The sequence below is a fragment of the Heyndrickxia sp. FSL W8-0496 genome (assembly GCF_038007825.1).
In the GTDB taxonomy this organism is placed as follows: Bacteria; Bacillota; Bacilli; order Bacillales; family Bacillaceae_C; genus Heyndrickxia; species Heyndrickxia oleronia.
In genome coordinates this window covers 1,384,897-1,442,567 of sequence record NZ_JBBOXX010000001.1, presented here as the reverse complement: position 1 = coordinate 1,442,567, position 57,671 = coordinate 1,384,897, and the positions used below count along the sequence as shown (strand labels likewise).

General features: G+C 34.9%; 62 protein-coding genes and 1 riboswitch (2 of these 63 only partly in view). Of the genes, 19 read left to right on the top strand and 43 right to left on the bottom strand.

Features of this window, described 5'->3' with window-relative positions:
* From NST63_RS07120 to NST63_RS07105, 4 genes are all read right to left on the bottom strand, one after another.
* Positions 1-442, bottom strand: the 5' portion of a protein-coding gene (locus NST63_RS07120) for a 3D domain-containing protein (RefSeq protein ID WP_280616733.1). The gene continues 275 nt to the left of window position 1, outside the view; 442 of the gene's 717 nt are visible here — the first part of the coding sequence; the start codon lies at positions 440-442; the stop codon falls past the left edge of the window.
* 158 nt (positions 443-600) lie between these two features.
* A complete protein-coding gene (locus NST63_RS07115; RefSeq protein ID WP_212946377.1) occupies positions 601-924 on the bottom strand; it encodes a YuiB family protein in 324 nt (107 codons plus the stop codon).
* A gap of 678 nt (positions 925-1,602) precedes the next feature.
* Positions 1,603-1,725: a YuiA family protein gene (locus NST63_RS07110; protein ID WP_212946376.1), complete on the bottom strand. Its 123-nt coding sequence runs from the start codon at positions 1,723-1,725 to the stop codon at positions 1,603-1,605.
* Positions 1,726-1,926: 201 nt separating this feature from the next.
* Positions 1,927-3,144 (bottom strand): NAD(P)/FAD-dependent oxidoreductase, encoded by a 1,218-nt coding sequence (locus NST63_RS07105; protein WP_058002770.1) that lies wholly within the window; start codon positions 3,142-3,144, stop codon positions 1,927-1,929.
* Positions 3,145-3,544: 400 nt separating this feature from the next.
* On the opposite strand from NST63_RS07105, the gene NST63_RS07100 reads away from it, so the two are divergent.
* The gene (locus tag NST63_RS07100) at positions 3,545-4,543 is read left to right on the top strand and encodes an NAD(P)/FAD-dependent oxidoreductase (protein WP_058002771.1); all 999 of its coding nucleotides are present in this window, start codon (positions 3,545-3,547) and stop codon (positions 4,541-4,543) included.
* A 72-nt stretch (positions 4,544-4,615) separates the two neighbouring features.
* Here NST63_RS07100 and NST63_RS07095 read toward each other — a convergent pair whose 3' ends face one another.
* A complete protein-coding gene (locus NST63_RS07095) occupies positions 4,616-4,978 on the bottom strand; it encodes a HesB/IscA family protein (protein ID WP_341041695.1) in 363 nt (120 codons plus the stop codon).
* Between the two features lie 214 nt (positions 4,979-5,192).
* Here NST63_RS07095 and NST63_RS07090 point away from each other — a divergent pair, with 214 nt between their 5' ends.
* Positions 5,193-5,885, top strand: coding sequence for a DUF2225 domain-containing protein (locus NST63_RS07090; RefSeq protein WP_212946374.1), 693 nt, complete (start codon positions 5,193-5,195; stop codon positions 5,883-5,885).
* 278 nt (positions 5,886-6,163) lie between these two features.
* Here NST63_RS07090 and NST63_RS07085 read toward each other — a convergent pair whose 3' ends face one another.
* Together NST63_RS07085 and NST63_RS07080 are read right to left on the bottom strand one after the other, a co-directional pair.
* Positions 6,164-6,400: a YuzB family protein gene (locus NST63_RS07085; RefSeq protein ID WP_058002774.1), complete on the bottom strand. Its 237-nt coding sequence runs from the start codon at positions 6,398-6,400 to the stop codon at positions 6,164-6,166.
* A gap of 67 nt (positions 6,401-6,467) precedes the next feature.
* Positions 6,468-6,782 (bottom strand): YuzD family protein, encoded by a 315-nt coding sequence (locus NST63_RS07080; RefSeq protein WP_436580658.1) that lies wholly within the window; start codon positions 6,780-6,782, stop codon positions 6,468-6,470.
* A gap of 150 nt (positions 6,783-6,932) precedes the next feature.
* On the opposite strand from NST63_RS07080, the gene NST63_RS07075 reads away from it, so the two are divergent.
* Complete coding sequence (locus NST63_RS07075) at positions 6,933-7,169, top strand: NifU family protein (RefSeq protein ID WP_058002776.1); 237 nt, start codon at positions 6,933-6,935, stop codon at positions 7,167-7,169.
* Between the two features lie 476 nt (positions 7,170-7,645).
* Here NST63_RS07075 and yutH read toward each other — a convergent pair whose 3' ends face one another.
* The gene (yutH, locus tag NST63_RS07070; protein ID WP_259544429.1) at positions 7,646-8,653 is read right to left on the bottom strand and encodes a spore coat putative kinase YutH; all 1,008 of its coding nucleotides are present in this window, start codon (positions 8,651-8,653) and stop codon (positions 7,646-7,648) included.
* 139 nt (positions 8,654-8,792) lie between these two features.
* Between yutH and NST63_RS07065 the strand changes: the two genes are divergently transcribed.
* Positions 8,793-9,290 carry a phosphatidylglycerophosphatase A family protein gene (locus tag NST63_RS07065; RefSeq protein ID WP_212946372.1) on the top strand — a complete coding sequence of 166 codons (498 nt, stop codon included), beginning with the start codon at positions 8,793-8,795 and terminating at the stop codon, positions 9,288-9,290.
* Positions 9,291-9,418: 128 nt separating this feature from the next.
* Here NST63_RS07065 and NST63_RS07060 read toward each other — a convergent pair whose 3' ends face one another.
* A complete protein-coding gene (locus NST63_RS07060; RefSeq protein WP_212946371.1) occupies positions 9,419-10,183 on the bottom strand; it encodes a TIGR01457 family HAD-type hydrolase in 765 nt (254 codons plus the stop codon).
* 35 nt (positions 10,184-10,218) lie between these two features.
* The gene (locus NST63_RS07055) at positions 10,219-10,656 is read right to left on the bottom strand and encodes a DUF86 domain-containing protein (RefSeq protein ID WP_212946370.1); all 438 of its coding nucleotides are present in this window, start codon (positions 10,654-10,656) and stop codon (positions 10,219-10,221) included.
* Positions 10,657-10,814: 158 nt separating this feature from the next.
* Between NST63_RS07055 and NST63_RS07050 the strand changes: the two genes are divergently transcribed.
* Positions 10,815-11,123 (top strand): cytosolic protein, encoded by a 309-nt coding sequence (locus NST63_RS07050; RefSeq protein ID WP_212946369.1) that lies wholly within the window; start codon positions 10,815-10,817, stop codon positions 11,121-11,123.
* A gap of 13 nt (positions 11,124-11,136) precedes the next feature.
* On the opposite strand, the gene NST63_RS07045 is transcribed toward NST63_RS07050, so the two are convergent.
* A complete protein-coding gene (locus NST63_RS07045) occupies positions 11,137-11,412 on the bottom strand; it encodes a YutD family protein (RefSeq protein WP_212946368.1) in 276 nt (91 codons plus the stop codon).
* Positions 11,413-11,510: 98 nt separating this feature from the next.
* On the opposite strand from NST63_RS07045, the gene NST63_RS07040 reads away from it, so the two are divergent.
* Both NST63_RS07040 and NST63_RS07035 read left to right on the top strand, forming a co-directional pair.
* Positions 11,511-12,224 carry a YhcN/YlaJ family sporulation lipoprotein gene (locus NST63_RS07040; RefSeq protein WP_212946367.1) on the top strand — a complete coding sequence of 238 codons (714 nt, stop codon included), beginning with the start codon at positions 11,511-11,513 and terminating at the stop codon, positions 12,222-12,224.
* Between the two features lie 221 nt (positions 12,225-12,445).
* Positions 12,446-13,438 carry a M23 family metallopeptidase gene (locus NST63_RS07035; RefSeq protein WP_373312701.1) on the top strand — a complete coding sequence of 331 codons (993 nt, stop codon included), beginning with the start codon at positions 12,446-12,448 and terminating at the stop codon, positions 13,436-13,438.
* Positions 13,439-13,456: 18 nt separating this feature from the next.
* Here the strand turns inward: NST63_RS07035 and NST63_RS07030 are convergent, their stop codons facing one another.
* From NST63_RS07030 to NST63_RS06925, 22 genes are all read right to left on the bottom strand, one after another.
* Complete coding sequence (locus NST63_RS07030; protein WP_071976460.1) at positions 13,457-13,570, bottom strand: methionine/alanine import family NSS transporter small subunit; 114 nt, start codon at positions 13,568-13,570, stop codon at positions 13,457-13,459.
* Positions 13,571-13,572: 2 nt separating this feature from the next.
* Entirely contained in the window at positions 13,573-15,087 is a 1,515-nt protein-coding gene (locus tag NST63_RS07025; protein ID WP_212946366.1) for a sodium-dependent transporter, read from the bottom strand.
* Between the two features lie 191 nt (positions 15,088-15,278).
* Complete coding sequence (yunB, locus tag NST63_RS07020; RefSeq protein ID WP_259544422.1) at positions 15,279-16,028, bottom strand: sporulation protein YunB; 750 nt, start codon at positions 16,026-16,028, stop codon at positions 15,279-15,281.
* 61 nt (positions 16,029-16,089) lie between these two features.
* The gene (locus NST63_RS07015) at positions 16,090-16,410 is read right to left on the bottom strand and encodes a YunC family protein (protein WP_373312700.1); all 321 of its coding nucleotides are present in this window, start codon (positions 16,408-16,410) and stop codon (positions 16,090-16,092) included.
* A 45-nt stretch (positions 16,411-16,455) separates the two neighbouring features.
* Positions 16,456-17,826 carry a bifunctional metallophosphatase/5'-nucleotidase gene (locus NST63_RS07010; RefSeq protein WP_341041684.1) on the bottom strand — a complete coding sequence of 457 codons (1,371 nt, stop codon included), beginning with the start codon at positions 17,824-17,826 and terminating at the stop codon, positions 16,456-16,458.
* A gap of 10 nt (positions 17,827-17,836) precedes the next feature.
* Positions 17,837-18,682: a DUF72 domain-containing protein gene (locus NST63_RS07005; protein ID WP_212946363.1), complete on the bottom strand. Its 846-nt coding sequence runs from the start codon at positions 18,680-18,682 to the stop codon at positions 17,837-17,839.
* A gap of 242 nt (positions 18,683-18,924) precedes the next feature.
* A complete protein-coding gene (sufB, locus tag NST63_RS07000) occupies positions 18,925-20,322 on the bottom strand; it encodes a Fe-S cluster assembly protein SufB (RefSeq protein ID WP_071976462.1) in 1,398 nt (465 codons plus the stop codon).
* A gap of 65 nt (positions 20,323-20,387) precedes the next feature.
* Positions 20,388-20,822 carry a Fe-S cluster assembly sulfur transfer protein SufU gene (sufU, locus tag NST63_RS06995; RefSeq protein WP_058002789.1) on the bottom strand — a complete coding sequence of 145 codons (435 nt, stop codon included), beginning with the start codon at positions 20,820-20,822 and terminating at the stop codon, positions 20,388-20,390.
* Positions 20,812-22,041, bottom strand: coding sequence for a cysteine desulfurase (locus NST63_RS06990; protein WP_212946362.1), 1,230 nt, complete (start codon positions 22,039-22,041; stop codon positions 20,812-20,814). The genes sufU and NST63_RS06990 overlap by 11 nt, the downstream gene beginning before the upstream one ends.
* Positions 22,041-23,351, bottom strand: coding sequence for a Fe-S cluster assembly protein SufD (gene sufD / locus NST63_RS06985; protein WP_341041683.1), 1,311 nt, complete (start codon positions 23,349-23,351; stop codon positions 22,041-22,043). The genes NST63_RS06990 and sufD overlap by 1 nt, the downstream gene beginning before the upstream one ends.
* 17 nt (positions 23,352-23,368) lie before the next feature.
* Positions 23,369-24,154 (bottom strand): Fe-S cluster assembly ATPase SufC, encoded by a 786-nt coding sequence (sufC, locus tag NST63_RS06980; RefSeq protein ID WP_058002792.1) that lies wholly within the window; start codon positions 24,152-24,154, stop codon positions 23,369-23,371.
* 831 nt (positions 24,155-24,985) lie between these two features.
* Entirely contained in the window at positions 24,986-25,819 is an 834-nt protein-coding gene (locus NST63_RS06975; RefSeq protein WP_212946359.1) for a MetQ/NlpA family ABC transporter substrate-binding protein, read from the bottom strand.
* 27 nt (positions 25,820-25,846) lie between these two features.
* Complete coding sequence (locus NST63_RS06970; RefSeq protein WP_180213341.1) at positions 25,847-26,515, bottom strand: methionine ABC transporter permease; 669 nt, start codon at positions 26,513-26,515, stop codon at positions 25,847-25,849.
* Positions 26,508-27,539, bottom strand: coding sequence for a methionine ABC transporter ATP-binding protein (locus tag NST63_RS06965; RefSeq protein WP_078110527.1), 1,032 nt, complete (start codon positions 27,537-27,539; stop codon positions 26,508-26,510). Before NST63_RS06965 ends, NST63_RS06970 begins: the two co-directional genes overlap by 8 nt.
* A gap of 106 nt (positions 27,540-27,645) precedes the next feature.
* Positions 27,646-27,751: riboswitch (SAM riboswitch) on the bottom strand.
* Between the two features lie 145 nt (positions 27,752-27,896).
* Positions 27,897-28,235, bottom strand: a complete 339-nt coding sequence (locus NST63_RS06960; RefSeq protein WP_212946358.1) for a hypothetical protein — start codon at positions 28,233-28,235, stop codon at positions 27,897-27,899.
* Positions 28,236-28,401: 166 nt separating this feature from the next.
* The gene (locus NST63_RS06955; RefSeq protein ID WP_341041682.1) at positions 28,402-29,670 is read right to left on the bottom strand and encodes an MFS transporter; all 1,269 of its coding nucleotides are present in this window, start codon (positions 29,668-29,670) and stop codon (positions 28,402-28,404) included.
* A gap of 87 nt (positions 29,671-29,757) precedes the next feature.
* Positions 29,758-30,075 carry a thioredoxin family protein gene (locus NST63_RS06950; protein ID WP_212946356.1) on the bottom strand — a complete coding sequence of 106 codons (318 nt, stop codon included), beginning with the start codon at positions 30,073-30,075 and terminating at the stop codon, positions 29,758-29,760.
* Positions 30,076-30,240: 165 nt separating this feature from the next.
* Entirely contained in the window at positions 30,241-30,624 is a 384-nt protein-coding gene (gene gcvH / locus NST63_RS06945) for a glycine cleavage system protein GcvH (RefSeq protein ID WP_058002799.1), read from the bottom strand.
* Positions 30,625-30,694: 70 nt separating this feature from the next.
* Positions 30,695-31,051: an arsenate reductase family protein gene (locus NST63_RS06940; RefSeq protein WP_212946355.1), complete on the bottom strand. Its 357-nt coding sequence runs from the start codon at positions 31,049-31,051 to the stop codon at positions 30,695-30,697.
* A 585-nt stretch (positions 31,052-31,636) separates the two neighbouring features.
* Positions 31,637-33,412, bottom strand: a complete 1,776-nt coding sequence (locus NST63_RS06935) for an acyl-CoA dehydrogenase family protein (protein ID WP_058002801.1) — start codon at positions 33,410-33,412, stop codon at positions 31,637-31,639.
* Between the two features lie 138 nt (positions 33,413-33,550).
* The gene (locus NST63_RS06930) at positions 33,551-34,726 is read right to left on the bottom strand and encodes an acetyl-CoA C-acetyltransferase (protein ID WP_341041680.1); all 1,176 of its coding nucleotides are present in this window, start codon (positions 34,724-34,726) and stop codon (positions 33,551-33,553) included.
* 52 nt (positions 34,727-34,778) lie between these two features.
* Positions 34,779-37,163 carry a 3-hydroxyacyl-CoA dehydrogenase/enoyl-CoA hydratase family protein gene (locus NST63_RS06925; protein WP_341041679.1) on the bottom strand — a complete coding sequence of 795 codons (2,385 nt, stop codon included), beginning with the start codon at positions 37,161-37,163 and terminating at the stop codon, positions 34,779-34,781.
* A gap of 422 nt (positions 37,164-37,585) precedes the next feature.
* Here NST63_RS06925 and NST63_RS06920 point away from each other — a divergent pair, with 422 nt between their 5' ends.
* From NST63_RS06920 to NST63_RS06895, 6 genes are all read left to right on the top strand, one after another.
* Positions 37,586-37,720: a YuzL family protein gene (locus NST63_RS06920; RefSeq protein ID WP_071976468.1), complete on the top strand. Its 135-nt coding sequence runs from the start codon at positions 37,586-37,588 to the stop codon at positions 37,718-37,720.
* Positions 37,721-37,746: 26 nt separating this feature from the next.
* Complete coding sequence (locus tag NST63_RS06915) at positions 37,747-38,031, top strand: hypothetical protein (RefSeq protein WP_212946352.1); 285 nt, start codon at positions 37,747-37,749, stop codon at positions 38,029-38,031.
* A gap of 69 nt (positions 38,032-38,100) precedes the next feature.
* Positions 38,101-38,379, top strand: coding sequence for a spore coat protein (locus NST63_RS06910; protein WP_058002995.1), 279 nt, complete (start codon positions 38,101-38,103; stop codon positions 38,377-38,379).
* A 98-nt stretch (positions 38,380-38,477) separates the two neighbouring features.
* Positions 38,478-39,581, top strand: coding sequence for a CdaR family transcriptional regulator (locus NST63_RS06905; protein WP_212946351.1), 1,104 nt, complete (start codon positions 38,478-38,480; stop codon positions 39,579-39,581).
* A gap of 113 nt (positions 39,582-39,694) precedes the next feature.
* A complete protein-coding gene (gene glcD / locus NST63_RS06900; protein ID WP_212946350.1) occupies positions 39,695-41,107 on the top strand; it encodes a glycolate oxidase subunit GlcD in 1,413 nt (470 codons plus the stop codon).
* Positions 41,104-42,429 carry a (Fe-S)-binding protein gene (locus tag NST63_RS06895; protein WP_212946349.1) on the top strand — a complete coding sequence of 442 codons (1,326 nt, stop codon included), beginning with the start codon at positions 41,104-41,106 and terminating at the stop codon, positions 42,427-42,429. The genes glcD and NST63_RS06895 overlap by 4 nt, the downstream gene beginning before the upstream one ends.
* A gap of 57 nt (positions 42,430-42,486) precedes the next feature.
* On the opposite strand, the gene NST63_RS06890 is transcribed toward NST63_RS06895, so the two are convergent.
* Genes NST63_RS06890 through NST63_RS06870 form a run of 5 tightly spaced genes read right to left on the bottom strand, consistent with a single transcriptional unit; the run spans position 42,487 to position 46,395 of the window.
* Entirely contained in the window at positions 42,487-42,729 is a 243-nt protein-coding gene (locus tag NST63_RS06890) for a YusU family protein (protein ID WP_280616673.1), read from the bottom strand.
* A gap of 25 nt (positions 42,730-42,754) precedes the next feature.
* The gene (locus NST63_RS06885; protein WP_212946402.1) at positions 42,755-43,513 is read right to left on the bottom strand and encodes an IucA/IucC family C-terminal-domain containing protein; all 759 of its coding nucleotides are present in this window, start codon (positions 43,511-43,513) and stop codon (positions 42,755-42,757) included.
* Positions 43,503-44,327 carry an ABC transporter ATP-binding protein gene (locus NST63_RS06880; RefSeq protein WP_058002809.1) on the bottom strand — a complete coding sequence of 275 codons (825 nt, stop codon included), beginning with the start codon at positions 44,325-44,327 and terminating at the stop codon, positions 43,503-43,505. The genes NST63_RS06885 and NST63_RS06880 overlap by 11 nt, the downstream gene beginning before the upstream one ends.
* Before the next feature lie 11 nt (positions 44,328-44,338).
* The gene (locus NST63_RS06875) at positions 44,339-45,394 is read right to left on the bottom strand and encodes a FecCD family ABC transporter permease (protein WP_341041673.1); all 1,056 of its coding nucleotides are present in this window, start codon (positions 45,392-45,394) and stop codon (positions 44,339-44,341) included.
* The gene (locus NST63_RS06870) at positions 45,391-46,395 is read right to left on the bottom strand and encodes a FecCD family ABC transporter permease (RefSeq protein ID WP_341041672.1); all 1,005 of its coding nucleotides are present in this window, start codon (positions 46,393-46,395) and stop codon (positions 45,391-45,393) included. The genes NST63_RS06875 and NST63_RS06870 overlap by 4 nt, the downstream gene beginning before the upstream one ends.
* Before the next feature lie 180 nt (positions 46,396-46,575).
* Between NST63_RS06870 and NST63_RS06865 the strand changes: the two genes are divergently transcribed.
* Positions 46,576-47,541 carry an ABC transporter substrate-binding protein gene (locus NST63_RS06865; RefSeq protein ID WP_341041671.1) on the top strand — a complete coding sequence of 322 codons (966 nt, stop codon included), beginning with the start codon at positions 46,576-46,578 and terminating at the stop codon, positions 47,539-47,541.
* Positions 47,542-47,576: 35 nt separating this feature from the next.
* On the opposite strand, the gene tatC is transcribed toward NST63_RS06865, so the two are convergent.
* From tatC to NST63_RS06845, 4 genes are all read right to left on the bottom strand, one after another.
* Positions 47,577-48,320 (bottom strand): twin-arginine translocase subunit TatC, encoded by a 744-nt coding sequence (gene tatC, locus NST63_RS06860; protein WP_341041670.1) that lies wholly within the window; start codon positions 48,318-48,320, stop codon positions 47,577-47,579.
* A 131-nt stretch (positions 48,321-48,451) separates the two neighbouring features.
* Complete coding sequence (tatA, locus tag NST63_RS06855) at positions 48,452-48,655, bottom strand: twin-arginine translocase TatA/TatE family subunit (RefSeq protein WP_212944496.1); 204 nt, start codon at positions 48,653-48,655, stop codon at positions 48,452-48,454.
* Between the two features lie 17 nt (positions 48,656-48,672).
* A complete protein-coding gene (locus NST63_RS06850; protein WP_212944498.1) occupies positions 48,673-50,388 on the bottom strand; it encodes a GMC family oxidoreductase in 1,716 nt (571 codons plus the stop codon).
* A 52-nt stretch (positions 50,389-50,440) separates the two neighbouring features.
* A complete protein-coding gene (locus NST63_RS06845) occupies positions 50,441-51,208 on the bottom strand; it encodes a gluconate 2-dehydrogenase subunit 3 family protein (protein ID WP_212944500.1) in 768 nt (255 codons plus the stop codon).
* 154 nt (positions 51,209-51,362) lie between these two features.
* Here NST63_RS06845 and NST63_RS06840 point away from each other — a divergent pair, with 154 nt between their 5' ends.
* The 4 genes from NST63_RS06840 (at position 51,363) to NST63_RS06825 (ending at position 55,942) form a co-directional block, all read left to right on the top strand.
* Positions 51,363-52,082, top strand: a complete 720-nt coding sequence (locus NST63_RS06840) for a hypothetical protein (protein WP_212944501.1) — start codon at positions 51,363-51,365, stop codon at positions 52,080-52,082.
* Between the two features lie 147 nt (positions 52,083-52,229).
* Positions 52,230-53,729 (top strand): spore germination protein, encoded by a 1,500-nt coding sequence (locus NST63_RS06835; protein WP_341041669.1) that lies wholly within the window; start codon positions 52,230-52,232, stop codon positions 53,727-53,729.
* A 57-nt stretch (positions 53,730-53,786) separates the two neighbouring features.
* A complete protein-coding gene (locus NST63_RS06830; protein ID WP_341041668.1) occupies positions 53,787-54,875 on the top strand; it encodes a GerAB/ArcD/ProY family transporter in 1,089 nt (362 codons plus the stop codon).
* Positions 54,872-55,942, top strand: a complete 1,071-nt coding sequence (locus tag NST63_RS06825) for a Ger(x)C family spore germination protein (protein WP_212944504.1) — start codon at positions 54,872-54,874, stop codon at positions 55,940-55,942. Before NST63_RS06830 ends, NST63_RS06825 begins: the two co-directional genes overlap by 4 nt.
* Before the next feature lie 45 nt (positions 55,943-55,987).
* Here the strand turns inward: NST63_RS06825 and NST63_RS06820 are convergent, their stop codons facing one another.
* Positions 55,988-57,160: an FtsW/RodA/SpoVE family cell cycle protein gene (locus tag NST63_RS06820; RefSeq protein WP_212944505.1), complete on the bottom strand. Its 1,173-nt coding sequence runs from the start codon at positions 57,158-57,160 to the stop codon at positions 55,988-55,990.
* A gap of 264 nt (positions 57,161-57,424) precedes the next feature.
* Between NST63_RS06820 and NST63_RS06815 the strand changes: the two genes are divergently transcribed.
* Positions 57,425-57,671, top strand: partial view of a thioredoxin family protein gene (locus NST63_RS06815; protein ID WP_212944506.1) — the 5' portion only. Its footprint extends 71 nt past the window's final position; only the first 247 of its 318 coding nucleotides appear in the window; its start codon is at positions 57,425-57,427; the stop codon falls past the right edge of the window.

Sequence of the window (57,671 nt, the reverse complement as noted above, 5' to 3'; positions counted from 1 at the left end):
CTGCTGCAATGGTTGAATATAAATCCCTTTTTACCTTCACTCCTGAATATGTAATACCGTACTCTGGATCATTAGGATGCTTCCCCGTTGATTCAACACCAGCAGTATAGCCGGTAGCTATTACCTCTTTCGAAGGATAATTTGTCCAATTTATCGCTTCTTCTAAAGTAGGGGTGGATCCTTTAATTGATTCACTAGATGAGATTTGTGTTGTTGTTGCCTTTGATTTTTTTAATGATTTTAATGAAATACCTACTGATTTTAAACTTAAATTATGAAATCCCTTTTGTAATTCTGTCATTTTTTGCTCACCAATATCGGATATAGAAACGTCATTTAAGTCTTCTGCTTTCACTCCTGATATTGATTGAAAAGTAGTAATTAAAGCCCCAATAAACAAAATTGTCATTAATAAGCGTTTTAATATGTTTTTCATGTTCATAGTATTTTCCACTCCTCCCAAATCTATTCCTTTCCCAATCTGATTTGAATTATTCACTCGGAATGAAAAAAACTTAAAATTCTGAAATAAATGTATATAAAAAAATAGAAAGGACGCCTGCTCCTTTCCATTTTCTTTTTTATAAAATCAGAACATGATCAAAACATTCGGTACCCTTTTTTTCTTAATATTCTCATTACTACCCCCGCTACAATTGTCCCTAAAAAACCGCTGATTAAGATTATTATATCCGGTGTATGGAGCCTTGTAATTTTCTCTCCCAATAGATGGAATGAATGACCCGGGTTAGTAAAATAATCTAAAAACCGAACTTCATCAATAATTAATATAGCCACAATTGGATAAACAATTGCCATAATCCATGTCATCCGTAACAACATGTTTAAAATAAAACCGATTCCAAAGAAAAGAACAAAAAATAATAATATCGATATGATTAAGACTGGTAAAGCCATTTGCATAAAATCTGCACCTCCACTCACTCATTTACCTGTTCATCCTATTCATTTATGTAAAAGGGCAATATTCACCAAATTTAAGTGTACTCAATGTTTTTTTCTGAGTCAATAAATGTAATACGGCAATATTATGAACAAATAAGAAAAGGAAAGTTAAGGTAAGTCATGAAACTAAACATTATCTAATTAGCCACAATGGTGGAGAAAAGAGCCTTTTCAAGGTTATTTTTGTATTATAGCTTTTGTAAAAGCCCTACTGCCGACTTTTACTCCTAATAAAGAGAAAATAGTTATTACAAAGTATGTAGCTCTTTCCTCAGTAGAATGCAAGAAGCTTGAAGTTTCAACTTATTTGCATTAGGTAAACCTATGGTAAATAACAATGGTGGAGAAAAGAGCCTTATCAAAGCTATTTTTGTATTATAGCTTTTGTAAAAGCCCTACTGCCGGCTTTTACCCCTAATAAAGAGAGAATAGTTATTACAAAGTATGTAGCTCTTTTCTCATAAAAGAGCCTTATCAAAGCTAATTTTTTGTATTATAGCTTTTGTAAAAGCCCTACTGCCGGCTTTTACTCCTAATAAAGAGAGAATAGTTATTACAAAGTATGTAGCTCTTTTCTCATAAAAGAGCCTTATCAAAAAAAAAAGAGAATCCATTTGGATTCCTGAGTAATGAACATTATTTATTTTTTCCAGTACCATCACAACGTGGGCATGTTTCTGATCCACCTAAAATGAGTTGAAAATACCCTTTACCTGAGCAATAAGTACATGTTGTGTTTTCTGTTGAAGTTACATTCATTTTACTCAATCCCCTTATTTTTTTATTTTAATTTTCTGATAATATAACATCTTTTTATAAGTAGGTAAACAAGCAAAAGAACACAAGAAAACGCATACAATAATCAATTAACTACTCTTATCTTTATTTTCCTTCAAATAACTGAATATTTAAAAAAGATAAAAAGGATGTCTAATCATATTAGACATCCTAAACTCCTAATTAAAGAAGCTTAAATTTCCCTTTTTTCATTACTAATGATGGCCCACCAACCATGAATAATGCACGGTTATCAATGACTTTTTTCATCACAGAAGCTTTTGTACCTTTTATCTTCTTACCAAATACAACCCCAATTGCATCATCCTCACCGAGCGAACAAACTGTTCCTTTGTCATCAAATACAAAATCTTCTAGAGGACTTTTGCCTTGAACAAGCTTCGCCACGTTACGTGCACAAACTTCACCATGTTGCATTGCAATCTGGGCAGTTGGTGGATAAGGTCGATCAATCGCTTCATTAATGATAAGAGAACAATCACCAATAACAAAGATATCATCATATCCAGGAATGCGTAAATCATTGTTTACTTTCACACGTCCACGCATGTTTTCAAAACCAGACTTTTCAATTATAGAGTTTCCACGTACACCAGCAGACCAAATGATGGTTCCTGCTTTCACTTCATGAGGCTCTTCACCCCTTTTACCAATTAGAACCCCTTCAGCATTTGCTTCTTGAACAGCAGTACCAATATGGAATTCAACTCCTTTACTTTCTAGTAAAGAAATTGCATAATTAACGAGGTCACGATCGAATTGTGGTAAAACCATTGGTGAAGCTTCAACACATGTGATTCTAACTTTTTTACGATCTATATCATATTCTTCACAAAGTTCCGGAATACGGTTTGTTAATTCACCAAGGAACTCGATACCTGTGAAACCAGCCCCACCTATTACAATAGATAAGCGTTTTTCATCCTTTTCTACTTCTGTATTGTAGGTTGCAAATTGATATTCAATATGTTCACGAATTTGTCTTGCAGCATTCACATTCGTGATTGCAAAAGCATATTTATCTAATCCTTTAATACCAAATGTCTCAGAATCTGATCCTAGTGAGATAACTAAGTAATCATACTCTACTTCGCCATTCTCTAGGATAACCTTCTTTTCTTCAGGATTCACTTTTTCAATTGTTGCTTGAATAAACTCAACTTTACTTGGATTAATTACATTTTTGATTTCATAACGTACACGATCATGATGTAATGTGCCAGCAGATGCTTCATGAAGCCATGTCGTTTCATAATGATATTCATTTTTATTAATAAGAATAATTTCAGCTTCATTTACACTTAATAATTTTTGTAATCGAGTGACTGTCATTAAACCACCATATCCAGCACCTAATACTACTATTCTTGGCTTTCTCAACTTGTATCACTTCCATCTTTATTATTTTTGAGTGATGGTACCAATTATATTCCCACCATAAATGCAAGCTTATGAAAAAAAGCTAAGGTAAATTTGTGATTTATTTCACTTAAGACTGCATAAAGAAATAAGCCTTCGTTAAATTATCTAGGTTAAAATAATCAATAACAAAACAAAAGCCTTCATAAAAATGTCATAAAAATTTAATATAATATCCACATCTAATAATATTCCTTTTACTATGTTTTTTCAATATGTATTTAGGAAAAACATAACTTAAGAAAATTCCGACAAATATTATTTAATTGCATATTTTTATGAATGTAAACATTAGATTCCATTTATTCGAATGTGATATGATGAATAATGAAATGATGATTTGAAATTGGAGGGAATTTTTTTGAACGAGGATCAAAAAATTTATGATATAACAATCATAGGAGGCGGACCAACAGGCTTATTCACTGCTTTCTATGGTGGAATGCGTCAGGCAAGTGTTAAGATTATTGAAAGCTTGCCACAACTAGGTGGGCAACTTGCTGCTTTATATCCAGAAAAGTACATATATGATGTAGCTGGTTTTCCTAAAATTAAAGCTCAAGATTTAGTTAATAACTTAAAAGAACAATTATCTATGTTTTCCCCTACCATTTGTCTTGACCAATCTGTCACAAATGTAGAAAAAGGAGAAAATGAGGTTTTCAAACTTACGACAGATAAAGAAATTCATTATTCTAAAACAATCATTATTACAGCTGGGGTTGGCGCTTTTCAACCACGTCGTTTAGAATTGGATAATGCAAAACAATATGAAGGAAAGAACTTACACTATTTTGTTGAAGATTTACAAAGCTTTAAAGGTCAAAAGGTTGCTATATTAGGTGGAGGAGATTCTGCCGTAGACTGGGCATTAATGCTTGAACCAATTGCTGAAAAAGTATCTCTTATTCACCGTAGAGATAAATTTCGCGCACATGAACATAGCGTAGAAACATTAAAGAATTCTAAAGTTGAGATCATTACCCCATTTGTACCTACTGAATTAATTGGGGATGAGCAACAAGCAAACCAATTAGTTTTAGAAGAAGTCCGTGGTGATAAAAAAGAAGTTATTGATTTCGATTCATTAATCGTTAATTATGGTTTCGTCTCTTCATTGGGTCCAATTAAGGATTGGGGAATTGAAATTGAAAAGAACTCTATTATAGTGAATTCAAAAATGGAAACGAATATTCCTGGTATTTATGCAGCTGGAGATATATGTACTTTTGAAGGTAAAATAAAATTAATTGCCACTGGTTTTGGCGAAGCACCTACTGCCGTTAGTAACGCAAAAGCATATATCGATCCAAAAGCAAGATTACAGCCAATGCATAGTACATCACTATTTCCATCTTAAACATTAGATAAGTCAGAATGTAAATGATTATAAAAAAGACCTGGATATTCTCCAGGTCTTTACTTATATTTATTAACAATTCTCCGGCGTTCCAGCAACCTTCGCTGTTCTAAATGATGAACCGCATCCACAGGAAGCAATCGCATTTGGATTATCGATGGTAAAGCCGCCACCCATAAGTGATTGTTTATAGTCAATTTTAGTTCCTTGAAGAATAGGAGCAATTTCTTTATCAACTAATATAGTCAAATCATGCTGGATGTCTTCGATGTCATCATCCTTTTTCTCATGATCGAATCCCATTCCATAGGATAAGCCAGTACAACCGCCACCATTTACAGAAACACGAAGAAATGCACCCTCTTCTTCATTTTGCTTCATCATATCTTTAATTTGAAGTGCAGCGGCATCAGTAATTATTACTACCTCGCTCATCAATTTTCACCTCCAATTCAAAATTCTGCTTTTATCTACAATTACATCATATGAAGTTTACATTTAATTATATACCCTTGCGATGACACACTCAACTCATTCGCTTGTTATGATTAATTTTCATGTATTCCTATATTTATGCAAATCTTTATATTATAATAGGACATAGGGTTAGTGTCTTAATACCTATTAATTAAGGAAGGGGGCAATTAAGATGAACACTACTTTAACACCTTTTTACGATAAACAGGTCCAATGTCTACACTGTGAAGCTAAATTCCCATCAACAAAAATTCGTTCAAGCTTCGTAAAAGTAGATCGTTATGACAAGGACTTTTGTCCTAATTATCAGTCAGAAGAGTTAAATCCTCTATTCTATCATGTATTCGTATGCCCTCAATGTGGATTTTCGTTTACAGATGATTTTTCTAAATATTTCCCTCCTAAAACAAAGGAGGAAATTAAAAACAATGTTTCGGATAGATGGGTTCATCAAGACTATGGAAAACAAAGGACGGTTAAACAAGCAATTGATTCCTATAAATTAGCCGCCTATTGTGCTGAAATTAAGAAAGAAAAAAAAGTTACGATTGCTGGATTATATATGAGAATTGCTTGGCTCAATCGAAAAATGAAGAATAAAGAACAGGAACAGCGATTTATAACTTTCGCTCTGCATAATTATTTAGAGTGTTATATAAATAGTGATTATCATAGTTCACAAATGTCAGAATTAAAGATAATGTACTTAATTGCTGCCTTATCACATCAAATTGGCGAAACTGAGCAAGCGATCATGTACCTATCTAAGGTCATTGAAAAACAAAATACAACAACAGAACGAACTATTATCGAAATGGCCAAGGATCAGTGGCAAGAGATTAGAGGCGAAAAAAGTACTGCATAATTATTGGGCTTGCTTGCAAGAAAGCATGTTCATCCCAATAAACCTAGGGGAAAATCTGCGCAAGAGCTAAACAGAACAGGAAGAACTACCAAATTTCGGAAACAAGTATGAATTTTATACCTCTTGATAATAAAAGAGAGAGACCATGTCTCTCTCTTTTGATAAGCTCTTTCTTAAATTGATTGAAGAACGAAAACGTCTCTAAAAAAGAGGTAGTTTACGCTTCAAAGTATGGCAGCTACGATACTCCAAAATGATAAGTTAAAAAAAGAGGTATACTAAAACATTGGATTTTCTTCCAAATATTTATATATATTCTCTACAAGTTCTTCAGGAGTTTCACCCTTAACATAATCTCCATTAACTAGGGCAAAAGGAGCTTCACCACAAATATCACAATAATCTAAACAGCTATATTCAACAATATCGAGATTTGGATCCTCTTCCAATATTTCAAGCGCTTTAAATGCTCCACTTGCAAGATTGCTTGCACAAAACTCAATAATAGGATTCAAAGATAGTCACCTCACTACCAAAGAATATCCTACCTTTTTTTATACTAACAGTCAATTTATGCGACCTTTAAAATGATTCAACAGCTTTATAACCATATTTCTCCAACTGTGTATATATCGTCTTTAATCGTGGATTCCCCTCACCAACAACCTGCCCTTCTAATGTAATAACAGGATAGAACATATCCTCTTCAACGACACGTTGAGCAAAGTTTTTTATCTCCTCTTCCTCTGGAGGATTAAAAATATCTACCAAGCGAATGTTCACTGGTTGATTAGGGAATTTACGAGCAACTGCTGCCCCCAACCATTCATACGTATCTTTCGAAGAAGGTAAATTTACACAGCTTGCACAAATGATTTCAGCCCCATATATGATCATTTCCACTTGTTTTTCCACAGGATTCTTCTCCCTTTTTTCTTTAATTGTACAACATTTCAAAGATAAAAAGGGAAAATTAGAACGATTTCTTTAATAGATTTTTTTTCGTTTACTGATTATAATAGGATTATGGAAAGGAGTCGATATTGAATGTCAGAACCAACAATCATTGAAAAAGTTCAAGAAGTATTAGATAAATTACGTCCGTTCCTACTTCGTGACGGCGGAGACTGTGAATTAGTAGATGTTGAAGATGGTATTGTGAAGCTTCGCCTACTAGGTGCATGTGGAACATGTCCAAGTTCAACGATCACATTAAAAGCGGGTATTGAACGTGCGTTGTTCGAAGAAGTTCCTGGTGTGGTAGAGGTTGAACAAGTATTTTAATTATGATGTTTAATAACTGATAATGGTGGAGTCGATATATCGGCTCCACATTTTTTTTAGGCTCTTTTCTCTGAGAAAAGAGCTGCATATTTCATTAAAAACGCCTGGATCCTTTTTTAGGGTAAAAGCCGGCATTTGGGCTTTTACAATAGCTAAACTATACAATTATAGCCATTAATAAGGCTCTTTTCTCTGAGAAAAGAGCTGTATATTTCATTAAAAACGCCTGGATCCTTTTTTAGGGTAAAAGCCGGCATTTGGGCTTTTACAATAGCTATACTATACAATTATAGCCATTAATAAAGCTCTTTTCCCTGAGAAAAGAGCTGCATATTTCATTAAAAACGCCTGGATCCGTTTTTAGGGTAAAAGCCAACAGTTGGTTTTTATAACAAATAAAGTCCCTTCTATAAGATTTTCTACATTCTATTGTAGCCAACCAAAATATGCTAAATAGGATTCTTTACTTATGATTCTCATCTATTTAACCACTCAACTCTAGGTAGATTTTGTCCCCTACTTGGTATCTCTGCTATTTGGAAAAAGTCCCCAAGGAAACGTTCATAGTCTTCTGTATCTCTTAAAGTTTGTTTTAATTTTTCCTCTAAACTTTTCTTACGGTGCTCTGAACCTGTTACAAAATATTCTTCTATGCATTCAAAATAATGTAAAGGGAATAATAATCGAGCATAAAGAAGTCTCCATGAGAATAATGAAAGTGGGCTTATGCTTTGATAACTTCTTAGAAATTGTTGCAAATCCGGCAAGAAGGTACGCTTATTTCGAAAATACTGATCTCGAATCCATTCTGCCAGATCCCTTGTTGCATGATCATAAACCCAATCAAATGGATTTCGAATCCAATGGTTTTTCCCCCATGTATTTTTATTAAAACGTTCATGACAAATCGTTCCTGCATCAATTAGTTGTGGGGTATCATCTAATTCTGTATCAACTAAGTATTGAATCGCATTTTCACATAACCCCATATAATATGGAAATGAGTCTATAAATAAATATTCAAATTCATGATCAGGATGGTTTTGCACATTTTGGTACCATACTTTTTCCATTTGATCCAATCGTTTCTCCCAGAATGACTTCCACTGTCCGATTCGTGATACATTCTGTAATTCAGTTCTTAATGATCTGCCTCGGTGGTGAAACTTTGCAAGTTTTCTTCCATGATTTATTTTTCTAGGTAATGAATGATATTTATTTTTCAATAAGCAAAAGTCTTCATCATTAACTGTAATTAAAAATTTACTATCCTTTGAAGAAACAAATCTTGAAACATATCTATCCCCTTGTGCGAATAGATGCTCTGACATTTCATACCATTCCACTAACTGTTCCTCTTGAATTGTAGTAACTGGAATTAATGTATATAGAGTGTTCTCATGCAAATATCTAACATAGTTTCCTTCTAAGAAGGACTTTTCAGGAGTTATGTTGAAAAACTTCTTAAGGATATCAATAGACAATATAATCCGCTCCTTCCATCCACTCCTCTCTATGTATATGTTGAAATAGAAGCATTTAATAATGATTATGGGAATAGTAAGAAATAAAAAATCACTTATGTATAAGGAATGACTATTAAATAGAAAAAGGTGATCAAGTATGAATAATAATAAAAAAATGACATTATCTGAGAAAACAGCAAGGGATTGGCTTAATCAACGCGGTGTCAAAATAGAGGATATTGCCGAACTTGTCATGTTTCTTCAGCAGAAATATCATCCCAATTTGCAATTAGAGGATTGTATCGAAAATATTAATCGAGTGCTGTCCAAACGGGAGGTTCAAAATGCCATTTTAACAGGAATCCAATTAGATATTTTAGCTGAAAAAAAGCTACTTGAAGAGCCATTACAATCCATCATTGAGGTAGATGAAAGTTTGTATGGAGTTGATGAAATATTAGCATTTTCAATTGTGAATGTATATGGATCCATTGGCTTCACAAATTACGGTTACATTGATAAACAAAAACCAGGTATTTTAAAGAAATTAAATGACCATACTTCTGGACAATGTCATACATTTCTAGATGATATTGTCGGTGCGATTGCTGCAGCTGCATCCAGCCGATTAGCGCATCGTGCAGTTGAAGAATAAATTTTTGAGATTCTCTTTTAAGGGTTTCTTGACATTGAAGAAATATTAACGAAAGACTAAATCTATATTAATAAAGAACCTGAGCAAAAAGGTTCAATCTTTTTGCACAGGTTCCTCGTATAGAAAGGTTAACACTCCCATTCATTCAATGAATCAATTGAATAAGTTGGTTGCTTTTCCTTATTCAGCAAATCTGCCTTTGTCGTTACGCCTGTATGAACAAGAAGCGTATCCATTCCCGCTCGTATCCCTGCTAAAATATCGGTTTCATAAAAATCGCCAACCATAATTGTTTCTTCCTTAGCAGTTCCTAAATATGCTAATGCCTGATTCATAATAATCGATTCAGGTTTCCCAATAAAAATAGGAGTAGTTTGTGTTGATACCGTAATGACTGAAGTAATTGAACCATTACCAGGTAAGAACCCTCTTTCAGTAGGCAATGCAATATCTGCATTTGTGGAAATAAAGGTAGCACCCTTTCTAACAGCGAGGCATGCTAAGGATAATTTTTCATAATTAATTTCACGATCAATTCCTACTACTACAAAATCTGGATTTTGATCATCGAAAGAAAAGCCTTTATTTTTTAATGCGGTTAGTAAACCCGTTTCTCCAATGGCATAAACCGTTCCATTTTTATTCTGCTCATACATATATTCAGCAGTAGCCATGGATGTCGTGAAAACTTGATCATCTTCTGCAGGAATATCAAATTCACGAAGCTTTTTAGCCACTTCTTCTGGCGTACGCGATGAATTATTGGTTACGAATAAATAAGGAATTCCTTTATTTCGAAGTCGATGAATGAAATGACCTGCTGCCTCAATTTTTTCACTTCCACGATACATTGTACCATCAAGATCAATTAAATATCCTTTATATTGTTTCATATCTATGATGTCCTTTCCATCAAGTTTGGCTATATTTAATTTCTAAATGCAGAAACTGGTCCTAATTCACTTTCTATATATGTTCGTACACAAGGAACAAATCCTTCGATTGCCTTCATATGAATTGAAAAGTCCTGATACATCCGCTGATGTTGAATCGATGTATATTGTTGAACTAAGATCTTTCTCCAAGCAACAATTTTAATTAAACTTTTAGAAATTTGTTCCGTAATTACCTTTTCATCTTCGAGAATGTCTATAATATCTTCATAACTTCCTGGATCCCTCATGATAAAACCATCAATAATTGAATTTCCTACATCCAATATGGATTCAATTATTGTATGGGCAATTCTTTCTAAAGCTGCCTTTTCAACATCAGTTTCCCATATTTGTGTAGAATTTAATAGCTTGATTTTACTTTCCATATATTGAAGTGTTTCTTCAATTTTTTCTCGGTCTACAAAATACACGATTAAGACACCCTTCCATACCTACTTTTATCCTGTAATTGTCTCTACTATTTCATTTTAACACATTGTTCTATTTTTTCTTAGCATCTAATGTAGACGAGTTATTTCCTTGAAATGATCACATAATAGAAATAAATATATAAAAGGAAGTGAACGTTTTGGATGAAAAATTAGATCATATAGATAAAGAAGATATTCCTTATTCCGACTTTTCTACAGTGGAAACAAGAAGAAATTTTATTACAGCTGAGGATCTACCTGATGGTCCCTATGGATCACCAAGAGGGGAAAATGAACCAGTACAAGGGAAATCGTCCCCGTGGAAAAAAGGACAACGTCCATATAGTAACTTTAATTACGAATTTAAATCCTTTCACCAAGATTTACCTCGGGAATATCCTGGTGCACATCCTACCCATGATGATAACGATGTTAACCAAGAACCTCCTTATGATGAAAGCAACTAGCCCCTTAAAGGGGCTACCCATCTATTTTCTTAGCTACAAAATAAGCACAACCAAAATTACAATATTCATACAAATATTCAGTTAGGGTACCAATTTTTGTATCAAATGCCGCCTTAGGATTTTGATCATCGAAAAAGCCTTTTAATCTTAATTGACCATATCCCCAATCACCTACAATATAATCATATCTTGCCAAAATTTCACTATATCGATTTCGAAAGGCTTCCTCATTAAACCCATTTCGGAAATCTTTAATCACTTCATAGGTTTGATTATTGATATTTATCATTTTTTCACCTCATTTAATGTCCCTATTCAAATTATAACTAATTCCCCATCAATTACTAAGAAAAAAAATAAATTTCAGTGCAAGATAACAAATAGGAGGTGTTATTATTGCAAAAAAGATTGATTACCGCGACCATTTTAGGTGCAGCTCTTTTATCAGCCTGCGGAAATAACAATGATAATAAAGATGTTGCTGAGAATTCTGGAATTTATAAGAAAAATGGAAATACAATCAATAGACAAAATGAAGAAGATTTATATAACCCTGAAAAGGTAAATACACCCAATGAACGTTCAAGTGAATTCGGTTTTGTGAGACAAGTAAAAAGTCCTGTACCAAATAAAGCAGTGAATTTTAAACAGGACAATACGATTGATCGAGAAAAGGTGGCAGACACCATCAGTAAAATAGCCATTACATTGCCAAAAGTACATGATGCCTCCTCACTTGTAACAGACGAAGAAGTGTTGATTGCTTATCGAACTGATGTAAAAGATAAAGAAGGAAGAAATGATATAGCCGATCAAGTGAAAAAAACTGCATTGTCTGTTGTACCTAGATGGTACCATGTTTATGTAACAGATGATCCTTCACTAAGACAAGATATTGAAAATATTGCTTACATGAACGGGGCATCTGGCAATCACGAAAATGCGATTAATGGAGTCATAAAAAGAATGTTAAGTAGTTCACCCCAAGGCTCGAAACTAAATAATGGAGAAAATGAAAATGGTGAAGCAATAACAGATGATAAAGAATACATGAATGATAACGATAAATATCGAAATCAATATAAAAAAGGTGGTTCATAAATCTTACTGCGTCGTTTTGGCGCAGTTTTTTTAGTCGATATCATCTAAACAAGCTTTAAAATTTAATCATACATTTTCTTTTGTATCACTACAAGAGCCTTGTTTCCAAAATTTATCCCTCATGATTTGTCCTATCCTACAAATACTAAACATGTTACTAAATCATCATACTTGCACTTATCGATATTTCTCATCAATTTATTAAGGAGGAGGCTCTAAAATTGCGTATTCTCATATGCACTTTATTTATCTTTTCTTTTCTTTCTGTAAACTGTCATGCGAATTCCAAAGCCACATCTGATGACGAAAGCTATCAAAAAAGGATGGAATTATACCGAAGAGTAGAAACAACTACACAAATTCCTTGGTACTATATTGCGGCTGTTGATCATTACGAAAGAAGTATACGGACAGTTAGAAATGATTTACCGAGAGCAAAAGGGATTACCGGAATATATATTCCTCCAGAAGTCTGGTCAGGTTATTTGAATCCCAATAAAAATGATATGTCTCCCTTATCTATCCAATTATTTAATGGATTTGGAGTTGATGGAAATGGCGATGGAAAAGCAAATCGAGCAGACGATGCTGATGTTATCTTTTCATTTGCCGATTTTATATTAAATTATGGAGTAGATGAAGATCATTTTCGTTTAGCACTGTGGGATTATTATAAGCGAGATAAAACTGTCAGTATTATTATGGCAAAAGCAAGACTTTATAAGCATTTTGGCAAATTAGATCTTAATCATAAAACCTTCCCACTGCCAAAAGGTTATAATTTTACTTACCATAATACTTGGGGTGATTCCAGAGGTTGGGGCGGTAGAAGGATACATGAAGGAACAGATATATTTGCTGGCTATGGCGTACCTGTTCGTTCAACAAGCTATGGAATTGTTGAAATGAAGGGATGGAATAAATATGGCGGTTGGCGGGTAGGTATACGTGATATAAATAACACTTATCACTACTATGCTCATTTAAATGGATTTTCTAAAGGTTTGAAAGTAGGGCAAATTGTTGAACCAGGTACCCTTATAGGAAGTGTAGGAAGTACAGGTTATGGACCTCCAGGGACATCAGGAAAATTCCCACCACATTTACATTACGGAATGTATAAAGACAATGGGCGAACAGAATGGTCATTTGATCCATACCCATATTTAAAACAATGGGAGCTTTTAGATAGAAAAAGAGCCTCAGCTAAATAATGCTGAGGCCATTCCTTTTTATATCCTTGCCCGCTGTTTTGATTTCTTGATTGCGTGAAGAATACTTGCACCCAATCCACCCCAAATGATAACAATTCCAATGATCATCATCGTTACAGCACCCGCACTCATAATTATGATACCTCCTTCTGATTAGAAGAAACTGGTAATTGCAATTGATCTTCCTTCCAACGTTTAATGCCCATTAGTGTAGCAACTACGATAACACCAATAGCAACCGTCCAGCCAAAATTAAAAATGAATTCGCGAGGATAATCACCATATTCTTTTAATAGGTTTTGACGTAAATTATCATACATCATATATCCAAGTACAATTGGTGTAATGATAGAAAGACAAATTCTCCACCATGCCCCTAATTTTATATCAGAAATGGCATCTGCATGATTTTGTAAAGGTTTTAATTGTTTTGCAAACCATGCGATAAATACAACCTCAAACAGCCCTGCTAGAGCAACACCGAATTGGTTGATAAAATAATCTACTGTATCTAAGAAATTCAGTCCACCTTGTGTAGCATATAAGAGTGAAATAATTGCTGCTAAACCACCACCAATAGTTACAGACTTCGTTCTCGATACATGAAACTTTTCTTGTACACCTGCAATAAACGTTTCAACAATAGAAATAAGAGATGTTAATCCCGCTAATATTAATGAGCCGAAGAATAAGACACCAAACAACCCATTTAAAGCAGGAAACTCATTAATGATTTTTGGAAATACTGAGAAAGCAAGGAGAACACCACTACTTACAACCTCATCTACGGGAACTCCTTGTTGTGAAGCCATATAACCTAATGCAGCAAAGACACCAATTCCTGCTAATAATTCAAATGATGAGTTAGCGAAACCTGTTATAAACGCGTTATTTGTAAGGTCAGTCTTTTTAGGAAGATAACTAGAATAAGTAATCATAATTGCAAAACCAATTGATAAACTAAAGAAGATTTGCCCATAAGCTGCTACCCATACTTTACCATCCAAAATTGAACTCCAATTTGGTTGAAAGAATGTATTTAGTCCTTCAGCTGCACCATCTAATGTTAATGCACGAATGACTATAATCGTAAACAAAACGACTAGCATAGGAATCATTATTTTATTTGCTTTTTCAATTCCTTTTTTCACACCAGCAAACATAATACCTAAAACTACTACCCATACAATAATTAATGGAATTAATACCCCGGGAACCATGCTTCCTGTTTTACCTGGGTCAGCTAATTTTAAATAATCCTTGATCAAAAAATTAGTTGTATCTGTGCCCCATGATAATTTAAAAGAAAAAACAGTATATGATAGTGCCCATGCGACGATAACTGCATAATAGGTTGCAATGACAAAGGAAATCCCTACTTGCCACCAGCCAAGCCATTGACTCCCTTTATTAATTCGTGTAAATGATAGCGGTGCTGATCCCTTATACTTATGACCAATTGTAAATTCTAGAATTAATAAAGGAATTCCTGCTGTTAGAAGTGCAAAGAGATACGGTAGAAAGAATGCTCCACCGCCGTTTTCATAGGCAACTGCCGGGAATCTCCAAATATTCCCTAGTCCAATCGCTGAACCTATAGCTGCCATAACGAAACCCGCTCTCGATCCCCACTGTGGACGATTATCCATAATATACCCCCCTAATCACCTAATTGTCGACTAAACAATCGGATATTATTTTATATTCTGATTATTTAAATAATCTGATTTTAGTATAGCATTTTGCATCCCAATGTCAATTTAATATTTTATCTTTTCTAAATATTTCTTTTACTTTAGTAGGATCTATTTTATAGGTGAATAGACCCTACTATTAAAAATTATTTATTTTTATCCTTTTTTTCATCTAGCTGAATGGAAGGAGAACTAGATTCGCCATTGCTATTATATAACGGAATATCACCTTTGTATGAACCAAATGGTCCAGGAATAGTTTGGTCATAGACTGCCACTTGAGAAGCAAATGGAATAATCGTTTGCACATTGACCGTAACCTTAATATACGTTTTAATGTGAGTGCTATTGATTCCCTCTTCCTCCATTACAATATTTGTATCCACCTTAACATCTCCAATGACATGAAACTTTGTCGGAATATCTGGACCCAGATTACCAAGTAGAACATTATTTGTTACCCGTCCTAATGGTACTGAGTAAACTAATTCGCCGGTACTCTTATTGTATTTCCCTTCCTGTACTTCTTGTAACTTTCCCTCTTCTGCCCCATTTAAATAATTTTGTACCAATTGCTGCACATCTGCAGTCATTTTACTTAACATGGTTGGATTACCTTCTACTACTGCAACATTCCCTTTTTCATTAGGAACAAATTTCACCATATCATTTAATTCTATATTTTTTACGATTTCTTTTACTGCATAACTAATTGCATTTGCAGCGATTTTTTGATTTTGACTTTCCGCATAACGAACAATTGTAGGTTTTAACCCTTTATTTACAATCACCAATCCACCAATTGTAGAAAAGATAAAAAAGGCAAAGGTTAATAGTACTACGTAACGAAATGGAAGTGGACCACGTCGGGATTTGCGCGGACGAAATTTACCCAAAAAAAATCCCCCCTTACAAGCTATATGTATGCTTGTAAGAGGGGTTCTAGGTATAGAAATTCTAGATCATTTTCAATAGCGCATCTTTTCCAATCATCCCTTTTTTAATTCCTCTATTTTCTGCTTCTATTGTTATTGATTCTAAAGGAGATTCTAACAACTCCTCTATTGATTTCACACCTACTGCTCTACCAGCTATAATTTTACGATCCTTTAATTTCTCATTTAATAAGCGAACATCCAAAGCACCACACATAATATATCCTTGATCATTGGAAACTGTAAGTAGCGTCGTCATAGGCAGTTTTACAGTTGTCGCAATAAATGTGTGTCCATGAATAGTAATAGGCTCAATGGTCACCACATAAATCGCTCCCTTCATCAAATTTCCTACTATTATGTGTATGGGTTAATAAGGATATGGTTACTACTTTTCACTTTTGTATTCCTTTTTTAGTTTCCATTCCATCACATCTCGCAAAAATTCGGGTAGAAAATATTTTTTATCAGCCAAATATAATTCAGAGAAAAAATGTCCAAAGGTATACATATCAATGGTTCCAAGTTTGTACATTTTATTAGGTTGAACTTTTTGATCCTTAATGTACATATCACTGCCTTCGATAGTTATATTGGTATATACAAAGTTACCTAAAATAGTTCCACGAAAGCCCAGGCCTTTCAGTTCTAATTTTGGCCATTTCGGATCAAGGGTTTGCAAAATAACACTATGCAAATCCCTTCCATTTAATTCAATTAAACACGGATTAATCGGGTGTGGTAACATTTTATGAAGCTCATATTTCGTGACCATTCCTTTTTCTAAATGATCGAGAAGTAAACCAGCATTAATAAAAGCACAATCAGCCTCACACCACTCTTCAATTGCTTCACAAAGCAAAACTGGTAGCTGGGACTCTTTAAACCATTCAACAGATAGCGATTCTGGCAATCGTACAATCTCTTGAAACAATAGTTTTCTACCTTTTTCATAAAAATTTGCAATTTCCTCTTTTTCATTTTGCGACGGAGGTAATTTAGCCGTTTCGTTCAACTGCGCTTGTTTATCCGTAACGATCTTTTTATCGAGATCAACTTCAAGTTTAACATGCCCAATAAACTTTCCATGTTTCCCCGCGGCAGCTAATAAGGTTTGATCAACTAGTTTCCCTTTTTCCAATATATGATGGGTATGTCCCCCCAATATTACATCTATTTCTGGAAATAATGTTGCGATTTTCTCATCATCATGGATACCTAGATGGGACAGTAGGATCAAAACATCGACATGTTCTTTCAATTCTTTTACTTGACTATGCAACTCCTTAAAAGGCTCTTCAACATGCCATTCTAAAAGCTCATAGAGTTTATGGAAATAAGCTGTAACAGCTGTAACCCCTATTTTTAGGCCACCTTTTGTATGATAAATCTGATGTGGGACAGTCCAATTTGGGCGATTCATTTTATTATCATATACATTTGCCAAAATGAGATCAAAATCAGCATCAGAATAAAGAGAATCTAATTCCTGATGCGATAAGGTGATCCCTTCATTATTTCCGATGGTAGCTGCTGTATAACCAACTGCATTCATCAGCCCAATATTTCCTTTGCCAATAGTAGCTTCTGTAAAAGGATGCCACCGATCAACATGATCTCCAATATCAAATAGGAAACAATCTTCTCTATGGTCACGATGTACCATCTTTTTATTTATAAGGAAATCTCTAATTCTTGGCCAATTTTCAAGATGGCTATGAATATCATTCGTATGGTAAATATGGATGGTTTCAAGCATGAATAACTCTCTAAAATAAATCTAATTGTTTTGGCGCTAATCCACTATATTCAATGGAAAGTATGTTAATTAATTGCTTTGCATTATCTGCTGCATCTCCACCAGAGTTATTATTAAAAATGATATATATATCCTCGCTTTGTTTTTCCAACAATAGGAGCCTCTCTTGCCATTCAATTAATTCCTGATGGTTATAACGATACAAATAGCGAACCTCCCGCCAATTTCCGTTATGTGGCTTCCTCCACCCGTAAACATTTCTTCCATGAAAACGTACGAGCGTTTTCAATGGATGTGTAGCTTTCAAGATTGTAGGTACGGACCCTTGACCTATTTGTGGTTCGTCACAAATACTATGAATCCACCCTTCACTTTTCATAAATTCTAATGTCGTATTGTTAAATTGAGGGTAAAACCATGATTGATGTCTAAATTCTAATGCGATTGGCATATCCTTTAATTGTTCTTTACAAAAGCGTAAATAATCTACATGTTTTTTTTGACAATCAAACCATGGGGGGAACTGTAATAATATCATACCTAATTTTCCTGATTGATAAAAAGGAAGAATGGCATTTAAAAATGCAGTAAACATCTCTTCCCTTGAAGTAAAAGTATGACTTCCCCTTCCATGGCCTGTCATTCCTTGATAAGCCTTAACAATAAATTGAAAACGATCAGGGGTATCATTGATCCATTTTCTTACACTATTTTCTGATGGTATCGCATAAAAGGTCGAGTCTACTTCCACGATCGGAAAATGTGCGGCATATTCCTTTAGCTTCTCCTTTTGTGCCGAACCATTAGGATAAATCGTATCATGATCTCCCCAACCAGCCAAACCTATATATATCATTAGCTCCCCCCCTTACATTGAATAGTAGCATATAGCTAAAATATAAAAGAATATTTCATATTGATTGATGTTTTCAAATCGTTCTTTAATCCTTTAATAAAACATTCTTTTCACCAATCCCCTTCCCCATATAGGATGGTAAAATCCTCATAAGATACTTGCTTTGATGTCATCCAGAAAGCTGTAAGAAAAGCTTTATATAAAAAAATCACTTGGAATACTCCAAGCGATTTTTTTACTTATTATCCGATTGAACCTTCCATTTCGAATTTGATTAGACGGTTCATTTCTACGGCATATTCCATAGGCAATTCTTTCGTAAAAGGCTCAATGAATCCCATGACAATCATTTCTGTTGCTTCTTCCTCAGAAATACCACGGCTCATTAAATAGAATAATTGTTCCTCAGACACTTTAGATACTTTCGCTTCATGCTCTAATGAAATATTATCATTTAAGATTTCATTATATGGAATTGTATCTGAAGTGGATTGATTATCCATAATGAGTGTATCACATTCAATATTTGAACGTGCCCCTTCAGCTTTACGGCCGAAGTGAACAATACCACGGTATGTTACTTTACCACCATGCTTAGAAATCGATTTAGAAACAATTGTTGAAGAAGTATTAGGTGCTAAGTGCATCATTTTAGCACCTGCATCTTGGTGTTGACCTTTACCAGCAATTGCGATTGAAAGTGTCATACCACGTGCACCTTCACCTTTTAAAAGTACGGCTGGATACTTCATTGTTAATTTTGACCCGATATTTCCATCGATCCATTCCATTGTAGCATTTTCTTCACACACTGCACGCTTCGTTACTAGATTATAAACATTATTAGCCCAGTTTTGAATCGTTGTATAACGGCAATATGCATTCTTTTTAATAATAATCTCAACAACTGCACTATGAAGTGAGTTTGTTGTGTAAACAGGAGCAGTACATCCTTCAACATAATGAACATGTGCACCTTCATCAACAATAATAAGTGTACGTTCGAATTGTCCCATATTTTCGGAGTTAATACGGAAATATGCTTGAAGTGGAGTATCTACCTTTACACCTGGTGGCACATAAATAAATGATCCACCTGACCAAACTGCAGAGTTTAATGCTGCAAACTTATTATCAGTTGGCGGTATAACTGTTGCCCAATGTTCACGGAAGATATCTTCGTTTTCTTTTAACGCAGAATCTGTATCTTTAAATACAATTCCAAGCTTTTCAAGATCTTCCTTCATATTATGATAAACTACCTCTGATTCATATTGTGCAGAAACTCCAGCTAAATATTTTTGTTCAGCCTCAGGAATTCCTAATTTATCAAAAGTGTTTTTAATTTCTTCTGGAACTTCATCCCAAGAACGTCCTTGTGATTCTGATGGCTTTACATAATAAGTAATTTCATCAAAATCTAAGCCCATTAAGTCCCCGCCCCATTGCGGCATAGGTTTATTATAGAAATGTTCTAATGATTTAAGACGAAAATCCAGCATCCACTGAGGTTCATCTTTCATACGAGAAATTTCTTCAACAATTTCTTTTGTTAATCCACGTTTTGAACGGAAAACAGAGACATCTTTATCATGAAATCCGTATTTATAATCACCGATTTCAGGCATTTTTTTTGCCATTTCAATCATTCCTCCATCCTATTTTGTTTTACATTTCGATCTATTTTTGACTAGAGGATATTTTATCAGTTCTTAGAATCTAAACCCTTTTCCATTGCCTTCCAAGCCAATGTTGCACATTTAATTCGTGCAGGGAATTTTGAAACTCCTTGTAATGCTTCAATATCACCTAAATCTTCATCTTCTTCATATTCATTGCCTTGTATCATTTCAGAAAAAACATGAGAAAGCTTTACAGCTGTTTCCGTATCTTTCCCAATAATCGCTTGGGTCATCATCGAAGCAGAGGCCATGGAGATGGAACAACCTTCCCCATCAAATTTTGCATCAACTACTTTTCCATCCTCTACTTTCATTGTTAAATGAATTCGGTCGCCACAAGTCGGATTGTTCATATCGATAATCACACTATTTTCATCTATATGCCCTTTATTTCGAGGGTTTTTATAATGATCCATGATGACTTGTCGATAGAGAGTATCTAGATTGTTAAAAGACATCGCTGAAATACTCCTTTGTTTTTAAAAGTCCAGCTATGAAACGGTCAATATCTTCCTCTGTATTATATAAGTAGAAGCTTGCCCTTGCAGTTGCTGATACTTTTAACCATTTCATAAGCGGTTGTGCACAGTGATGACCTGCTCTTACTGCAATACCTTCTGCATCTAAGACAGTTGCAAGATCATGTGGGTGAACATCATCCACATTAAAAGTTACTACCCCTGCACGTGCCATAGGATTAAGTGGTCCATAGACCGTCAATCCATCAATCTCTTTGAGACGATTTAATGCATATTCAGCTAAATAATGTTCATGATTTAATATATTTTCCATACCAATCTCTTCAAGGAAATCGATCGCTGCACCTAAACCTATTGCACCAGCAATAATTGGGGTTCCACCTTCAAACTTCCACGGAAGTTCTTTCCAAGTTGAATCATATAGATCGACAAAATCGATCATTTCTCCTCCAAATTCAATTGGTTCCATGTTTTCAAGAAGTTGTTTTTTACCGTATAACACACCGATTCCAGTAGGTCCACACATTTTATGACCAGAAAATGCATAAAAATCACAATCGAGATCCTGGACATCTACTTTAAGATGAGGGGTACTTTGTGCACCATCTACTACCATAAATGCACCATTATTATGAGCGATTTTGGTTATTTCCTTGATCGGATTTATTGTACCAAGAACGTTAGAAACATGCATAATAGCAACTATTTTTGTCTTAGAAGTGACCGTATTGCGAACATCCTCAAGTGTAATTGTTCCATCTTCTTGCATTGGGACATATTTTAATGTTGCATGATTACGCTTTGCAAGTTGTTGCCATGGAATTAAATTACTATGATGTTCCATATAGGAGATGACAATCTCATCTCCCTCTTTTACATTATCACGTCCAAAGCTATTAGCAATGGTATTTATTGACGTAGTCGTTCCTCTAGTAAAAATAACTTCACTAGTAGAGCTTGCATTTATAAAACGGCGAACTTTTTCCCGTGAACCCTCATATTTATCCGTTGCTCTCGTACCTAGTGTATGCACGCCTCGATGAACATTAGAATTATCCTCTTGGTAATACTTATTTAATGCTTCGATAACAGAATACGGCTTTTGAGATGTCGCAGCACTGTCTAAGTAAACAAGTGGATGTCCATTGACTTCTTGGTCAAGTATCGGAAATAATTTACGAATCTCCTTCGCATTCATTACTTAACTTTCCTTTCAATAACCTCAGTAAGAGCTCGTTTAACCCCTTCAATAGGCAATTGATTTACTACAGGAGCAAGGAAGCCGTGAATAATTAGACGTTCTGCCTCTTTTTTAGAGATCCCACGGCTCATTAAATAATAAAGCTGAATAGGATCAACACGACCAACAGATGCAGCATGTCCAGCCATAACATCATCTTCATCGATTAAAAGCATTGGATTGGCATCCCCACGTGCTTTTTCACTTAACATTAAAACACGTGATTCTTGCTCCGCGTCTGATTTAGATGCGCCGTGCTCAATTTTTCCAATTCCATTAAAGATTGATGAAGCAGAATCCTTCATTACTCCATGCTTTAAAATAAAGCCTTCTGTATTTTTTCCAAAATGGGTAATTTGAGTTGTAAAGTTTTGAGTTTGACTTCCACGACCAACTACAACTGTTTTTGAATGAGAAGTTGAACCATCTCCCATTAGATTAGTTGTATTATTTGAAATCGTATCGCCATCATTCATCATTCCCAATGCCCATTCGATATTGGCATCACGATAAGCGACTCCACGACGATTTACATAGGTTGTCACACCTTCTGCCAAATTGTCAACAGAGCCATATTCTATCTTCGCATTACCGTTCGCAATAATTTCAGTAATGATGTTTGCAATTCCTTTTGCTTGATCATTGGTTGAAATATAGTTTTCAACATATGTTACTGAACTATTATCATCAGCAACTACCAATACATGGTTAAATAGAGGTGCCTCAGTATGATCATGTACATAAACAGTTTGAATCGGCTCAGACACTTCTACATTTTTAGGAATATATAAGAATACTCCACCATTTACAAGTGCTGCATGTAATGCAGTTAATTTATGTTCATCAACTTTTACTGCATCCTTCATAAAATATTTTTGTACGAGATCTGAATGCTCTTTTACTGCAGTCAAAATATCAGTAAAAATCACGCCTTTTTCTTTTAGCTCTTCTGATAGAGCCACATAGGCAGGAGTTTGATTATGTTGAATATATAAGTTTTTATTTACATTTTCTACATCGATTAAAGATTTTACCGCTTCAGGAAGTACATCTAGTGATTGATACGTATCACTTTCAATCGAATGCTTTGTAAATTGAGTAAAATTCCATCTTGTAATTCTAGTTTTATCAGGATTTGGCATAGGTAGCTCTTCTGCTTGAGCTAATGCTTGAATTCGAAGTTCTGTAAACCACGCTGGTTCACTGATTCCTTCTGAGAAGGAGCGAACATAGTCCTGATCCACTGAAAGATTTGTTTCTACAGTCATGTTAAGTCCTCCTAACTTTATGCTTCTTGCCCTACTGTTTCGTCTTCAATACCAAGTTCGTGTTTAATCCAGTCATATCCCTCAGCCTCTAAACGTTGTGCTAATTCTGGACCACCGGATTTAACTACACGTCCTTGCATCATTACATGTACATAGTCAGGAGTAATATAGTTCAATAAGCGTTGGTAGTGAGTAATGATTAAGCAACCAAATTCACTGCTGCGCATTTCATTGATTCCTTTAGAAACAACTTTCAATGCATCGATATCTAAACCAGAATCAATTTCATCAAGAATTGCAATTTTTGGTTCAATCATCATTAATTGAAGAATTTCATTACGTTTTTTCTCACCGCCAGAGAATCCTTCATTTAGATAACGTTGTGCCATATTTGGATCCATTTCAAGCAATTCCATCTTTTTATCCATCTCGCGAATGAATTTCATTAATGAAATTTCATTTCCTTCTTCGCGACGAGCATTGATAGAAGAACGTAAAAATTCAGCATTTGTTACACCGCTAATTTCACTTGGATATTGCATCGCTAAGAAAAGACCAGCACGTGCTCTTTCATCAACTTCCATTTCTAAAACATCTTTACCATCAAGTGTAATACTACCTTTTGTTACTGTATATTTAGGATGTCCCATAATCGCAGATGATAAAGTGGATTTACCAGTTCCGTTAGGTCCCATAATTGCGTGGAATTCTCCACCTTTAAGCTCTAAATTAACGCCCTTTAAAATCTCTTTTCCTTCGATCTCAACATGAAGATCTTTAATGATAAGTGTAGAACCTGCCATGATTATACCTCCGTTGTATATTAAAAATTTCAAAATCTCATTCTCAATTTATTCTCATTATAATCTTATAACAAATTAAAATTATTATCAATAGAGAAAGTCTGCTCTAGGACTTTCTTGAAAGGAGAAAGTCTGCTTCGGGACTTTCCTATGTACACATTCTATTTAGTTTTTTCCCTCCCACCATTCTTCATTCTCTAATTCACTATATTATGTATTTTAAAATGGGCAAAAACCAGTGTTTGATACACTGGTTTTTGCTATCATTATTATAAGCTATTTAGCATTTTTCGTCCAAGGTCTGCAACCATCCGCTGGGAACGAACGTATTCCCTCTCTCTCCTTTTTTCCACAAGCATTCTTACTTTATGCTTTTGTTTGTACACCTCGTAACCGACTCCATGTGCCCCATGCAACGCCTTTTCCATATCATTTGTGTACTGTAACTCAAGAGAGTTAATAACGAATCATTCCTTCCATTTTTTGTTTACGGTCTTTATGATAACAAAGATTTTCTATCTTAACAAAAAGGATATGGCGGATTAATAAAGCATCTGCTTCTATATTCATGAGTCATGGTAAAAAACTTTATTATTTACTTAATAATGATCTTAAATGCTTCAAAATAATAGCTAGTTTCGAGAAGATGTATGGAGTATTCACTTTATAATAGGAAACAGGAATGAACTTTTTAGATTCGCACAAAACAATTGTTATTTGCACGAAATTATAAATGATTCTCACGATATGACTCTTTTTCGCACCAAATATTTTTGAAACTCATTTGCCAATAATAAAAGCTCCGGAAAAATTCCGAAGCTTTTTACGATATTATTTACCTGAGACTGGAACAACTGACCCTTTCCACTCTTTTTTAATAAAATCTTGGATTTCTTTAGAATGTAAAACTTCAACTAATGTTTTAATTGATTTTTTGTTTTCATCACCTTTACGTACAGCGATCACATTTACATATGGTGAGTCGTCTCCTTCAATGGCAATAGAATCTTTTTTCGGATTCATACCTACATCGATGGCAAAGTTGGAGTTGATAACAACTGCATCTCCCTCTCCATTATTATATGCTGTAGTTAAGAAGGCTGGATCATATTCATAATCAAATTTTAATTTTTTTGGATTTTCAGCAATATCTTTAATCGTTGCCTCATCCTTATTAACACCATCTTTAAGCTTAATTAAGCCTTTTTCTTCAAACAATGTTAGAATACGACCGTGATCAGCGACAGAATTACTCATTAGTATTTTAGCACCATCCGGAAGGTCATCTAGAGATTTATATTTTTTTGAATAAATCCCCATCGGTTCAATATGAATACCACCTGCATTTACAAAGTCATATCCAAATTCTTTGATTTGTTTTTCTAAATAAGGAATATGTTGAAAATAGTTAGCATCTAAATCTTTTCCATCTAATGCTTTATTCGGTAAAACATAATCTGTGAACTTCTCAATTTTAAGATTGATGCCCTTTTTCTTCAAAATAGGCTTTGCTTGTTCCAAGATCACTGCATGTGGAGTATTTGAAGCTCCTACTACTAAAGTTGTTTCTTTACCATCGCCTTTTGATTTTTCATCTGAAGAACCACAGGCAGCTAATCCAAACACAAGCAATGTTGCAAAAAGAATACCTAACCATTTTTTCATTTGTATTTCCTCCTCTTTAATATGAAGTTATCGCTTATCTATTTTTCTTGTAATTAAATCACCAATCATCTGGATGATGAAAACGATAATTAAAATAATGATAGTAGCTACAAAAGTAACATCTGTACGATTTCTTTGGAAGCCATCTAAATAGGCTAGATTTCCTAATCCGCCGGCACCAATTGCACCTGCCATTGCGGTATACCCTACAATAGCAATGGATGTAACAGTTATACCTGAAACAATGGCCGGCATTGATTCTGGTAATAATACTTTAAATATAATGGTACTCATCTTGGCACCCATAGCCCTCGCTGCTTCAATAACACCTTTATCGACTTCTCTTAGACCAATCTCCACTAATCTTGCATAAAAAGGTGCCGCACCTATAATCAATGCAGGTAATGCTGCTTCTGGCCCAATTATGGAACCGACAATTGTTTTAGTAAATGGTATTAAAAGAACAATTAATATAATGAAAGGAATCGAACGAAAAACATTAACAATTGCTGAGATAATTGAGTTTATTGCACGGTTTTCCCATAAACTTCCTTTAGCTGTAAAAAACAATAATAATCCTAATAATATTCCGATTACAAATGTTGCAATCACGGACCAGAATGACATATATATAGTTTCTTTTGTGGCATCCCACATAGAAACCCAATCTACGTTTGGAAAGTATTTCTCAAGCATCTGCCTTCATCACCTCTAGTTCAATCTCCTGTTGTTTTTGCAAATAAGTTAATCCCTTATTTATCTCTTCTTCCTCACCATCTACATGAATGAACAATGTCCCATATGATCCATTCTGTGTTTGTGAGATGTTGCCCTGAATAATATTTACAGAAAGAGAATAATTCCTAATAAGATCAGTTATAATCGGTTGTTCAGCAGAACCTCCAATAAAAGTAATCTTCACTAATCGTCCACTTGGATACATATTTAATAGTTGTTGTACTGTTTCATGGGTATCTTCAGGTTCTGTGAGTTGTCTAACGAAACGCTTTGTTATTTTCTCTTGAGGTTTTCTAAACACATCAAGTACGCTTCCCATCTCAACAACCTGACCATTTTCCATAACAGCAACTCGATGACAAATTTTCCTAATCACATGCATTTCATGTGTAATTAGCACAATCGTTAATCCAAGTCTTTTATTAATATCCACTAATAGATCCAAAATAGAATCTGTAGTCTGTGGGTCCAATGCAGAAGTCGCCTCATCACATAAAAGTACTTGAGGGTCATTTGCTAAAGCACGGGCAATACCTACACGTTGCTTTTGTCCACCACTAAGCTGTGAAGGATATGCTTCTTCCCTTCCATCTAATCCAACAAGCTTAATTAATTCGTCTACTTTTTTTCTACGCTGCTGTTTTGGTACACCCGCGATTTCAAGAGGAAAAGAAATATTTTCCCTAACAGTACGTGACCAGAGAAGATTAAAATGCTGAAATATCATTCCAATGCCTTGTCTTGCTTTTCTTAGCTCTGCACCCTTTATACTCGAAATTTCCTTCCCAGCTACATGAATCTTACCCGAGGTTGGAATTTCTAGACCATTTAACATACGAATTAACGTACTTTTCCCGGCACCTGAATAGCCAATTACACCAAAAATCTCACCTTTATTTATATCAATGTTAATGTCATTAACTGCTGTAACTTCTCCATTTTTTGTAGAAAATATTTTTTTTACTTTTTGAACGGTTATCATGCTGTCCACCTCACTTGTATATGACGCCTAGTATTCCAATAATCTGGGCAAAATAAAATGCCTTTCTGCAAAATGACAGAAAGGCATGAATAATTATGAAACCTTCCTCTCATCTTCCAAAGTTAAAAACTTTGTGTGAATTGGCACCATTTCAGATAACTGACGGTTGCCGGGCTTCATAGGGCACATCCCTCCACCTCTCTTGATAAGAGCACATATATATTTAATTGTTAATCTTTCAAACAAAAAATTCCATTATTAAACTTTCAATATCAAAGACTTAATTAGTACAAAAGTCATTGTATCATGATGGTTAATGACTGTCAACAAAAAATCACAATAAATATAGTTCTCCATTCATGCAATCTGATAGTCTCTACTTAGCCATAAAATCGATTCAAGTAAAAGTGATAAGCGATAGGAGCCATATAATGTAAGTTCGTTATTTTTCACTAATTGACTTAAGCGAATATGACCATTTAAAAGATGACAAAGTATTGGTTTGGAGGCATGTATTTCTAAATTCGATTCGCCTATATCTTTTTTCATTATAGAACAGCTATTTTTAGAAATATACAATCCCCATTCCTCTTTATCGCAAACAAATTTTATCATAATAGGATGGTTTGGAAATAAGGCATTCAAATGTTTTCGATTATCCAACTCTTGAATCAGTCTTTCAAAAAATGAATCCATAAAGATCACCCATTTCTCGTTTATCTTTTATACACTTATTCATTTTTTGAAAAGAAAATCCTCTATCTATCGTTCTACAATTTTTTCAAGATATAAAATACATAAAAAAATTCTTGTCGAATAAAATCATTATCTATTTATTTCCCAAGAAATTTGTCATAAGTATTTATACTACTTTTGAAATAGGAGGATGATCTTTTTTGCTTCCAAAAGATTTAAAGACAATAAAAAAGTAGATCGACCCCACTAAATATAAAAAACATGTGATTGAAAAAACAATGGCGTAGCCATTATAAGAACCATTTCGTGAAACAATTCCCATTGAAACTGGCCCCATCAACCCCCATCCTAAATTAAATACCATTTGATTGACAGAGTTTGCAAGACCCTTCACTGAATTATCAACTTTAGACATCATTAATGACATTTGAATTGGATTTCCTGCATTCATTAAAGCCTGCCTGAATAAAAATCCAATTGCTGCAAGTAATAAACTATGAGTAAATCCCGTTAATAATAAAAATGGGAGAGAAGCCAATTGCAAAAAGACAACTGCCTTAACCTCCCCTACTTTACTTACTACAAATGGACCAATAAACATAGCGATGGCGGTTGCTGCCTGACCCATCGAAATAATAAATCCAATCGTTGTATTTGAAGCATTAAATCGATCAGCAAAGTATAAATTTAAATAAGGGATTACAAGTCCTGCACCAAAACCGATTAATAATTGTGCAATGGCAAAAAAGATGATTAATTTAAGACTTTCCTTTTGTTCTTTGAATGAAATGAAGCGTTTATTATTTTTTTCATCGTAGCTTACAACTGTTATTATTTCCTTAAGTCTCATTATTGGCAAAATTCCGATCAAAAATATAACTGCGCCAATTATTAAAGTAATCCGAATACTAATAATCGGACTATAGATCCATTCAAGTAAGTCAGAAAGTACTCCCCCAAATATATTTCCAATCACATTAGCAGCTGTCATCAATCCAAAATGAAGTGAAAACAGTTTGACACGTTGTTCAGCTGTAGAGTTTTCAGCCAATAAAGGAACGGATGAAACTTGTATAAATGCTTGGGTTAAACCAGTTAAAAAAGCTGCCATAAGGAGAAGTGTTCTTGGCTCAATGATACTTCGAAGAAATAAGGTAACTCCTGTAAAAATTAATCCATATAATATAACTCTTTTCCTTCCCAGTCTATCACTTAATATTCCTGCTGGAATCAGAATAATGGCTGTTGCCAGGGATGTCATTGAGATGACTTGCCCATTCATCTGATCAGGGAAACCGAGTTCACGAATATAGAAGTTGTAAATGACCATAAAAACACCCAAACCAATTTGCGTAAAAACGTTTCCATAAATGGCATTTCTTATATTCGAGTTATACCGTCCCCATTGCTGTTTCCACCTATTTGCCCATTTCATAAAAAAATCCCCCACTAGATTATTTCGATACCCTAAATAATCATAATCGCGTGAGGAAAAAAAGTAAATGGTCTATTCAGAAATGTTTTAATCATCTTTATTTATTTGTTTTAAAAGCTCATACAAATGAGTAACCGATTGAAAAGCATATATTTTTTCCACACAAATTCCTTCTTGAAATACTAATAAACAGGGGACACTCTCAATTGAATACTTCTCAGCCATTTCTGGCATATAATTTAAATCAGCTTTTCTAAATTCAAACTGTGGTACTAAATTTTCCACAATATCGAGCATTCTCCCCGCTACCTGACAAGTCCCACATAAAGGTGTATAAAAGTATAATGCTAGTTGCTTGATCTTCCTTGTATTTTCTGTAATCTCTTCCTTTGTCCATTCTTTCATTATGATCGTCCTCTTGTGAATTTCTATATTTATAATATAGCCTTCTTTATACTTGGCTATAATTTTTCAAAAAAAATTAAGATTGATAAAGGTATAAATAAATAAATAAAAAAATGAGGTTGTCCCAAGTTACTCGGAAACAACCCTAGTTTTTTTATCTATTTATTAGTCTTCGTTAATCATTTCTTCATATGCTTCAGCAGTCATAAGATCATCTAATTCACCAATATTAGATGGTTCAACAACAATCATCCATGCTTTTTCATATGGTGATTCATTAACAAATTCTGGACTATCGCTTAATTCTTCATTCACAGCAACTACTTTACCACTTACAGGTGCATATAATTCAGAAACTGTCTTAACTGATTCAACACTACCAAATGGTTCATTCGCTGTTACTTCATCTCCAACTTCAGGAAGTTCAACAAATACAATGTCACCTAATTCAGATTGTGCGAAATCTGTGATACCGATACGTAGGCTTTCTCCCTCTTTCTTTACCCACTCATGTTCTTCAGAATAACGTAATTCTTTAGGTAAACTCATTCAAAGATCCCTCCAAAGATTTATCAAATTAATATTTACATAAAACACTTTTGTTAGCAAGAATACTAGCTTAAGCCCATGTATTCTTATACATTTCTTCTTTAAATCCAACGGTTATTTTATTTCCATCAGTTAATAGAGGACGTTTAATTAACATCCCATCTGATGCGAGCAGATCCAATAGTTCGTCTTCACTAGCCGTTGGGATTCGATCTTTTAGCCCTAGTTCACGATATTTTTGACCACTCGTATTAAAAAATTTCTTTAACTCTAAGTCGCTTTTTTTGTAAAGCTTTTCTAGTTCCTCACGTGAAGGAGGATTATCTACAATATGTACTTCGTTAAAGGAGATTTGATGTTCCTCTAACCATTTTTTCGCTTTGCGACATGTCCCACATTTAGGGTACCAATAAAATGTTAATGTCATTTCTTAATCACCACCTTAAATTATGGGATTATTAGCTATTTTAACACTATATCTATTTTACCTGTTCAATCTTACAAATTCAAAGATTATTTTGGTCTTACCACTTTCAAAATTTTTCTGATGGATACTCGTTATTCCAAAGCTAATAAATAGTTATTACTTTGGCTGTTTTCCTATAGTTTGTTGCCTTTGTAACAGCCTAACTGCCGGCTTTTACACCCAATAAAAAGACTCAGCGATTTTTATAAAGTTTGTAGCTCTTCAGTGAAATGAAACGTGTAGCGGTCTTCAGCTGATAGTTATTTGTTAAACTTTACTTAAATAGCAACAATGTTCTAGAAAAGAGCCTTACCTTAAAATACAAACATAAGAAATGCCCTTGATGTAGATAGCATCAAGGACATTAACATTATTTTTTATAAAAGCTGTTTTCCTATAGTTTGTTGCTTTTGTAAGAAACCAACTGCCGGCTTTTACACCCAATCAATGGTTCTTATGAGGTGCTCGCACTTTTCTAGCGCACTTCAACCGATTTGAATAATTTAAACTTTTCATAATTAGCAACAAAGGTTGAGAAAAGAGACTTTATAATACATATTTTTCTGCTTCAATTAGTTTTACTGAAGCTTCACGCTTTTTCGCAATGACATTGATCGGTGTGTGTCGAATTAATTTTCGAAGAGCTGATAACATCATTCGTAAAGTATCACCCGTTTCAATCGCTACAATGGATTCCTTAGCCAATTGCTCAATTTCATTGATTGCTTCTTGGCAGAAAATTTGCGTGTAAAGGACTTTTTGAGCACTCTTTTCTACACCTTCTTTTGCGATTGCTTTTTCTGTACGAAGCACAGCTGATTCCATTGCATATGCTAATGAAACGATATCTGCTACATTTACAAGGACTTCTTGTTCATGTTCAAGTTTTGTTCCATATTTCTGTGCTCCTAAACCAGCTACCATTAAGGCTACTTTTTTCGCACTACGTGTTAAATATTTTTCCTGATCAACAGGTCCATCACCAATTTCCTCAGGCATCATCATCATAAGCTCTTCTTGTAAGCTTTGAACTTTTTGAAGAAGTGGAAGTTCACCCTTCATTGCTTTTTTCATCAAAGTTCCAGGAACGATTAAGCGATTGATTTCATTCGTTCCTTCAAAGATACGATTGATACGTGAGTCACGATAAGCTCGAGAAATTTCGTACTCATCCATAAATCCATATCCACCATGGATTTGAACACCTTCATCAACAACATAATCTAGAACTTCTGAACCAAATACTTTATTTAATGAACATTCAATTGCATATTCAGCAATCGAATTAGCAATTTCATGACCATCCTTCACATCAATATGGCTCATTCTTTCATCAAAGAGACCGACCGTACGATAAACTGAACTTTCAGCTGCGTAAATTTTTGCTGCCATTGTCGCAAGCTTTTCTTTCGTTAAATTAAATGAAGAAATTGGTGTTTTGAATTGTTTTCTTTGATTAGCATATTTTGCAGTAATTTCAAACGCACTTTTTGATCCACCAACTGTACCTACACCTAATTTATAACGTCCAATATTTAATATATTGAAGGCAATTTTATGACCTTTTCCCACTTCACCAAGCAGATTCTCCACAGGAACTTCAGCATCCTCTAAAATTAACGTACGTGTTGAGGAACTCTTGATTCCCATCTTCTTTTCTTCTGCCCCAGTAGACACACCTGGATAATCACGTTCAACAATAAAAGCGGAAAATTTATCGCCATCAATCTTCGCATAAACAACAAACACATCCGCAAACCCTGCATTTGTAATCCATTGTTTTTCACCATTTAAAATGTAATGTGTTCCAGCCTCATTTAATTTAGCCGTTGTTTTCGCACCTAATGCATCCGATCCTGAGCTCGGCTCTGTTAATGCATATGCAGCTAGCTTTTCACCTGTCGCAAGTAGTGGTAAATATTTTTGCTTTTGCTCTTCATTACCAAACAAAACAATTGGTAAGGAGCCAATTCCTACATGGGCACCATGAGAGATAGAGAATCCACCAACTTTAGCCATTTTTTCAGAAATAAGTGCAGAACTCACTTTATCTAATTCTAAGCCACCATATTCTTCTGGAACATCGGCGCCTAGTAAACCTAGTTCACCAGCTTTTTTCAATAGTTTAACAGAACGATCAAATTCATGCTTTTCAAGATACTCCACTTGAGGAACAACTTCATTATTAATATAGTCTTCTGTTGTTTTAGCAATCATTTTTTGTTCGTCTGTATAATCCTCAGGTGTAAACATTTGCTCATAGGAAATATCTTCAATTAAAAAGCTTCCACCTTTAATCAATTTATCTGTTTGATTTGTCATTACCGATTCCTCCCAATCATTTATTCAAATCTTTTACATATTGTTTTTTATATTGCTAAAATCAATTTTTCTATTCAAACTTAGTCTACAAAACTAACAAGTAAAACTTAAGATAGTCTTTTACTAAAAAACATTTTTTTATATTAATTCAAATACACCAGCAGCCCCCATACCGCCACCAATACACATCGTTACAACACCAAATTGAACCTTTCTTCGTTTCATTTCATGAATGAGAGATAGTGTTAATTTTGTTCCTGTGCAGCCAAGAGGATGACCAAGAGCAATGGCTCCTCCGTTCACATTGACAATCTCCTCATCTAAGCCTAGTTTGCGAATCACTTGAATGGATTGGGAAGCAAAAGCCTCATTTAATTCAAATAATCCAATATCTGATAATTCCAAGCCTGCAATTTTCAAGGCTTTCGGAATCGCTTCAACAGGACCAATTCCCATAATTTCAGGAGGAACACCAGCTACGGCGAATGAACGAAATTTGGCCATTGGTTCTAGTCCATGTGATACTGCCTTTTCACGATCCATTAATAATACAGAGGCAGCGCCATCACTTGTTTGTGAAGAATTTCCCGCAGTAACAGATCCTTTAATCGAGAACGCTGGTCTTAATTTGCTAAGCACCTCTACCGTTGAATCGGGACGAACACCTTCATCTTGTTTAAATACAATGTTTTTCTCAATTAACTTATGATCTGCTCCAACTGAACGTAATGTAACATTAACTGGAACAATTTCATCGATAAATTTGCCTTCCGCTATTGCTTTTGCTGCTCTTTGATGACTTCTAACAGCGAATGCATCTTGATCCTCACGGGATACTTCAAATTTTTGCGCAACTTGCTCAGCCGTATGTCCCATTCCCATATAATATTCAGGAGCCATTTCTGCTAATGTGGCATTCGGACGAACTACATGCCCCATCATAGGTACAAGACTCATAGATTCTGCTCCCCCAGCAAGAACTGTATCGGATGAACCAAGCATAATTCGTTCCGCTCCATATGCAATAGCTTGAAGTCCTGAAGAGCAATAACGATTTATAGTCACTGCTGGTACTGTATTCGGTAGTCCAGCGAGTGCCCCTATATTTCTTGCCATATTTAATCCTTGTTCTGCTTCTGGCATTGCACAGCCAATAATCAAATCATCGATATTTCCTTCGTAGTTTCCCGCACGCTTTAATGTTTCTTTCACAACTAATGCACCTAAATCATCTGGTCTTACAGTGGCAAGTGTGCCTTTACCTGCCTTACCGACTGGTGTTCGTGCACCAGCAACGATGACCGCTTCTCGCATGTGTAATCCCTCATTTCCTTTGCTCTGATTATCTTATTCATTCGTTAGTTTATTAATTTCTTAATGGTTTTCCTTTTACAAGCATATGCTGCATACGTTGCTGTGTTTTTGGCTCTTGAATGAGACTTAAGAAAGCTTCCCTTTCAAGATCTAATAAGTATTGTTCATCAACTTTAGTGCCATAAGGAACCTTGCCTCCGGAGATTACATAGGCTATTTTCTTCGCTATTTTCATATCATGTTCTGAAATATAACCTGATAAATGCATACCTTGGGCACCTAACAATAAAGTGGCATATCCTGGTTCTCCAACGACAGGTACCTTTTGGCGAATTGGTGGCTTATAGCTTTGTGAATAGAGAGACAGAACCGCTTGCTTTGCATCATATAATTGATGATCTGCATTCACACTAATACCATCTGCATTGTTCAAGAAATTATTTTCTCTTGCTTCTTCTGCAGACGTAGATACTTTTGCCATAGCAATTGTTTCAAATACTTTATTAGCCACTTTTTGTAAATCAAAGTCCACACCATTTGGCATATTTTTTAGATGCTTAATATATAACTCCTTGTTACCGCCACCACCAGGAAGTAGACCAACACCTACTTCAACTAGACCCATATAAGTTTCCATAGTGGCTTGAATATGTGCAGAAGGCAGGCAAACCTCTGAACCACCACCAAGTGTCATAGCAAAAGGAGCAGTGACTACTGGCTTCGGACTATATTTGATTTTCATCATCGCATTTTGGAATTGTCGCACGACCATATCTAATTCAAAGATATTATCATCCTGTGCCTCCATTAACATAAGAGCAAGATTAGCTCCTACACAAAAGTTCTTTCCTTGGTTTCCAATGACAAGACCTTTATAATTTTTGGCGACTTCATCAACAGAGTAGTTAATCATTTGTAAAATATCTAAACCGATAGCATTATTAGGAGAGTGAAATTCTAATAACGCAACACCATCACCAATGTCAATTAAGCTTGCACCTGTATTTTTCTTAATTAATTTCCCTTGATTTTTTAGTTGTTTTAAATTTATCACTTTAGGATTCTGTTCTATTTTTTTGTAATCACTAGAATCATAGAAATACATTCCATCACTTTCTTCCTTGTAGAAAGAAGTGATTCCTTTTGCTAACATTTCTTCTATCCATGTAGGAACAGCTAAACCTTGTTCTTTCATTTTATTTACTGATTGTTCCACACCTATGGCATCCCACACTTCAAATGGACCCTGCTTCCAACCGAAACCCCATTTCATTGCATTATCGATAGACACAATATCGTCAGCAATCACGTTCATTAACTCTGCTGAATAGACAAGAACCGGTGCAAAGATATTCCATAATAACTTTCCGACCTTATCTTCCGCATAGACAAGCGCTTTCATTTTAGCCGATGTACCTTTTACTTGCTTAACCATTTCTAAGGAAGCTGATTTTAATTTTTTTCTTTCGCCATACTCGAGCGTATGAGGATCGAGTTCTAAAATCTCTTTTCCTTTTTTCAAATAAAAACCTTGACCGCTCTTACTACCTAACCAGCCATTTTCGAACATTTTTTTCATAAATGCCGGGACTGTAAATACTTCTTTTTCTTTACCATCTACCTGATCATATACATTATTCGCTACGTGAATAAAGGTATCTAAGCCAACAACATCTAATGTTCTAAATGTTGCACTTTTTGGACGCCCAATTAATGGACCTGTAACAGAATCAACTTCCCCAACACTATATCCACCTTTTAACATTTCTTGAACTGTCACAAGAAGTCCATATGTTCCAATACGATTACCGATAAAGTTTGGTGTATCTTTCGCTAGAACTACCCCTTTACCTAGCACATCCTCACCAAAAACCTTCATAAATTGGACTACTGCTGGATTAGTATGCTGAGTAGGAATGACTTCAAGAAGCTTTAAATATCTAGGTGGATTAAAAAAATGAGTGCCTAAGAAATGCTTTTTAAAATCCTCGGAACGATCTTCTGCCATCGCTTCAACAGAAATTCCTGAAGTATTTGAACTGACAATACTTCCTTGTTTCCGATATTGATCAATTTGTTCAAACACTTGTTTTTTTACTTGAAGCTTTTCTACAACCACTTCAATAATCCAATCTACTTCCGCTAACTTGGATAGATCATCTTCTAAATTCCCTGCTTCTATAAGGGCAAGATTATCCTTTGATGTTAGCGGTGCAGGCTTTTGTTTAAGTAATTTTTTCAAGGCAAGTTCACTCAGTCGATTTCTAACAATTTTATCCTCTAGTGATAATCCCTTTAATTTCTCTTCATCTGAAAGTTCTTTGGGCACGATATCCAATAGCAAAGTTGGAATCCCAATATTCGCTAAATGTGCAGCAATTCCTGATCCCATTACACCAGAACCGATAACAGCCGCTTTTTTAATGCTGTAACTCAATGCTATTTCCTCCTTCAATGCCATCTTATTAACATTTTTGAATGAATACTCATTCATTTTGCTGTTAAAAAAAATCCCATGAATGAGTTTACTACTTATAATATATACGATTTTACAGAAACTATCAATTATTAATCTCTAAAAATGACAAATTTTCTAAATTATTTTTATACATGGGTGTTTTCGTATAGTATGTTGCTTCTGTAAAAAGCCAAATTTCCGGATAAAAAAGGATTCTAACAGATCTTATGGTGATTGCAAATGAAAGTTGTAGCAATCTTCAGCTGATATGGATGGATTAGTTAAAACTTTACTTAAATAGCAACATTGTTTAAGAAAAGATCCCTTTTCATTAAACATCCGCTAATTGGATAAAAAATAGCTAATTAGGTAAATCTACACATAGCAATGGAGGTGAAAAAATGCCGAAGCACAAGAAAAATCCTTCTAAAGCTGGTGTCAGTGCTGCTAGTGTAAAAGGCGATGCAGGTCCTACAGTTGAAGCAGATGGTGGAGGAAAAGTAAATAGCCAAAATAATCAATATAAAAAACAATAATTTCATTTAAAATGGGGGTTTGACAATTGCAACAGCAAGGCTTTAATCAACAACAGCAGCAAGGAACTATGCAACAGCCACCAGCAATATTATCAACGAAAGATCTATCCTATATTAATGATATGCTTTCCTGGAATTTACTTGCGATGAAGAAGGCGCATTTTACAGCGATGCATTGTCAAGATTCATCGATAAAAGCCACGTTGGAGAAATGTGGCCAGATGCATCAGCGTCATTACGAGAAAATTCTTCATCATTTACAAGAACATTTACAAACACAACCAAATCAGCAAAATCAGCAAATGATGTAAGGAGGATAAAGATTGCAAAATCAGCAAAAAATCCAAAATCCACAAACAACTGTACCTAATAATGAAAAAATGAATGACCGCGACCTTGTGAATGATTTATTAGCTATGGAGAAATATATGACTGCATCCTATAATACTGCCATGAATGAGGCAAGTCATGAAGGACTATACAAGGATTTATTAAGCATTTTTACTGAGACTCAAAACGAGCAGCGGGAATTATATAATCTGATGTTTCAAAATGGCTGGTACAAGCTCGAAGCTGCCGAGCAACAAAAGGTTCAGCAATCCTTTCAACAGCACCAAGGCTATTCAAGTCAATTCCCTTATGGGAATCAAGTGCAATAATTTTAAAGCAGCATATTTTATGCTGCTTTTCATTCTTTATGAAACCCTAAAAATCATTTATCCTTAAATAAGACTAGTGTTTTTAGGGGGGGACATCAATGTTACAAGTAAATTTCGCAAAAAAGATTGTAAATGAAGTCCGGAAATTATTAAATGAAGAAATTGTAGTGATGAATACCACAGGAACTATCATTGCAAGTACAAATAATGAAAGAATAGGAACCTTTCATGAAGGCGCCTTAATCACGAGTAAAAAAAATGAAAAACTCATTATAAAAAAAGAGGATGAATCCCTCCTAGAAGGAGTTAAGGCGGGTATTAATTTACCAATTTGCTTCGGAAAGCAAGTAGTTGGGGTAATCGGCATTACTGGTGAACCGATAAAAGTGTTACCCTATGCAGAATTATTAAAAAAAATGACCGAACTTCTGATTCAGGAAAATTTCTACAAAGAAGAAATGACACGTCAAACTCGTACACTTGAGGCGTTTATCTTTGACTGGTTAGAGCTAAGAGAGTGGGACCTAGCATTTTATAATCGAGCTGAACTCCTAAATATAAACTTATCTGTCCCAAGACTCCTCATTCTCGTAAAAGTGATTCGTGAAGATCAACAACTTTTTGATTTATCAATGAAGTGGAGATCAGAGAGAAATCGGAATGACTTATGCATCAATTGGGGAAATGACCGCTTGTTATTGCTGTTAGAAGCTGATCCTCCTCTGGACAATTATTCACTAAAAAATAAATTATATAGATGGAAAAACGAAATAGAGACATCAAATCATCTCAGCTTACAATTCGGTGTTGGAACGATTGTTCAACCAACTGGACTAAAGAAGTCATTTTTAAAAGCAGAACGTGCACTTCATGCTATCACTGGACATAATTGGATAATGTTTGATGACCATCTCACATTAGAAATGATTATGGAGGATTTACGAGTGGATACAAAAAAGGAATTCATTCAACGTACCATTTCTCCCCTACTTGAAGATGAAGAGCTTTTACAAACTTTACGTGTATTATTTGAACGTAATTTCTCAATTAAAAAAACAGCAGAAGCATTACATATACATATTAACACCCTTCATTATCGTATTAAAAAAATTGAGGATCATACATCATTAAATCCCAAAAAAACAAAAGACCAATTTACTCTTTATTTAGGGTTATATATTTTGGATCATTATACAAAGTAAATCTCTTTTTCTTCCATTTCATTTAGTGAAAAATACATAGCGAGAATACTCGCTTTTTTTTATACTTTAATTAGGAAATATTATGAGAATTTACATGAAAATGGAGGATATTCATGATTTCACAAATCGTTAAAGATCGTCTCATTTCAATTGTTGGTATTGAAAATGTGGATGACTCTAAGGCTGGAAGATTAGTATATTCCTATGATGCTACACCACAATTTCAATCCCTTCCAGACATAATCGTTTCACCTAGAAATACACAGGAAATAGCCGAGATTGTAAAGCTTTGTAGCGAGTTCAAAATTCCTATCGTTCCTAGAGGTTCTGGTACAAATCTTTGTGCAGGTACTTGTCCTACAGAAGGCGGACTTGTTCTCTTATTTAAACACATGAATCAAATTATTGACATTGATGAAGAAAATTTAACCATTACTGTTCAACCTGGAATCATTACCCTCGATATGATTCATGCAGTCGAAGCAAAAGGCTTATTCTATCCTCCAGACCCTAGTAGTATGAAAATATCAACCATTGGAGGGAATATAAATGAAAACTCTGGTGGGTTACGTGGTTTAAAATACGGTGTTACGAGAGACTATGTCCTTGCATTGGAAGTTGTACTTCCTAATGGAGATATCATCAGAACGGGTGGCAAACTAGCAAAGGATGTAGCGGGTTACGATTTAACTAGACTGTTTGTTGGCTCTGAAGGAACCCTTGGGATTGTAACTGAAGCTACTTTAAAGTTAATTCCCATGCCTGAAACAAAAAAAACAATGCTTGCTTTATTCCAAGACATAGAAGCGGCAGCACGCTCCGTATCGAAAATTATCGCTAATAGAATCATTCCTACTACTCTTGAGTTTTTGGACCAGCCAACATTAATAGCTGTAGAGGATTTTGCTAACATCGGATTACCAACGAATGTAAAGGCAGTTCTTCTCATTGAACAAGATGGGAGTAAGGATGTTGTCGATAAGGATATGGAAAAGATAGCAACACTTTGCTTAGAAGAGAACGCAGAATCTGTTGAGATAGCAAAATCAGAGGAAGAAGCAGATGCATTAAGAACGGCACGAAGAGTTGCACTTTCTGCTTTGGCAAGATTAAAACCTACAACCATACTTGAGGATGCTACTGTTCCACGTTCAGAAATCGCCAAGATGGTTCGCTCCATTAATGAAATAGCTGAAAAGTATCAGCTAAATATTTGTACTTTCGGACATGCTGGAGATGGAAATCTTCATCCTACTTGTCTAACAGATGTAAGAAATACAGAAGAAATAGAACGTGTAGAACAAGCCTTTGCTGAAATATTTGAAAAGGCCATTGATTTAGGTGGTACTATAACAGGCGAACATGGAGTTGGTGTAATGAAAGCACCATACTTAGAATGGAAACTTGGAAAAGAAGGAATTTCAGCCATGAAGGCAATAAAGACTGGCTTCGATCCTTTAAACATTATGAACCCGGGAAAAGTTTTTGCTAAAGACAGTCGGAAACGTGTGGTGTTATCAACATGAAATCAGTAACTGAGCGAAAAATTATACAACAAGGCTTTATGGATCGAATGGATGAGGATGAGCTTTTAAACTGTATGAGATGTGGATTTTGTCTCCCATCCTGTCCCACTTATATTGAGTCAGGCTTTCAAGAACTCCAATCACCTCGTGGGAGAATCGCTCTAATGAAAGCTGTAAAAGAAGGTCTTCTTGAGCCAGATGAAGATGTTGAGCGTTCATTAAGCCTTTGTCTAGGTTGTAGAGCCTGTGAGCCCGTTTGTCCATCAGGAGTAAAATACGGACACTTATTGGAAGAAGCAAGGGATATTATTCAACAAAATAAAAAACAAAAAGCTTCTGTTAAAACGATTAGAAATGCTGTTTTCGAAGGACTTTTTCCCCATCAAAATAGAATGCGGACCGTCACAAGTTTACTTGGAATTTACCAACGATCAGGTCTTCAAAAAGTAACTAGAAAGATTGGCTTTATGAAGCTTTTCCCTGAGAGTTTAGCGACAATGGAAAAAGTATTACCAAAGGTTCCGAAAAGAAAAGAGATGAATATCCGTCCTGAATTTTTACCCGCTGAACAAAAACGTTTGAAAAGAGTCGCATTTTTTGCCGGTTGTTTAATGGATACAATGTTTTTAGAAACAAATAATGGAACACTAAAATTATTGCAAAAAGCCGGCTGTGAGATAGTTATCCCGAAAACACAAGGATGCTGTGGAGCGCTGCATGGACATAGCGGGGAGAAGGCAAAAGCGATCGAAATGGCAAAACTTAATATTGAAGCATTTGAGCATACCAATGCTGATTATATCATTACAAATGCAGGAGGGTGTGGAGCATTTCTTATTGACTATGATCATTTGCTTATGAATGATCCTGAGTGGTATCCACGCGCCAAAGCCTTTAAAGATAAATTAAAGGATATAACACAAATATTAGTTGAACTGGACTTCCATAAACATGTCTCTCTCCATCTTCCTAATCAATGCATCACATATCAAGATTCCTGTCATCTTCGAAATGTAATGAAAACAGCCGAAGCACCCAGGCTATTACTCCAATCAATAGATGGAATCCAATATTATGAGATGAAAGATGCTGATCGGTGTTGTGGTTCTGCAGGAATCTACAATATTGTTGAATCTGAAATGTCTATGAAAATATTAGATTCAAAAATGAAAAATGTGATAGAAACGAATACAACTACCATTGTTACAGCAAATCCAGGATGTTTATTGCAGATGAAGCTAGGAATTGAACGTGAAGGTTTATCCGATAAAATGAGAGCTGTTCATATTGTTGATTTATTAATTGAGGCACTAAATGATTAGAGGAAGTTGGAAAAAGGGGTTTCCCCCCTTTTCCAACTTCCTCTATTGATTATCTCTTCATTTTGCCCGATGCTCATCATTCAGTTGTTTAATTTCATAAATGAGTTGTTTCAATTGCTCTTTACTCTCTGGATATAGGGTATTCCAATGCTTAGCGAGCGCTGGCATCGATTTTGATATATATGTATAAAGCACCCATATTTTTACTTTCTCCATCAATTCCTCATTTGATTCACCAAGTAAGAGCTCTGTGTACTTTTCAATTAAAGCTTCAAATTGATCTTGAAAAACTTGATCCATGATCTTCACTTCTTTTCATCAATATTTAAAAAGGCGGCATATTACATCCATTTGGACAAGTGGAACATCTCTTTCCATTTTTCTCTTCTAATAGATTAGCAAGACAGCAAGTTTTTCGTACCCGTACCGGTTCAACCAAATTCTCACGTATTACTTTTTCACTATCAAAACGTGTTAACGGATTATGTTTGTACGGGCCAAAAAGTTCAGGGCTCGCTTCATGAACGATAAAGCGATAATCATCTTCTAATTGGTGATGGATCCACTTATATTCATTATCCTTCATAAGGCTTTCATATAACCAAAAAATATAGATTGCAATATTTTCCCACATGACTAATTTAGAGAATCGTGTTTCTCTTCTTAATGCTTCAATCATAGGATGAAAGAAACCAGAAAAAACATTCTGGATAACTTCCTCCCTCCACTTGACACGATCATTTAAGGCATCTTCAGCAAAATAATGCTCAAAATAAAAATTAGGTAACCAAAGTCTGTCCTCAGCACGACCAACCAATTTTATATCATCGATTTTCACAATAAATCTTTGATTTAAAACACTCATTGCATATAAATGAATCACTCCGAAAAATGCCATCCGCTTGGCAATCATGGAAGCTGTTACTTTATTAGTTGGAGCTCCTAATTTTTGACCGATTCTTACTAGAATATCTGGTAAGTGCTCTTTATTGAAAAAATCTTTTAATTCAAGTATGAAATCCTGTTGTTTTAATTCATTTATTAACCGATATTTCGAAAGCTCCGTCATGGACCTAGATTGCATCAATTTTCCCGCCTTTTAAGATGCATCTGCCTTTTCCATGAGGGATACAAAGTGGTGTTCCGAAAAGAGGATCCATAGTTACTTGGCAATTCATATCAAAAACATCTCTAACCATTTGACAACTGATCACTGATTCAGGTGTACCTTGTGCATAAACTTTTTTATCACGAATCGCTACTATATTATGTGCATAGCGACAGGCTAAATTTAAGTCATGAAGAACCATTACAATCGTTCTATTTTCCTTTTCATTCAACTCGAATAATAGATCGAGGATTTCAATTTGATGTGTCATATCTAAGTATGTCGTTGGTTCATCAAGTAAAATAACATCCGTATCTTGAGCAAGGGTCATAGCAATCCATGCTCTTTGTCGCTGGCCACCAGATAATTCATCTACAGGACGATCTTTATAATCCATCATACGCGTTGCTTGTAAAGCACGCATAACGATTTGTTCATCTTCATCTGACCATTGCTTTAACCACGTCTGATATGGAAAACGCCCTTGCTTCACAAGCTGTAAGACCGTCAATCCTTCAGGTGCAACAGGTGTCTGTGGGAGGATAGATAAATTTTTAGCTACTTCCTTTGTGGGAAGTTTGGCAATTTCCTTACCTGCCAACAGAACCGAACCTGCTTCCGGCTTTAAGAGTCGTGCCATCGAGCGAAGCAAAGTTGACTTACCACACCCATTTCCACCGATAAATACAGTTATTTCTCCTTTAGGTATATTCAAGTCAAGCTCATCAATAATAATCGAATCTCCATAGCCCAATGTTAATGATTTTGTTTGAATAGTCTCACGCATCATGTCCACTCCTTTTAAGAAGACTTCGTTCTAAATAGTAAATAGATAAAATAAGGTGCTCCAATTGCGGCAGTAAATACCCCTGCTGGAACCTCAAGAGGAGTAAAAACAGTCCGTCCAATTAAGTCCGCCACCATTACTAGGATGCCACCAAGAAAAGCTGAAGCCGGCAATAACGCGCCAAATGATGACCCCACAAGTCTTCTCGCCATATGAGGTGCCATTAACCCGACAAAACCAATACCTCCACCAAATGCAACGGCTGCACCTACTAAAGCGGTACTTAAAAGTAAAAGGAAAAAACGCTGTCTTTGTACATGACTCCCTACGCCAGTAGCGAGTTCATCACCAAATTCCTGAATATTAATTTTTCTTGCCGAAATGAGTGCGACAATGGTTAAGATCATGACCCATGGAACAATAACACTTACATTCCCCCAACTCGAACCATTAACCGTTCCTGTTAACCATATATTAGCATCACTTGCCCGATAAATTGGACCTAATATCATTAGTAAGGTTGTGATGGCTTTCATTACAGCCGAAATACCAATGCCAATTAAAACTAATCTTATGGGAGAAACTCCATCCTTCCAAGCTAAAAAATATACCAAAAATGCCACGATTGCTGCTCCTAAAAATGCTGCTACCGGAAGCCAACCAATACTAACCGTTAGACTATTATCTTTATTACTAAAAATGGCTAAAAAGGAGACTACCGCTGCCCCTGCTCCACCTGTAATACCAATAATATCTGGTGATGCTAACGGATTCCGAATAATTCCTTGTAAAATGCCACCTGCCATTGCTAAAGCAATTCCTACAAATAAAGAAACGATAATTCTTGGCAAACGGAATTTTAAAACAACTAGTTGTTCCAGACTAGTTCCCCCACCGAAAAATGTCTTTACAACTGTAAGAGGGTTAATATTCATATCCCCTAGCCCAGTACTAACGATCAATGCAATTAATGTCACAATAAATAATAGGAAAATAATCCATGCTGCACGAAGGTCAACCAAAAAGGAGATTTTCCCTTTAAAAAGACGAAGATTTTTATACTGACTCATCGTCCATTAAACCCCCTTCGAGCGATGTAAATAAAAAATGGAACTCCAATGATTGCGGTCATCACTCCAACGGGTACTTCCTGAGGCATGATCACATATCTTGCTGCAATATCTGCCGCAAGTAAAAGTATACCGCCAAGTATTCCAGAAAAAGGTAAAAGCCATCTATGATCAATTCCAATAATCTTTCTAGATATATGTGGAACCACTATTCCTATAAAACCGATTGGTCCTGCTACAGCAACCGCACTACCTGCTAAAAAGATAACGAGTAAACCTGAAACTATTTTTACAAGGCCTGTTTTTAATCCAAGTCCTTTTGCAACATCTTCTCCCATTGCAAGGACATTCATTTTGGACGCAAAAATCAATGCAATCACCCAGCCAACAATCATATACGGTAGGATAGATTGTAAAATTTCAAGCTTTCTACCTTGCACAGAGCCAGCGAGCCAAAAAAGAACCTGTTCCAATGCTGCATCATTAATAGAAAGCAATCCTTGTGTAAAGGATGAAAATAAGGCAGCAATAGCAGCACCTGCTAATGTTAGTTTCATTGGCGTTAGTCCTTCACGACCAACTGAACTAATCACATATACTCCAGCTGTTGCAACAGCTGCACCTGCAAAGGATATCCAAGCAAATGCTTGTAGCCCAGAGACGTGGAATAAAGTAACCGCAAGCACTACAGCAAATCCCGCTCCTGCGTTTGTACCTAAAATTTCAGGTGCTGCAAGGGGATTTTTGGTTAATGTTTGCATGATGACCCCTGCCATAGCTAAGCATGCTCCTACTGCAGCAGCAATCATTGCTCTTGGTAAACGTACTGTAGTTATAATTACATGTTGATTGGATCCATTATAATCTGTAAATGATTGAATCGCTGTTTTTATAGAGATACCTGTATATCCTAAAACAATACTCATTGCAATTAATAGTAATAGAATAATAATAGAAACAATTGTTGCACTCAATTTTTGCCAATTCTTTTTAAGAACCATTGTAAAGATTCCTCTCAAATATTCTCTAAATTAAGTGTAGTGAAAGTTTCTCATTTAGTCAATGACTTTGAAAATCATTATCATTTAAATATTGACAATACTTTAACAGAATTATATGATTGGAGAGGTAATTGATAATGATTTTCAATATTCTACATATCTATCAGGAGGTAACAACGCATGAAAAAAATGCGACTAATCGTATCACTTCTATCCATTATAGCTATATTTGTTCTTGCAGCTTGTGGAAATAAAGAAAATAATAGCACTGACAATAGCAAAGAGAGTAAAAAAGGAAATGAATCCAGTTACACGGTTGAACATGCTATGGGTAAAACTACAATTAAAGGAACACCTAAGAGAGTGGTTATTTTAACTAATGAAGGAACTGAGGCTCTTCTTGCAATGGGCGTTACTCCTGTAGGAGCTGTAAAATCATGGACTGGTGATCCTTGGTATAAGCATATTAGTGATCAATTAAAAGATACTGAAGTTGTCGGAACTGAAAGCGAAGTAAATGTTGAAGCTATTGCTAAACTACACCCAGACCTCATTATTGGAAATAAAATGCGTCAGGAAAAAATTTATAACCAATTAAAAGAAATTGCTCCTACTGTTTTTGCAGAAACATTACGTGGTGATTGGAAAGAAAACTTTGAGCTATACGCGAAAGCATTAAATAAAGAAGAAAAAGGAAAAGAAGTATTACAGAAATATGATCAAAGAATTGCTCATTTAAAAGAAAAATTAGGTGATAAATTAAAAATGAACGTTTCTCTTGTTCGTTTTATGACTGGTGATGTTCGAATTTATCATAAAGATACATTTGCAGGAGTAATTTTAGATGAACTTGGATTTAATCGTCCTGGTGATCAAAATAAAGATGACTTTGCGGAAAGAAATTTAACAAAGGAAAGAATCCCAGCTATGGATGGAGACATACTATTTTACTTCACTTATGAAACAGGTGATGGCGAAGCCTCTACCCTTGAAAAGGATTGGATTAACGATCCACTATTTAAAAATTTAAAAGTTGCAAAAGCTGGAAATGTGCATAAGGTAAACGATGATATATGGAATACAGCAGGCGGTGTTATTGCTGCAAACCTTATGCTAGACGATATAGAAAAAATCTTTTTACAATAAACTACGAAGGGACTATCTTTAGATAGCCCCTTTTTTTATGGATTTAAAATGGCTTCTTTTCTCATCCTCTTCTTAAAGGAAAGGATAGAAAGATAAATGCCAAGTTCATATAGAACAACAAGCGGTGTCAATACTAAAATTTGACTAATAAAATCTGGTGGCGTTATCAGAGCTGATATGATGGCAAGGACAATATACGCAAATTTGCGTATTTGTTTCAACTTTGTTGGAGTTAAAAATCCAATCGATGTCAAAAATACCATAACAATCGGCAATTCGAACAGGATTCCTAATGAAAGGGTTGATGTTAATAAAAACAGAAAATATTCTCTTGCTGTAATCAAAACGTGAAAGGATTGTTGCCCTAAATTCATTAAGAACTTAAATAACACGGGAAAGACAATAAAATAACCAAAAGAAATCCCCATTATAAAGCTAATTGAAATGGCTGGAACATAGGTCAAGGTTATTCTACTTTCAGTTGGTGTAAGTCCTGGCTTCACAAACCTCCATATTTGATAACCCATAAAAGGAACAGTAAGTCCTATAGCCAATGCTCCTGCAACACCCGTGTAAAAACGAATGACATCTAACGGCCCCATCAAAACGATATCATATCCATTGGATAATAACGGCAAAACCTTTGGCATAAAAACTAAAAATCCAATAAACATGACTGCAAAGAACAATGCTGATTGTAATAATGTTTTACGTAATTCTGTAAAATGCTCTAACGTAGCTTCATCTTTTTCTACATTGGATTGGAGATCTTCTGACAATGAAATCCATCTCCTTTATTAATAACTCTTAGAATCGATAAACCCCTCATAAATAGTATTGCAACAATTAGCTTGATCTTATTTCCTCCCAGGATTCTTTACTCTTCTATCAATCTAGAGTCTAAACGAGCTTATTTATCTACCTGGTTTTCGCTTTTTACGTTTTTTTCCTCAACAACTTCATCACTCATAATTGTATTTGCTGTTCTTTTAAATTCAGATAACGTTTTTCCAAATGCTGAACCAATTTCAGGTAATTTTTTTGGCCCAAAAATAATTAATGTGATCACCAGTATAATAATAAGTCCTGGGATTCCGATATTAGATAAAAACATAGCAATCCTCCTTTTGTTTATGCGAGTGAACCACCTGATTTATGATATTTCAAAATTCCCTCGGCTGCGCGATAGGATAAAGCCCCTACCGTACCAGTCGGATTGTACCCTGAGTTATGAGCAAATGCTGAGGCACCTACAACAAATAAATTATCTACATCCCACATTTGCAAATAATTATTTACTGCCGATGTTCCAGGGTCACTTCCCATAATGACTCCACCAGTATTATGAGTAGATTGATAAGTCGTATTATCAAATGGGCCCAGTTCCTTTGTATAATCAATATGGTCCGCACCCATTTCTTTTAATATATCTGCACATTTTTTAGACATGAAGATAGCAAGATTTCGATCCTGATCCTCAAAATCAAATGTAATTCGTGGCAATGGATCTCCAAAGGCATCCTTATAGGTAGGATCTAAATCAACATAATGATGCTGAAACGGGAGTGATGCACCTTCTGCACCAACAGATAAATAGGAATTTGCATATTTTATAGACTTTTCCTTAAATTCTTTTCCCCAGGAAGGGGTGCCACTAGGAACAGCATTATTTTGAATTGGTCTTTGTCCATTTTGAAACAAAGCTATTCTTGCACCATGTAAGAAGTCCAAATTCGAATGGTCAAAGTTATCACCATTATAATCATCTAAACACATTCCAAGAGAACCCGCTCCGGCAAATGTATTAAACTTTTTATTATCATAAAAACCAACAGCACTTCCCTTGAGCACTTGGTAGCAATAATTCTTTCCAATAACTCCCGTACCTGTTTTTGGATCATATGGTTTACCTATACCAGACATTAGTAATAGACGAATATTATTGAATACATAACTTGTAAGAACAACAATGTCTGCTGGCTGCTCAATTTCCTCACCAGTGGTGACATCTGTATACATCACACCTGTCGCTTTATTCCCACTATGTAAGATTCTTCTTACATGGGAATGGGTTCTAATTTCAAACTTACCCGTCTTTTTTGCAACTGGGATTACTGTTACAACAGGGTCTGCTTTTGCTCCATACTCACATCCAAATCGTTCACAGTATGAACAATATTGACAAGCCGCTCTAGAAATCCCATCTGGGTTCGTATAGGCTTTTGAAAGATTTGCAGATGGGGAGTTATATGGGTGCAATTTCATATTTTTTGCTGCATCCGCAAACATTTTCATTGCTGGTGAGACCTTCATAGGTGGTGTTGGATATTTATCCGATCGCTTACCAGCTAATGGATTTTCCTCCCCAGAAATCCCCGCCATTTTCTCAAATTTATCAAAATAGGGTTCCAATTCATCATAAGTGATCCCCCAATCCTGAAGTGTCATTCCATTAGGTATTTTCTTCTTACCATATTTTTCAATGGTCTTACTTTTTATTTCAAAATCATATGGCAAAAAACGATAGGTTTGTCCATTCCAATGGACACCAGCACCGCCTAACCCATCTCCTAATAAAAAGGAACCATATTGTCTCATAGGAAGAGCCCGTATTCTTTCATTCCCCCGAAAAGTAGTCGTTTCTTTAGAGAGATCTTGGAATAGCTCATAACGCAGCGCATAACGAAGTTCATCATGCACCATAAAATAATCTTCGGTTTTTCTTTCTTTTCCTCTCTCTAATCCGACCACATTAAGGCCTTGCTTCGTTAATTCGGACGCGATAATGCCGCCTCCCCAGCCAACACCAACTACTACTACATCTACTTTTGGCAATTTTTTTGCCATTTTTATTCACCTCTGTTCCTAATATGCAAATTCATTTAAAATTACTTTTCCATTAGTGAGAAAGATGGTCTCGAAGACTTTGAGGAGCAATCTTTTTGAAATCCTGTTCAATAATTTCCGCATATGCCATTTGATTCCCAGGATAATCCCTCATTTTCCATCCATTCATATTGATATTTCCACCATACAATGGATCACTATATACACCTTCTAAAGTTGCACTTCTGAGCATACTAAAGAATCCACTCGGTGAAATTGTTGTAATCTTCACCTTATCCTCTTCGAAATCTTTCAACACAGCATCCTGTTCATCACCAGAGAGCTCAACAAACCTTTTCTTATATTTATCCATGCTATGATTCTGTATTTCCTGTAATGCGATATCAAATATTTCTCTCCGCTTTAATCTTCCTTGATAACCCTGAACTTTTTCTCCGTGATAAAAAGGAGGCTGCATATACTCCCTTCCATTGAAACCCCATTCACCAGCTAATTGGTGATCAATAAAAAAAGCAACCCCAAGTGCCTTTGCCCCTGGTCCATTATCATCCTCTGGAAAAATTCTTTCTGTTGCAGCATTGACGATATTAAATTGCTCTTGTGTAAAATACATCAATGCCTGATTAAAGTTTTCTGCGTTAGTTCCTGCTACCTTTTGATTATTATTAGTCGTTTCTTTTTCGTTTTTTCTATTCCCAAAAGGTAATAAACTTCCAACCACCCCACCAACAGCGACACCACCAACAACATAGCCGGTGTTTTTTATAAATCGACGTCTTGAGAGTGATTCTGGAGTTTCTTGGTTTTTTTCATCTGTCACGTGATTCCACCTCCTGAAATTTTCACCATTTAGGTTCAAAAAAAGAAATTATGGTGTTTTTTATAATATGACCTATTTTTTTTTACTCATACATTAAACAATTTTGGGAACGCTAATTTTTGAAATAATATTACTGATCTAGGAGGTTAAGAAAATGAAGCAAACATGGAGCAAATGGATGGTTCCTATGATTGGCGTACTTCTTGTACTTGCCGCATGCACAAGTCAACAAGGTGCCAATAATCGACAAGGGGTTTCGAATACGAACCAGCCAAGAAACGTATCGACCAATCATGACAACTATAGGAATGAAAATGTATCTACAAAACTAAATCAAAATGTGAATGAAATTCCTAGTGTTGACCGCACCAAAAAATTATCTACTAATGAAAATGGGAACATTACAAATGGATTAGGGTCTAATGTTTATAGCTTGATAGGTAGCTCTGGGTTACATGATGGGGGCATTTCTTCCCATTTAGAATCACGTTTATCAGGTGCCGGAATTCCAGGTGTGAAAGTTTTTGTACTTGATGATACCGTTATCCTAGCAAGAGCAAAGCATGAAACGACTTCTAACCAATATGACGACATGCAAAATCAAGTTCTTAGCGGGACACATGGTGAATCAGGGACTGGAAAAAAGCGAGGGATAAATAATAAAGAAAATTACTCAGATGATAATCTTGATAAAGCAAAAAAAATGATGACAGATGCTTTTAATGGACATGTACAAATTTTAACGATCACAAATACTGGAGCACCAGCTTTAATCGATAAAATTAAAGCCAATATCCAATCGGATCAACCTTCATATGACAAATTAACGAATGATATTCAAACACTAATAAAAATGACAAAAGAAAAAAGCTGACAACAATCAGCTTTTTTTCTTTTGTCATACAAAGAGCTATTTCTATTAATAAATTATATTCATTCATTGATTTACATAGTTCCCCGCTAATTGGTAACAATACTGATAAATGTCAATCTTACGATCACTTTAATCGGGGGATCAAATATGGATTTTTTTAAGAAGAGAAAAGAAAAGAAACAGCAATTACAAAATATTGAGCCTAAAAAGGAAAGTCTCAAGCCTAAATCAAAAGATGTAACAGAAGCAAAATATATTAATAGTCGAACTGGGATGCAATTTTCTTTAACTTTCGTCTCCACAGTTGTAGATGAAGAAATTATTCAAAAGGACATATTACCTGATTTATTAGAAGGAGATTTTGCAACAATTGGAGACATAAAAAAACTTCTTCCTGTAGCAGATGTAGAAATTACAACAGATATGGCCAAGGTCGATCAAAAGATATATAACGGATATATTTTATTACAGGTGGAGACAGATGACGGAAAATATGCGTTTATATCTGCTCAAAAGGAAATTACTCGTTCAGTAAGTGCACCAGAAATTGAATTTAGTGTCATAGGTCCAAAAGAAGCGTTTATTGAATCCCTTGATCAAAACTTAAATTTAATTAGAAAGCGGCTTCCTGTCAAACAATTGATTGTAGAGGAATTAACTGTAGGTAAATTATCCAAAACAAGAATTGCTATTCTTTATATGGAAGACATCGTTGAGATGGAAAATGTTGAAACTGTCAAACAAAGACTTAAAAGCTTAGAATTCGATGAAATTAGTGATAGTTCCTTTGTGGAACAATTAATTTCGGATAACCAAGCCTCCCCTTTTCCCATCTTTCTGGATACAGAAAGACCTGATAGAGCAGCTGGTTCTATCAGTCAAGGAAAAGTAGTTATGGTAGTGGATGGTTCCCCACATGCTTTAATCGGGCCCACTACGTTATTAGAATTTTTCGTTTCGTTTGAAGACTATTACTTGAACTGGATTATCGCAACGTTCTTTCGTATTTTGCGTATTTTCTCAGTTGTCTTTTCCATTATAGTTACACCGCTATATGTTGCAGCTCTAACTTATCATTATCAAATGGTTCCAAGAGCAGTTATGGCAACCTTAATAAGTTCACGGCAAGGGGTTCCCTTACCACCTATTTTGGAGGCATTAGTATTAGAAATTACAATTGAGCTTTTACGAGAAGCCGGTGCTAGACTACCAACAAAGATCGGTCAAACAATCGGTATCGTGGGAGGAATTGTTATTGGTACTGCATCAGTTGAAGCTGGATTAACTAGTAATGTCTTACTAATATTTGTCGCATTAGCTGCACTCGCTTCCTTTACAACACCAATTTACAAAATTGGTAATACCATTCGTTTCATTCGTTTCCCATTTTTAATTTTTGCTCAGCTTTGGGGTTTACTTGGAATTGTATTTTGCTTTTGTATTCTTCTTACCCATTTACTTCGCTTAACTTCGTTGGGTAGACCATATTTAGAGCCAATCTATCCGCCTAGATGGAGTGATTTGAAAGATACCATTGTTCGATTAGGTTTTAGTAAACAGGCAAAACGGCCTAAATATTTACGAACCGATAAGAAGAAACGCTTTTCCTCTAAAAATGCTAAACAAAAGATAGATATTGATGAATAAAGAGTACTAGAAAGTAGTGAAAGAATTTATCCATTTTTTTCTGTTAGGAGTCATACTATGCAAACAGTACCTGAAAACCGAAAAATATCACCATTCCTCGTTTATTTTACAGTTACATCCATTCAAATAGGTGTGGGTGCTTTAGGTTTTCAACGACTTATTTCGAAAACAGCAGGTTATGATGCTTGGATTTCTGTTATTATTGCAGGTTTAGCAACCAATATGATTATGTGGATGATATATAAGCTTTTGGAAATGGGAAAAAAGGATCTAAGCGAAACACATAAGTTTGTATTTGGAAAATGGATTGGATCGCTATTAAATACTTTCTTTATTCTTTATTTCACCTTTTTTATCATCACTATTCTTCGTACCTATATCGAAATCGTTCAGGTATGGATGTTTCCCGATTTCAGCACTTTTTGGTTTACATTATTCTTCCTCATCCTCTGTATTTATATTGTGAGAGGAGGATTTCGAACAGTAACAGGAATTGCTTTTTTTGGTGTCGTTTTCCCTTCCTATTTAATAATACTTTTTGGCTTCACTATCCCTTATGCAGATTTCAAGCATTTTTTACCTTTACTTGATCATTCTTTTAAAGAATTAATTACTGCTTCTCATCAAATGTCCTTAACATTTATGGGGTATGAAGTATTACTTATCTATTATCCTTTTATTAAAGAACCAAATAAATCAAAAAAGTGGGCACATTTTGGTTTATTTTCTTCAACTGCAATCTTTTTATATACAACTATAATCTCATTTGCCTATTACAGTGAGGAACAAATTCAAAAATACATTTGGGCGACGCTGTCTACGTGGAAAATTGTCCATCTTCCTGTCGTAGAGCGATTCGAATATGTTGGTATTGCCAATTGGTGCTTAATTATTTTGCCGAATGTATGTCTTGCATTATGGTGTGCTAGTCGAATACTTAAACAAACGTATAAAATTTCACAAAGAAAAGGAGTATTTATCGTAGCAGCTCTTTCTCTTCTAATTATTCCTTTGCTTAAAACCCGACAACAAATAAATATGATCAATAGTATTTTAGGGAATTTAGGTTTTTTAATTAATTTTATCTATATTCCATTTTTATTAATTTTAGTTTGGCTGTTAAAGAAGGTGAAGCTGAAATCATGAAAAAATATTTACTCATTTTACTATGTACAACCCTACTTACAGGTTGTGTGGAAAAGCAAATTATTGATGAATTAAATATTGAAACAGCTCAAGGATATGACCTAGCTGAGAATGATCATTTGAAAGGTACCCTTCTTTATGTAAAATATTTACCCGATAAGAGCTTTCAAAATCAAACCTTAACAACGGTAGCTGAAACAAGTAGGGATGTTCTAACAGCACTTGAACGACGTTCCAGTGATCCTCTTGTTACAGGGGGGATTCAAGCTGTATTATTTGGTGAAGAATTAGCTAAGCATGGCTTTGTTAGACTGATTGATTCCCTCCTAAGAGATCCGAATGTAGGTTCAAGAATTTTATTAGCAATGGTAGAAAAGGACAGTGCGCAAGATGTATTAGAAGGGAATTATGGATTTAAAGGAAATGGTACCTATATTAAGAATCTGCTCACACATAATATGGAAAATCGCGATGTTCCTAAACTAAATCTTCACCTTTTTGGAAACTATTACGCTTCTAGAGGTAGAGATGCTTTTTTACCTATACTAAAGAAAATAAATGACAATACGTTAGAAATAGCTGGGATAGGAATTTTTAGTATAAACAAGGTTGTTTATAAAGTTAGTGAAGAGAAAATGTTCTATTTTAAACTTATGGTGGACAAATATAGTGAAGGAAGTAAAATTGTTAATTACGGAAAAAATGAAGCAGTGATACGAAGCATTCATTCCAAAAATAAAATAAAAATTATAAAATCTCCTGGCAAACTTCATGCTAATATCTATATCAATGTCGATGCCGTGGTACGTGAATACTCTGGAAAAAAAGTATCCCACAAAGTAATCAACGGTCTCGAACATGCGATGGAAAAGGATATAAAAAAAGAATGCTTAAAAATGTTACACACTTTTCAAGATAGAGGCATTGATCCAGTAGGACTTGGCGAATATGTAAAAAGTAAAACTAGACATTATAATTATGATAAATGGTGGGATGAGGATTACAAGAAAATCACCTTAAATGTTATCCCGAAGGTAACGATTATGGAAAGTGGAACGGTTGAATAAAAAAAACTAGCCCGAAACTTAATAGGTGACGGGCTAGCATACTGTCTATTTTTCTCCACCGAACATATACTTTTTATAATGATATCGTATCGAAAATATTAATCCAATGGCAAACATATTACCCATTAAGGAGCTTCCTCCATAACTAATAAATGGCAAAGGAATACCAGTAATCGGTAAAAGTCCAATTGTCATTCCGATATTCTCAAATACATGAAAGGTAATCATCGCAATTACACCAGCACAAATATATGAATAAAATTCATTCTTCGTTTCTAAGCTCGCTTTAGTAATGTGATAGATCAACATAAAAAATAAACTTACAACCACACTGGCACCAATAAATCCGAAGCTCTCGCCAATCATACTAAAAATAAAATCGGTTTGTCTTTCCGGTATATCCACTTCCGTAAGACTAAATTGTTTTCCAAAAGTTTGTCCGGAGCCAATAGCAAGAAGGGAATTGATTAATTGATACCCCTCATTACTCTTATATTTATATGGATCAAGCCATGAGTTAATCCGATCAAACTGATAAGGCTTTACATGTAAGTATTTTTCTAATATCTCTGGCATCCAAATAGCAAAATAAAGCACAATTCCTGCAATAAAACTTCCACCGCCGAAAATAGGCAATAATAATTTCCATGTAATCCCTGATACAAAAATGACCCCTAAAAGAATTGATATGACTACTAGTGAGGTTCCTAAGTCAGGTTGTTGCATAATTAGCACAAGGGGAAGTAAAGTGACTAAACCCAATTTTACTAATAACCAAAAATCGGTTTTCAATGTCTTAATGATAAATTTATCATGATGATCTACTACCGTTCTTGCTAATGCTAAAATTAAAAAGACCTTCATGACCTCCGATGGCTGGAAGGTACCCATAAACGGAACTGTAAACCAACTTTTTTGCCCCTTCGTTACATGGGCAATGCTTTCTGGAGCAATAATCAAAAATGTTAATAGAAAAATTCCAAATCCATATAAATACCATGATAATCTTTTTAACTGATCTGAATCAAAATGAATCGTAACAGCTATTATGCATACACCCACTACATACCAAACTACTTGTTTGATGACAAAGTTTTGATCTAATTGACCTGATTTTTGTGCACTATAAATAGAAATAACACTAACCAAACACATTAACATTAATGTTAAAACAAGACCATAATCTATTTTTGAAGTTTTCCCTGTCTGAGAAGTCATACAATCCTCGTCTCCTAATACAATCTAACAAATACACGCTTTAATTTTCTTTATGTATTATATTTCTATTATACTTAATCCCTTCAAAGAGACAAAGAAACAATTTGTGCCAAGATATTATTTTATATTATTTACATGGAAACATCCACAAAAGAAGACTAATTTATTGAATGAATTTATTAATCTATATACAATACTAATAAGTACCTGACATGGTCCTAAAAAAATAATTTAACATGTTATCGTTAAGGAGGAAAAGTAATAATGGAAGAAATTAAATCAATTAAAACATTTGAAGAAATAATTTCTGGTAATGATCCTGTAATCATAAAATTCTATGCGGGTTGGTGTCCAGACTGTACACGTTTAAATATGTTTATTGATGATGTAATTAAAGATTATTCACAATATAAATGGTATGAAATAAACCGTGATAATTTTCCGGAGCTAGCTGAAAAGTATAATGTTATGGGTATTCCAAGCTTATTAATTTTTCAAAACGGAGAAAAGT

What these genes read in the sequence shown, in the direction of transcription:
- NST63_RS06825 (WP_212944504.1), top strand. Translation starts at nt 54,872, where the DNA reads ATGAAAAAATATTTACTCATTTTACTATGTACAACCCTACTTACAGGT.
- sufB (WP_071976462.1), bottom strand. Translation starts at nt 20,322, where the DNA reads ATGGCAAAAAAAATGCCTGAAATCGGTGATTATAAATACGGATTTCAT.
- NST63_RS06880 (WP_058002809.1), bottom strand. Translation starts at nt 44,327, where the DNA reads ATGATGCGTGAGACTATTCAAACAAAATCATTAACATTGGGCTATGGA.
- NST63_RS06935 (WP_058002801.1), bottom strand. Translation starts at nt 33,412, where the DNA reads ATGACAAATCAAACAGATAAATTGATTAAAGGTGGAAGCTTTTTAATT.
- NST63_RS06960 (WP_212946358.1), bottom strand. Translation starts at nt 28,235, where the DNA reads ATGGATTCATTTTTTGAAAGACTGATTCAAGAGTTGGATAATCGAAAA.
- NST63_RS06850 (WP_212944498.1), bottom strand. Translation starts at nt 50,388, where the DNA reads ATGGCAAAAAAATTGCCAAAAGTAGATGTAGTAGTAGTTGGTGTTGGC.
- NST63_RS07060 (WP_212946371.1), bottom strand. Translation starts at nt 10,183, where the DNA reads ATGAAACAATATAAAGGATATTTAATTGATCTTGATGGTACAATGTAT.
- NST63_RS06835 (WP_341041669.1), top strand. Translation starts at nt 52,230, where the DNA reads ATGGATTTTTTTAAGAAGAGAAAAGAAAAGAAACAGCAATTACAAAAT.
- NST63_RS06970 (WP_180213341.1), bottom strand. Translation starts at nt 26,515, where the DNA reads ATGCTTGAGAAATACTTTCCAAACGTAGATTGGGTTTCTATGTGGGAT.
- NST63_RS07030 (WP_071976460.1), bottom strand. Translation starts at nt 13,570, where the DNA reads ATGAGTGCGGGTGCTGTAACGATGATGATCATTGGAATTGTTATCATT.
- NST63_RS06865 (WP_341041671.1), top strand. Translation starts at nt 46,576, where the DNA reads ATGAAAAAAATGCGACTAATCGTATCACTTCTATCCATTATAGCTATA.
- glcD (WP_212946350.1), top strand. Translation starts at nt 39,695, where the DNA reads ATGATTTCACAAATCGTTAAAGATCGTCTCATTTCAATTGTTGGTATT.
- NST63_RS07015 (WP_373312700.1), bottom strand. Translation starts at nt 16,410, where the DNA reads ATGAAGGGAGCGATTTATGTGGTGACCATTGAGCCTATTACTATTCAT.
- NST63_RS07110 (WP_212946376.1), bottom strand. Translation starts at nt 1,725, where the DNA reads ATGAATGTAACTTCAACAGAAAACACAACATGTACTTATTGCTCAGGT.
- NST63_RS06990 (WP_212946362.1), bottom strand. Translation starts at nt 22,041, where the DNA reads ATGAATGCGAAGGAGATTCGTAAATTATTTCCGATACTTGACCAAGAA.
- NST63_RS06905 (WP_212946351.1), top strand. Translation starts at nt 38,478, where the DNA reads ATGTTACAAGTAAATTTCGCAAAAAAGATTGTAAATGAAGTCCGGAAA.
- NST63_RS07010 (WP_341041684.1), bottom strand. Translation starts at nt 17,826, where the DNA reads ATGCTTGAAACCATCCATATTTACCATACGAATGATATTCATAGCCAT.
- NST63_RS07075 (WP_058002776.1), top strand. Translation starts at nt 6,933, where the DNA reads ATGTCAGAACCAACAATCATTGAAAAAGTTCAAGAAGTATTAGATAAA.
- NST63_RS07090 (WP_212946374.1), top strand. Translation starts at nt 5,193, where the DNA reads ATGAACACTACTTTAACACCTTTTTACGATAAACAGGTCCAATGTCTA.
- NST63_RS07065 (WP_212946372.1), top strand. Translation starts at nt 8,793, where the DNA reads ATGAATAATAATAAAAAAATGACATTATCTGAGAAAACAGCAAGGGAT.
- NST63_RS06875 (WP_341041673.1), bottom strand. Translation starts at nt 45,394, where the DNA reads ATGAGTCAGTATAAAAATCTTCGTCTTTTTAAAGGGAAAATCTCCTTT.
- tatA (WP_212944496.1), bottom strand. Translation starts at nt 48,655, where the DNA reads ATGTTTTTATCTAATATCGGAATCCCAGGACTTATTATTATACTGGTG.
- NST63_RS06950 (WP_212946356.1), bottom strand. Translation starts at nt 30,075, where the DNA reads ATGAAAGAATGGACAAAGGAAGAGATTACAGAAAATACAAGGAAGATC.
- NST63_RS07025 (WP_212946366.1), bottom strand. Translation starts at nt 15,087, where the DNA reads ATGGATAATCGTCCACAGTGGGGATCGAGAGCGGGTTTCGTTATGGCA.
- NST63_RS07045 (WP_212946368.1), bottom strand. Translation starts at nt 11,412, where the DNA reads ATGATAAATATCAATAATCAAACCTATGAAGTGATTAAAGATTTCCGA.
- NST63_RS06920 (WP_071976468.1), top strand. Translation starts at nt 37,586, where the DNA reads ATGCCGAAGCACAAGAAAAATCCTTCTAAAGCTGGTGTCAGTGCTGCT.
- NST63_RS06940 (WP_212946355.1), bottom strand. Translation starts at nt 31,051, where the DNA reads ATGACATTAACATTTTATTGGTACCCTAAATGTGGGACATGTCGCAAA.
- NST63_RS06955 (WP_341041682.1), bottom strand. Translation starts at nt 29,670, where the DNA reads ATGAAATGGGCAAATAGGTGGAAACAGCAATGGGGACGGTATAACTCG.
- NST63_RS06830 (WP_341041668.1), top strand. Translation starts at nt 53,787, where the DNA reads ATGCAAACAGTACCTGAAAACCGAAAAATATCACCATTCCTCGTTTAT.
- NST63_RS06975 (WP_212946359.1), bottom strand. Translation starts at nt 25,819, where the DNA reads ATGAAAAAATGGTTAGGTATTCTTTTTGCAACATTGCTTGTGTTTGGA.
- NST63_RS06890 (WP_280616673.1), bottom strand. Translation starts at nt 42,729, where the DNA reads ATGGATCAAGTTTTTCAAGATCAATTTGAAGCTTTAATTGAAAAGTAC.
- NST63_RS06870 (WP_341041672.1), bottom strand. Translation starts at nt 46,395, where the DNA reads ATGGTTCTTAAAAAGAATTGGCAAAAATTGAGTGCAACAATTGTTTCT.
- NST63_RS07005 (WP_212946363.1), bottom strand. Translation starts at nt 18,682, where the DNA reads ATGATATATATAGGTTTGGCTGGTTGGGGAGATCATGATACGATTTAT.
- NST63_RS06930 (WP_341041680.1), bottom strand. Translation starts at nt 34,726, where the DNA reads ATGCGAGAAGCGGTCATCGTTGCTGGTGCACGAACACCAGTCGGTAAG.
- NST63_RS07080 (WP_436580658.1), bottom strand. Translation starts at nt 6,782, where the DNA reads ATGATCATATATGGGGCTGAAATCATTTGTGCAAGCTGTGTAAATTTA.
- NST63_RS07095 (WP_341041695.1), bottom strand. Translation starts at nt 4,978, where the DNA reads ATGAGCGAGGTAGTAATAATTACTGATGCCGCTGCACTTCAAATTAAA.
- NST63_RS06820 (WP_212944505.1), bottom strand. Translation starts at nt 57,160, where the DNA reads ATGACTTCTCAGACAGGGAAAACTTCAAAAATAGATTATGGTCTTGTT.
- NST63_RS06965 (WP_078110527.1), bottom strand. Translation starts at nt 27,539, where the DNA reads ATGATAACCGTTCAAAAAGTAAAAAAAATATTTTCTACAAAAAATGGA.
- NST63_RS06840 (WP_212944501.1), top strand. Translation starts at nt 51,363, where the DNA reads ATGAAGCAAACATGGAGCAAATGGATGGTTCCTATGATTGGCGTACTT.
- NST63_RS07115 (WP_212946377.1), bottom strand. Translation starts at nt 924, where the DNA reads ATGCAAATGGCTTTACCAGTCTTAATCATATCGATATTATTATTTTTT.
- sufU (WP_058002789.1), bottom strand. Translation starts at nt 20,822, where the DNA reads ATGTCTTTTAACAATCTAGATACTCTCTATCGACAAGTCATCATGGAT.
- NST63_RS06910 (WP_058002995.1), top strand. Translation starts at nt 38,101, where the DNA reads ATGAATGACCGCGACCTTGTGAATGATTTATTAGCTATGGAGAAATAT.
- gcvH (WP_058002799.1), bottom strand. Translation starts at nt 30,624, where the DNA reads ATGAGTTTACCTAAAGAATTACGTTATTCTGAAGAACATGAGTGGGTA.
- sufD (WP_341041683.1), bottom strand. Translation starts at nt 23,351, where the DNA reads ATGACTGTAGAAACAAATCTTTCAGTGGATCAGGACTATGTTCGCTCC.
- sufC (WP_058002792.1), bottom strand. Translation starts at nt 24,154, where the DNA reads ATGGCAGGTTCTACACTTATCATTAAAGATCTTCATGTTGAGATCGAA.
- NST63_RS06895 (WP_212946349.1), top strand. Translation starts at nt 41,104, where the DNA reads ATGAAATCAGTAACTGAGCGAAAAATTATACAACAAGGCTTTATGGAT.
- NST63_RS06885 (WP_212946402.1), bottom strand. Translation starts at nt 43,513, where the DNA reads ATGCAATCTAGGTCCATGACGGAGCTTTCGAAATATCGGTTAATAAAT.